The sequence below is a fragment of the Rhizobium atlanticum genome, assembly GCF_030182485.1.
Taxonomy (GTDB): domain Bacteria; phylum Pseudomonadota; class Alphaproteobacteria; order Rhizobiales; family Rhizobiaceae; genus Rhizobium.
In genome coordinates, this window is sequence record NZ_JAQJCJ010000031.1 from 1 (window position 1) to 42948 (window position 42948).

26 protein-coding genes and 9 pseudogenes are annotated in these 42948 nt (G+C 59.0%); 18 read left to right on the forward strand and 17 right to left on the reverse strand.

Going from position 1 to position 42948, the window contains the following annotated elements; all coding sequences use genetic code 11:
* Together PH551_RS29700 and PH551_RS29705 are read left to right on the forward strand one after the other, a co-directional pair.
* A partial coding sequence (locus tag PH551_RS29700) for a phasin (protein WP_285196111.1) occupies nucleotides 1-296 on the forward strand: 296 nt, incomplete at its 5' end.
* A gap of 263 nt (nucleotides 297-559) precedes the next feature.
* Nucleotides 560-859, forward strand: coding sequence for a hypothetical protein (locus PH551_RS29705; RefSeq protein ID WP_004680434.1), 300 nt, complete (start codon nucleotides 560-562; stop codon nucleotides 857-859).
* A gap of 341 nt (nucleotides 860-1200) precedes the next feature.
* Here the strand turns inward: PH551_RS29705 and PH551_RS32955 are convergent, their stop codons facing one another.
* The 4 genes from PH551_RS32955 to PH551_RS29720 form a co-directional block, all read right to left on the reverse strand.
* Nucleotides 1201-1335, reverse strand: coding sequence for a hypothetical protein (locus tag PH551_RS32955; RefSeq protein ID WP_004680433.1), 135 nt, complete (start codon nucleotides 1333-1335; stop codon nucleotides 1201-1203).
* Nucleotides 1292-1444, reverse strand: a complete 153-nt coding sequence (locus tag PH551_RS29710; RefSeq protein ID WP_312863359.1) for a hypothetical protein — start codon at nucleotides 1442-1444, stop codon at nucleotides 1292-1294. Before PH551_RS29710 ends, PH551_RS32955 begins: the two co-directional genes overlap by 44 nt.
* 42 nt (nucleotides 1445-1486) lie before the next feature.
* Nucleotides 1487-1792: a hypothetical protein gene (locus PH551_RS29715; RefSeq protein WP_004680432.1), complete on the reverse strand. Its 306-nt coding sequence runs from the start codon at nucleotides 1790-1792 to the stop codon at nucleotides 1487-1489.
* Nucleotides 1793-2317: 525 nt separating this feature from the next.
* A complete protein-coding gene (locus PH551_RS29720; protein ID WP_004680431.1) occupies nucleotides 2318-3289 on the reverse strand; it encodes a leucine-rich repeat domain-containing protein in 972 nt (323 codons plus the stop codon).
* 130 nt (nucleotides 3290-3419) lie between these two features.
* Between PH551_RS29720 and PH551_RS29725 the strand changes: the two genes are divergently transcribed.
* Nucleotides 3420-3548, forward strand: coding sequence for a hypothetical protein (locus tag PH551_RS29725; protein ID WP_010068000.1), 129 nt, complete (start codon nucleotides 3420-3422; stop codon nucleotides 3546-3548).
* Between the two features lie 456 nt (nucleotides 3549-4004).
* On the opposite strand, the gene PH551_RS29730 is transcribed toward PH551_RS29725, so the two are convergent.
* Nucleotides 4005-6032: a type VI secretion system Vgr family protein gene (locus tag PH551_RS29730; RefSeq protein ID WP_004680430.1), complete on the reverse strand. Its 2028-nt coding sequence runs from the start codon at nucleotides 6030-6032 to the stop codon at nucleotides 4005-4007.
* A gap of 549 nt (nucleotides 6033-6581) precedes the next feature.
* On the opposite strand from PH551_RS29730, the pseudogene PH551_RS32960 reads away from it, so the two are divergent.
* Nucleotides 6582-6719: pseudogene (locus tag PH551_RS32960) on the forward strand (CoA ester lyase); the annotation flags it as partial.
* Between the two features lie 105 nt (nucleotides 6720-6824).
* Here the strand turns inward: PH551_RS32960 and tssG are convergent.
* From tssG to tssA, 7 genes and pseudogenes are all read right to left on the reverse strand, one after another.
* Nucleotides 6825-7796, reverse strand: a pseudogene (gene tssG / locus PH551_RS29735) (type VI secretion system baseplate subunit TssG); the annotation flags it as partial.
* Nucleotides 7760-9646 carry a type VI secretion system baseplate subunit TssF gene (tssF, locus tag PH551_RS29740; RefSeq protein WP_004680428.1) on the reverse strand — a complete coding sequence of 629 codons (1887 nt, stop codon included), beginning with the start codon at nucleotides 9644-9646 and terminating at the stop codon, nucleotides 7760-7762. The gene tssF and the pseudogene tssG, both read right to left, overlap by 37 nt.
* Nucleotides 9646-10149 carry a type VI secretion system baseplate subunit TssE gene (gene tssE, locus PH551_RS29745; protein WP_004680427.1) on the reverse strand — a complete coding sequence of 168 codons (504 nt, stop codon included), beginning with the start codon at nucleotides 10147-10149 and terminating at the stop codon, nucleotides 9646-9648. The genes tssF and tssE overlap by 1 nt, the downstream gene beginning before the upstream one ends.
* An 86-nt stretch (nucleotides 10150-10235) precedes the next feature.
* On the reverse strand, nucleotides 10236-10769 hold the full coding sequence (locus tag PH551_RS29750) for an Hcp family type VI secretion system effector (protein WP_004680426.1): 534 nt from the start codon (nucleotides 10767-10769) through the stop codon (nucleotides 10236-10238).
* A gap of 115 nt (nucleotides 10770-10884) precedes the next feature.
* Nucleotides 10885-12372, reverse strand: a complete 1488-nt coding sequence (gene tssC / locus PH551_RS29755; protein WP_004680425.1) for a type VI secretion system contractile sheath large subunit — start codon at nucleotides 12370-12372, stop codon at nucleotides 10885-10887.
* Nucleotides 12373-12374: 2 nt separating this feature from the next.
* On the reverse strand, nucleotides 12375-12929 hold the full coding sequence (gene tssB / locus PH551_RS29760; protein ID WP_004680424.1) for a type VI secretion system contractile sheath small subunit: 555 nt from the start codon (nucleotides 12927-12929) through the stop codon (nucleotides 12375-12377).
* Between the two features lie 35 nt (nucleotides 12930-12964).
* A complete protein-coding gene (tssA, locus tag PH551_RS29765; RefSeq protein ID WP_004680423.1) occupies nucleotides 12965-13957 on the reverse strand; it encodes a type VI secretion system protein TssA in 993 nt (330 codons plus the stop codon).
* A gap of 93 nt (nucleotides 13958-14050) precedes the next feature.
* Between tssA and PH551_RS29770 the strand changes: the two are divergent.
* A pseudogene (locus PH551_RS29770) lies at nucleotides 14051-14407 on the forward strand (IS3 family transposase); the annotation flags it as partial.
* Nucleotides 14408-15692: 1285 nt separating this feature from the next.
* On the opposite strand, the gene PH551_RS29775 reads toward PH551_RS29770, so the two are convergent.
* On the reverse strand, nucleotides 15693-17741 hold the full coding sequence (locus PH551_RS29775; protein ID WP_285196112.1) for a hypothetical protein: 2049 nt from the start codon (nucleotides 17739-17741) through the stop codon (nucleotides 15693-15695).
* 1382 nt (nucleotides 17742-19123) lie between these two features.
* Nucleotides 19124-19671 (reverse strand): annotated as a pseudogene (locus PH551_RS29780) (transposase); the annotation flags it as partial.
* 654 nt (nucleotides 19672-20325) lie between these two features.
* Here PH551_RS29780 and tssK point away from each other — a divergent pair.
* The 9 genes and pseudogenes from tssK (at nucleotide 20326) to PH551_RS29825 (ending at nucleotide 32429) form a co-directional block, all read left to right on the forward strand.
* Nucleotides 20326-21681 (forward strand): type VI secretion system baseplate subunit TssK, encoded by a 1356-nt coding sequence (gene tssK, locus PH551_RS29785; RefSeq protein ID WP_004678823.1) that lies wholly within the window; start codon nucleotides 20326-20328, stop codon nucleotides 21679-21681.
* Between the two features lie 61 nt (nucleotides 21682-21742).
* Entirely contained in the window at nucleotides 21743-22909 is a 1167-nt protein-coding gene (locus tag PH551_RS29790) for a type VI secretion system-associated FHA domain protein (RefSeq protein WP_018247169.1), read from the forward strand.
* Nucleotides 22909-24198 carry a type IVB secretion system protein IcmH/DotU gene (gene icmH, locus PH551_RS29795; RefSeq protein ID WP_004678820.1) on the forward strand — a complete coding sequence of 430 codons (1290 nt, stop codon included), beginning with the start codon at nucleotides 22909-22911 and terminating at the stop codon, nucleotides 24196-24198. Before PH551_RS29790 ends, icmH begins: the two co-directional genes overlap by 1 nt.
* Before the next feature lie 9 nt (nucleotides 24199-24207).
* The gene (tssM, locus tag PH551_RS29800; RefSeq protein WP_004678817.1) at nucleotides 24208-27813 is read left to right on the forward strand and encodes a type VI secretion system membrane subunit TssM; all 3606 of its coding nucleotides are present in this window, start codon (nucleotides 24208-24210) and stop codon (nucleotides 27811-27813) included.
* Nucleotides 27814-28109: 296 nt separating this feature from the next.
* Complete coding sequence (locus PH551_RS29805) at nucleotides 28110-29726, forward strand: hypothetical protein (RefSeq protein WP_004678814.1); 1617 nt, start codon at nucleotides 28110-28112, stop codon at nucleotides 29724-29726.
* Between the two features lie 99 nt (nucleotides 29727-29825).
* A pseudogene (locus tag PH551_RS32965) lies at nucleotides 29826-30072 on the forward strand (SIR2 family protein); the annotation flags it as partial.
* 827 nt (nucleotides 30073-30899) lie between these two features.
* Nucleotides 30900-31226 (forward strand): annotated as a pseudogene (locus PH551_RS29815) (carbamoyltransferase N-terminal domain-containing protein); the annotation flags it as partial.
* 52 nt (nucleotides 31227-31278) lie between these two features.
* Complete coding sequence (locus PH551_RS29820) at nucleotides 31279-31422, forward strand: hypothetical protein (protein ID WP_004678808.1); 144 nt, start codon at nucleotides 31279-31281, stop codon at nucleotides 31420-31422.
* The gene (locus PH551_RS29825; RefSeq protein WP_018247171.1) at nucleotides 31419-32429 is read left to right on the forward strand and encodes a LysR family transcriptional regulator; all 1011 of its coding nucleotides are present in this window, start codon (nucleotides 31419-31421) and stop codon (nucleotides 32427-32429) included. Before PH551_RS29820 ends, PH551_RS29825 begins: the two co-directional genes overlap by 4 nt.
* A gap of 211 nt (nucleotides 32430-32640) precedes the next feature.
* On the opposite strand, the pseudogene PH551_RS32970 reads toward PH551_RS29825, so the two are convergent.
* Together PH551_RS32970 and PH551_RS29840 are read right to left on the reverse strand one after the other, a co-directional pair.
* A pseudogene (locus PH551_RS32970) lies at nucleotides 32641-33216 on the reverse strand (radical SAM protein); the annotation flags it as partial.
* Between the two features lie 276 nt (nucleotides 33217-33492).
* Nucleotides 33493-33696 carry a nif-specific regulatory protein,nifA gene (locus PH551_RS29840; protein ID WP_010032001.1) on the reverse strand — a complete coding sequence of 68 codons (204 nt, stop codon included), beginning with the start codon at nucleotides 33694-33696 and terminating at the stop codon, nucleotides 33493-33495.
* A gap of 284 nt (nucleotides 33697-33980) precedes the next feature.
* Between PH551_RS29840 and PH551_RS29845 the strand changes: the two are divergent.
* Nucleotides 33981-34260, forward strand: a pseudogene (locus PH551_RS29845) (nuclear transport factor 2 family protein); the annotation flags it as partial.
* Nucleotides 34261-34394: 134 nt separating this feature from the next.
* Here PH551_RS29845 and PH551_RS29850 read toward each other — a convergent pair.
* Nucleotides 34395-35282, reverse strand: a complete 888-nt coding sequence (locus PH551_RS29850; RefSeq protein WP_004678802.1) for a hypothetical protein — start codon at nucleotides 35280-35282, stop codon at nucleotides 34395-34397.
* Between the two features lie 1399 nt (nucleotides 35283-36681).
* Between PH551_RS29850 and PH551_RS29855 the strand changes: the two genes are divergently transcribed.
* From PH551_RS29855 to PH551_RS29865, 3 genes and pseudogenes are all read left to right on the forward strand, one after another.
* Nucleotides 36682-39360, forward strand: coding sequence for a Ulp1 family isopeptidase (locus PH551_RS29855; RefSeq protein ID WP_285196113.1), 2679 nt, complete (start codon nucleotides 36682-36684; stop codon nucleotides 39358-39360).
* A gap of 457 nt (nucleotides 39361-39817) precedes the next feature.
* Nucleotides 39818-40039 (forward strand): annotated as a pseudogene (locus PH551_RS29860) (hypothetical protein); the annotation flags it as partial.
* A gap of 448 nt (nucleotides 40040-40487) precedes the next feature.
* The coding region (locus tag PH551_RS29865; protein WP_285196114.1) for a Ulp1 family isopeptidase at nucleotides 40488-42948 on the forward strand (2461 nt) is incomplete at its 3' end.

Genomic DNA, 42948 nt, shown 5'->3' on the forward strand with positions numbered 1-42948 from the left:
TGCTGCCTCCGATCCTCGAAACGACAAGTCTATTCGGCAACGAATTGTGGTGGAAGACGATCGCTGCACTGCAGGCCGACGCCGAGGCCAGCTTCTCACATTTGCAAGCTTTGCTGGGCGCGAATTCGCCGTCGCAGATCCTCGAACAGCAGTCGACCTTTTTCCGCAAGCGCGTTGAGACAAGTTTGCAGCACGCCAAGGAAGTCCGGGTGCTCTCAAGCAGGGCGGTGGAGGAAATCTCAAAGCCGGTCAAGGATGCTTTTGACAAGGTGCTGACGGACCTCAAGGCGACGTAAAAGCGGACTCGCACTTAAATCGCCTGGACTGATCGGGGGCGGCCTACCTTATTCATGGACGGAAAAGATGGTGACGGGGACCATCAGGTCGGGAGAGAGCTGGAAAGTGTGTCCTGCGATCTCGATAGCTCCAGCTAACAAGCTCCTGAAAACGGATCGCGGGCGGCCGGCGTGACATATTGGACGGTTTGAACTGGCGAAGAACCCACCATCTTGGTATCTAACCGCGTAGGCGGCAGGGGGCAGGGGGCAGGGAAGTGGTAATGGATTCACGCAGGGACATAGCCGAGCGGGTCATCGCGCGTTGGAAGGCGCGAGGAATCCGGATCGATGAAGACCCGGGTTTCATGGAACTGGTCGCTCTTTGGACGGCAGGGTCGATTGCGTCCGGTGAAATGCGCCGCCGGTATTCGGCGCTCCAGCGCGAGCGGTCGCTGTCCAGGTCAATGCCACTTGATGTGTATCCCTGCGACGAAGGGGCGGAGGTCGATCATCGATCGATTGCGATTCCAGACGACGAACCAGATGAACGGGGAGGTCTCGGACTGCCGGCGCAAGGGTGACTCTTACAAAGGGCTCATCACGCACCATTTCCTGGCGAGCGCGAACTTCACGAAACAGCGGGTCGACAAGCGCTGCGTCGCGTTGTGCATATTCTCGGGAAGAGTCCGAAAAATCCTTGCCACGAGCCGCAATGGCTGGCGGCTCAGCAAGGTAGAAGGTGAGGAGCGGCCGGCGGTACTGAGTCGACATCTTTATCAACTGTGGGCGTGTCGGCTCAGGGCATCTTCAAGCATGGCAAGGCGGTCGCTGCCCGCTATACAGGGTGCATCGCTAATGCCGAGCTTGTCGGCACATCTTCAACGCTGAGTCCCTCAGTCTCGTGCGCCCAGCGTCCGACAAGTTATTGTCTTCCATGGGAGTCCGGCTTGCGCAAATTGCCCCCGATGAAGGTTGGTCCGCCCGGGTCTTCCGCATGGAAAACGCGCGTTGCCTCAAAAACGCCGGTGCGCCATGCATAGGTCGTATCGTCGATCATGCGGCAAGACCTCCTGGTTTGTCGGACGACCGTACCATTTGGTGACGATGCGGGCTACTTTGGCGACGAGCGCGGTACTCATGCGAAGGTTCGAGTGTGCATCGAACATCTCCGGCGCCAAATAGCATCGAGACCTCGTTTGGGCGAAAGGTTATTCCTTTGCTGCAAAGCCTAGCTCAACGCGGCTGACATCTAAGATCGCCCGAAGGACGTCGATGCCGAATTTGAGGCTTTCCACCTCGACATCCAGCGAGATGCCCTCGGTGACTGTGCCTTTTGCGTTAGCGATTACCACCTCCTCCAGGTCTTCGAACCACTGAGGACTGTTCCCTTTGTGAAGCTTCGATAGTTCCGCAATCGCGACACTAAATGCCGATTGGACCGCGATTAGAGCGGCGCCGAGCTTTCGTTCGTCTACACCCGAGATGCAAACAATGGGGCTGTTTTTCTCATCCATGGGCTGTTCCTCTGCTGGCTCGCCACGAAACCCTATTTCAACTAATAGGCGACAGAGTCGTCGATCGCCGACGAATGCAAATAGGCCCGTAGGCTGGAGTCTCGGGTAGTTAGATCAACGAATACGCGATGCTGGGGGTGGACCATGTGGAAATGGTGGATGCGCTTGAGGCCTGTTGAAATCTGGGTCCAGCTTCCGAACGTTCCAACCGGCGGCAATGCCTCTAGGCCGTAAGCGTCGCACCTCCTGGTACGCGATAGCGGGTAATCCTTTGTACGAACTGGCTCGCATGCAAGGTCGCCCGAAGGACACAAGTGCCGAGCCTGGGCTTTCCGGCCATAGTCTTCAGTGAGACGTCTGTTGCTTCCACAACTCAACACATTCCGGCGAGCGGCATAAACCTGCAAACTCATTGTTTTTGATCCGCACGCGTCATACCTGGCCTGCACCCCACCGCCATGGCTTCGGCAAAAGGCCTTTTACTCAAAACGCAGGGACCTAGTTTGGCCCGTTTGTCAGGCAGCATCACAAAAAGATCTGCGGAAGGCTCGTCCCGCTTTGCGCGCTCAGGTGCGCCCGCAGTCGATCTGGCAGCGGATTGTTATTCAGGTACACTTTGCAATGAGGCGGAAGCTGCGACAGAATGTACGGCAGTGCAGTTCGCCCGTCGCCAAGTCCTCTCAGGTTGTTTCCACGAACGCTAAGCTCCTCCAGCCCCCTCGGCAGGTTAGGGGGCAGGTGGGTCAGTTCATTACTGTCGGTGCTGAGCCACTTTAGGGTGGCCGGGAGGTCCTCGGGTAGGCTAGTCAGTTCATTGTGAGGGACTTCGAGCCTCGTGAGCTTTGCAGGAAGGCGCTCGGGCAGGCGAATTATATTATTGAGTTCGGCGCGGAGATCCGTCAATTCGAGGGGGAGATTCTCCGGCAGGTGCGCGATTTCGTTGCGGGTGACATGAAGCTCCCTGAGCTCAGGCGGCAGGTTATCGGGCAAACTGGTCAGCCGGTTGTGGTTGACGTAGAGATACTTTAGTCCGGAAGGAAGCTCGTTCGGCAATCTGGTCAGCCGGTTGCCGTCGACGTAGAGCGTCTCGAGCATGTCCGGAAGAACCTCAGGCAGCGTGGTCAGCTGGTTGTCGCAGGCAGAGAGCTTTCGCAGACCGGGCGGGAGGTTGTTGGGCAGCCTGCCCAACCGGTTGTCATTGGCGTTGAGCCGCTGGAGGCCGGCCGGTAAGGTGGGGGGCAGTGCCGTTAGGGACAGCGATGTTAAGTTCAGGGGGGCACGAAAATTGCGGGTTTCCGTCCAGGCCTCGATCCGTGCCATTGCCTCGTGCCGGTCCTCGTCCTGCTCCTGCTGCCCGTCTTCCGCCCAGGCCAGTAAAATTTCTTTCAGTGCCGCTTCGCCGGACGAGGAGCCAGTCAAGCCTTCAACCCAGTTAAAGGTGTCTTCACCGCCTTGTTCGGAACTATTGCCAACACCCCCCTGCCTTCTGCCGTACATTGCGTCGTTCCTTAGGTCATTGCGTCACTGCTGATGTTACTTCCGTCGCGACCTTTCCTTCCAATACCAAATTCGTATCCCGTTATGCTTCGGGGGCATGGCCAGCGTCCTCCCTCGAGCTGGACAGCGCATGATTTTTATCGCGACGTTGAACAATCCCACCATTGACATGCTGCGCAAACTCGGCCTGACAGGCATGGCCAGCGCCTATCAGGAACTCGAAACGCAAATAGAAGCGAGACACCTTCGAGCATGGTGAAAGGCTTCGACTGCTGCTCGAGGCGGCCACGCTCCGCCAGAAGCGCTTCGAGGCGAGAGCCCGCCCTGCAAAGCAGCGCTGTAACGCCCAGATCGAGAACGCTGATTTTTGCGCCGCCCGCGCCCTGATCGCAATTTCGTGACGCCGAGTGATAAAGGTATTTCATCCACCAGTTCCAGCTTGGTGGAGACCTAAACCAGACGCATTTGGAGCCGCTTGCGGCCGATTTCGCGTGGCAACTCCATCTAACTGAGGCGCAAGTTCCCGGAACAAACGCTCACGCGCGATAACCTTTCCTCATTTTCGGGCAATCTCGCAGTGTCACGTTGATTTGGTAGGTCAGCTTACGACGCCGAAGCCGTTACGCTTTTTCTCTACGCCTGCAGGGCCCTGCCGACTTAAAGGCAACGACTTCCGGACAGCCGAGGCCCAGAACCAGTTCACCTTGACATCGTGTCACTCGGGCGTAACAGGCGGCAGCCCGAGTGTCGCAATAAGCTTCATTATCGACGGCGTGGGTGGACCCGGTGTCGGCGGCGGCATGGAGACGATGGACCCGAGCCGCGGAGGCGTTGCCATAACGCCAATCATCGTGCCGATAATGGCGATCCCATCGCCGCTGATTTCGATGGCCTGCGGGCCGGTTCTGCCCGATACTACAAGGCGGATCTTGTCGGGTGTTACCTCGACGCGGCTACCTAAGGCCGCTGCGGCAGGGGAGTCGGGCGCGGCGCCGCCCGAGGTCAGGAGGAAGTGTCTCTTGACGTCGATGCTGTAGATATTCCCGACCTCGACGGTATGATTCTTCTGGGCCTTCAAATAGACCTCCTCACGGCCCTGCTTGTCCTCAAAGCGCAGTTCATTGTAGGCATTAGCGGCGCCGCCATCGGTATGCGTCCGGAAGGTCGACCGCGTTTTGTCGGTCGGCAGGGTTTCAGGCGGCAGATTTGAGCCATTGTATACGACGCCGGTCACCAGGGGCGTGTCGGGATTGCCGTGGATGAAATCAACCACGACCTCATGGCCGATCCGTGGGACGACCAGGTTGCCAAAACCCTTACCAGCGAAGTTCTGGGCCACCCGAATCCAGCAGGAGCTGTTCTCGTTCTTTCCGCCTTCTCGGTCCCAGAAGAACTGAACCTTCACACGGCCGTACTTATCCGTCGCGATCGACTCGCCCTCGGGGCCCACGACGACGGCCGTCTGCGGTCCGTGAATCAACCGCGCCGGTGTGCGGCGCCTCGGTCGGTACTGGGTGGTCGCGGGGATAATCTCTACGTTGCTGTGATAGAGGAACCGCTCGCCCTTCCCCCCCACGGTGTCCGCAGTGAGATCGTCCCCCACCTCACCGATGACAGTGAAGTCCTGTCCGACTGCCAGAAAGCGATCGGTGGGTTTCGGGCGGGAACCGACCTGGCCGTAGTAGAAGGGATTTGCCGCCTTGAATAATGACCCGGTCGTTATCTGGCGCGCAGTGCTTTCGATCCGCGCGCGATAAGCGTTGCAGGCGAGTTCCTCGGCACGGATGGTGGCGTAGAAATCGCCATCGCTTTTTTTTGTATACTGGCCTGGATACTCGAAGACCTCCCGCATTGCCGTGCAGCCGCTGCTTGCCGACGAGGTCTCGCCCGTTCTGACCGCCACGCTCTCCCGCGGTCGGGTGATGGCGCTTCCCGTGAGCTTGCATGGCGGAATGCCGCCTGTCCTCACGGGAGGAACACGCGCGACAGACGTCAGTTCTGCCATCGGCTTCTCATGGTCATAGTCCCTGAGAACGACCTTATTCGGCTGTAGCGATACGACCTCGTCCCAATGCAGGATGACATCTTCTTGGTAAAGACTTCGGGCAGGCCTGAGATTGTGGTGGGTCTCTACGATCTCAGGCGTGCAGGCCATGTGACTCGCGGCGTTGTCGACCAGCACCAGGTCATGTTGGTCCTCAGCATGTTCAAAATAGTAGTAGATGCCGTCCTGCTCCATGAGGCGGCTGACGAAGGCCAGATCCGTTTCATCGTACTGGACGCAATATGGGCGCTGTGGGAACCGTCGGGCGGTCTGATTCTTGAAATTGCCTTTATGTTCTCGAAAAATCGTGGTGATGATCTCGATGCTCGTCTTGTTCTGAAAGACCCGACTGTTAGAGCGATGCTCGAGCAATGAAATCCACGGCCGCACCTGCGCCACGTAGTTGAGGTGCTCGGTATCGTCGAGGCCGAGATATTGGAAGCGCGTAACAACACCGTTGAAGAAGCGCGTTTGCGAGTCCTTGAGCTTAAGGCCGATTGTCAGGTTTTGACCGGGGATCGTAGCAAAGTTCTGAACTGGATTGCGGCTGGCGAGCTTCACCTCGTAGAGGAAAGGTTCCCCCAGCCGCTCGGTGCCACTGAGCCGCCGGAGAGAGATTTCATTCAACTCGGACGCGGCCGAAGTGACCGCAACAAAACGATTGTGCCTTAAGAGACTCTCGATTCTTGACTCGACCATGGTGGTGTGTGTTCCGCAGATTTGATGAGAAGGCGCGGTTGCGCCCGATGGCGTGAGTAGGATGCTGCCGAAGCCATCGGCGAAGATGCCGAAAAGCGTTTATTTCGTGCATCGAAATCGCCGACCGTTGCTCAGCCAAGATGTCTTGCTGGCCCGCATCGTCAGAGCCAAGCGGGGGAGGGCGGGGTGAAGAAAGCGTGTGGGTCTCTTGGAACTCACCCACGCTAAGTCCCACCCAAATCTCGCCATGCGGCCTTGTAACATCGATGAGTTGGCGGATTCCGGCGGTGCTAGCGACGACGTGTCTCCTGGAAGATTCAACCAGGCCCAGGGCGCAGCGCCCGAGCGGACAACCACGGTGGTCGAGTTTCGCCGCGATCGTCGGCTCGATAGGCCTCTCCGCTGCTGAAGCCTCAAGGGCGTCAAAATGGCGATAACGTTCCAAAGAGGCGTCACGGCGAATTTTGCAAAGGGCCTTGGCGGTCCCATTGCAGTTTGCGTTGAGCTTACTGAAGAGAGTCGAGCTTCCGATGCTTGTCATAACGGGCCTTCCAAGCCGCCGCCCGCCGTGCCGCCGCACTTGGTATCGAGGTTACGTGGGCCATTCACCCGTTCCAGATCGATCTCGCCAAGGAGATCTTCTCCCCGCCCGAAAAGAAGGTCGAGCGGGCCCGCCGCATCATGGATGTCCGTTTCAGGAGAGTGCCATGCGGCAGCCGGTGGGCCCCGGTCAGTCGGGGTAGTTGTCAAGTCATCGGCGTGCTGGCGCGTTTTCCTCTTGCCCATCCAACTGGACCATCCGAGTCTGCCGCAGCGACCCAACTGCACTTCCGGGACCTGCTCCTGACGGAGAACGAGGTTAATCTCCCAGTCAAGTTCATCTCCAAGGTAGTTGCAGATGATCTCCGCTATCGACTTAAGGCCGGGAGCTGCGGGCAGAAGCGATTCGTAATGAGCCAGGCTGAGGGGACCCACAATGAGTCGGAACCGATGGTGCCACACTCTGACCCTCGCACCTGCAATAGCGTTGCTGTTCAGCGTGCCCGTGGCCGGGTCGTGGCCCAGGAGGCAGAGCGATATGCGGGGCAGATCCACCCACTTTGGGACAAATTCACGGATATCAACCGGCGCCTCGACGAAGCTGGCGAGGATGGCAGCGAGCCCCTCGGCGTTGCGGGTGTGTGAGGCGAGACGGCCGGTGAAGTGGAGTTTGGCCAGATCAGGCATAGCATCCCGCGCGCGCAGGGAGGTCATCCCGAAGCCGGCTAGCGCGCCGAGCTGAAGGGCAAATCGATCTTCTTGTGGCCTGTCATAGCTCACGGTCGGTTCGCCCTCCGCCCATGCGCGGAAGAAGAACGAGGCCATTCGATGATGAAAGGTATCAGCAAATCGGATCAGCGTCTCATCCGCGGCGTTGTGCTGCCGGAGAAGGGCGTACTCCGTCAGATGCAATGGGAGGGGACCGTGGGGTCCAAACAAGCCGAAGGCGTAGGTGGAGATTACGGGGTCGTTCTCCTCGTGCGCAGTCACGCCCGCGATCGATCGAGTCGGAAATGCAAGGGAGGGCTGCTGGGCGATCCGCACGCGATCCAGGCTGGGACCGCTCGATTCTCCCAGCCGAGGCCGATCTGAGCAGATTGCATCGATCCGCCGCAGAGCCTGGAAGAAGTCGCAGGCATGCGGTTCGGCCCTGAGCGAGCTTAGGAAGTCGCCGAGTGCCCCCGAAATCAAAGGATCGCCCGGCGGCCGGCCATCGTCGGCCATCGCATTACCTCCCCGCGCTGTAGCGTCGAGACGACCATCTCGGTGAAGCTGTTGATGGATACGTATTTCGCGAAGAACTGGTTGAGCACGGAGGCGAGCGGAAAGATGCCAACGCCTTCGAAGGCCGCTTCGTCCAGGATGATACCAACCTCAATCCCACGTGCTACGGCGGCTTGTCCACCGCTGGACAATCGCCTGACCGCAGGCCTGGACCGAATCTCCCGGATCCCGTCGATCTGCCGTGAGGCGAAGGCATTGACTGGATCGACGTAGAGGCGGAGGAGTTCACGTAGCGCTTCTGCGCCCCGGTGGTCGTTCCTATCGGAATTGCTGATCGAGAGGTAGTTCAGTGAAAGATGGCTAATTAATCGCCAAGTGATATCGCCATTGGCGAAGGAGTGGCGCGGTCGGCTCGGGGGCGATACGCACCGGGTGGCGGTAACTGGAGCGCCGATTTCCAGGGTGAAGTCTGTCACGTCCCGGCCGATCGGCAGCAGCAGCGCCAGATCCCGGTTCGAGCACAGGCAGTTTACAGACAAATGCCGGAGTTCCGCCGAATAGGGAGCCGCCTGGCGATCAACTAGAGAAACGAACGTTTCGCTGCCGATGTAGCCAGTCCGCGCGCCATTTAGACGCTGGTGCTCCGACATGAGGCGCTGCTCCCGGCGGATCGCGTAGTATCTGGAATGCTGCTCCTCCTGACCGTGCGCGCTGATGCTATAGAACGGGTAGAACCTCACGGGAGCCGCTTCGTTTTTCGCCCCGTCTCCGCTCATCTCGAGGATCGAGTGGACCTCAAAGTCGAGCGGCCTCATCCTGTCAACAATCACATGATGCTCGGTGTTCTTGTCGCTCACGTGGACGAGATCTGCCTGGCGTTCGAAGAGATTAATCGCGGGCGTTGCGAAGAGAACGATATTTTGGGGCCCGAGCTGTCGTTCCAGCCGTGGCTCGACACGTCTGAGTGCGAAGACGATCTCAAGGGTCTCGGCAGTTGACAGGGCTACTGCGTCTGCCAGCCCGCTAACCTCGACGAACAACGTCCGCTCCGCGAGGGCGAAATACTCCTGTAGGAGACGGTACCCGTCGAAAGAGCGTGGCACCTCGGGCAGGAGAGCACAGCTCGGCTCCAAACCGCGTTGCTGCAGCGCATGAACCGGAATCTTTTCCTGCCAAGGGATAGGCCGGCCGACCGGACGGGCTATGATATTGCATGCGTCACCGAGAAGCTGTTCGGCGAGTGCGGCGCCGATGCCACCGGGGCCTGTTAGGTGCAGTGTGAGAGCCTCTAGTCCGAGTTTATTGAACGGCATGCCATTGGTGGTACGAAGGCGTAGTCGCAAAGCAGCCTTCGCATCTTGCCGGGCCGGAAGATCCAGTGCGGCGATCTGCCCCGGCGTCGAAAAATAATCGGCAGCGCTCACCACAATTGGCCAGAGATGCACATCATGGGCCGTGCGGAACTCGCAATGTGTGACGGCGCCCGGAGCAAGACGGCCCAAAAGCTTGGTTCCCCGCGGCACGAGGTATCCATTTTCAAGTCGTCCGGCATCCTGGTCGGGCTCGAAACGGACGATCGTCATCGAGGGGAGCGGCGGTAGAAAATGCGGATAGACCATCTCCAGGAGGTGCTGGGTGAATTCCGGAAAGCGAGACTGAAGCTTCAATTGCACCCGCGCCGCCATGAAAGCGAAGCCTTCCAGAAGCCGCTCGACGTAGGGGTCGGCGACCTCCGCTGATTCCATCCCGAGCCGGGCGGCGACCTTCGGGAATGCACGGGCGAACTCGGCCCCCATCTCGCGCATATAAGCAAGTTCGTCGTTGTACAGTCGCAGGAGCCGGGGATCCATCAGCTTATCTCTGTACCGAGATGAACGCGGGCGGATTCGAGCTCGGAATCTACCTCCGTACGCATCACCATTCGCACCGGCAATGGCTGCGCCCACAGATCGGCTTCGATCCTAAAGCGAAAAGTGCCGCAACCCTGACCATCGTCCAGGACCGTGACCTTCAGGGTGTCCGGTAAGAGACGCGGCTCAAAGCGCTGAAGGCTCTCGATTATCGCTTCGCGCAATGCGCTCTTATCCATGCCTTCGCGAATTTGTCCGCTGAGAGGCCAGGCACCATAATTAAGTGCACTGGCCGCTACGTGAGGGTACGCTTGTAGATCTACGGTTGCACCCAATTGATTGGTGTTCAACAACCAGGAAACATCGCGTAGAATCACCTCTTCCAGTTGGCGAACAGAGAAGCTGCGCTTGTCCTGCGCTTCACACGAGCTGCGCGGCTCATCGTCCGTAAGCCGGTCCAGGAGGGATGGTTGCACGAGATCCCGCTTAACATCTCTGCCCATGTTACAATCTCCAGGTGCAATGGCGACGAGTCGATCTGTCGTTTTCGCGCGCAGCCCCGAATATTCCCGGGTTGCCGATGGCCCCATCAGCCGACGAGCCTATTGAAGTCGGTGCTGTTCGCGATTTGGTTCCAGATGCCCTCGCCAGCTTTGGTAAGAGCGCCTTTTTCATCCTGCCTGTAATAAATGACCTTGCAGGCGCCGAACCGGAATGTGATCGTCTCCTCGGGGGCCTCTTCCGCATAGGACCACTCGACCTTCTCGACTACCAGCATGTTGAAACTCCAGTGCAAGAACAGGTTCGATTCTGATGTAGCTTGTCCGCTCCCCGTCGCTTTGAAAAGTTTCAGTTCGACGCTATTGAAGTGGGCGCCGCGACCACAGGCAACGTACAGAGAGGGCGATGACGTATCCACCTGCTTCTTGATAGTGAAGACCTCGAATTCGGCCTTGCCCGCGCCCGCCCCGGCGGTATGAGGCCCAATGTTCAGCTTGTTTTCGAGTGAAAAGCTCCATTCGTCCGCTAGGGTGATACCGTCCTTTAGAATGATAGATTCGCCCTTGGGCAAAATGCCGTCCTTGGACGCTTGCGTGAATTTTATAACCGCGTCGAACGCCATGATGGACTTTCCTTTTCTCGTTGATCTGATTGGGCCTGGATTGCATCGGCCAGCCCGGGGCAGCTATTCCGGAGTTTTGGCGCCGAGAACGGAGCACAATCATCTGCGGGTTTTCTCAGTCCTTGCGGGCGGATGGCAGGCGCGAGACAAGTCTCAAAGAGATGGTTAGGCCTTCGAGCTGGTAGTGTGGCCGCATGTAAAATCTCGCAACGTAATATCCGGGATTATCTTCGACCTCTTCCACCTTGACCTCGGCTGAGGAGAGCGGCTGCTGTGCCTTACTCTCTTCGCTCCCAAGCTCGGGCGAGGGGTGGACATAGCCCTGAATCCATTGGTTGAGCCACTCCTCGACCTCGTGGCGCTCCTTGAACGTGCCAATCTTGTCCCGGACCATACACTTCAAATAATGTGCGAAGCGGCAGGTTGCGAAGATGTAGGGTAGCCGGGCACTGAGTTCGGCGTTCGCTGACGCGTCGGGGTCTTCGTATTTGACCGGCTTGTTAATAGTTTGAGCGCCAATAAATACGCCGAGGTCCGTGTTTTTGCGGTGCAACAGCGGTAGAAGACCGTTTTTGGACAGTTCGGCCTCACGGCGGTCGCTGATCGCGATCTCAGTGGGGCATTTTAGGTCGACGCCACCGTCGTCGCTGCGGAAGGTATGTACCGGCAGACCCTCGACCAGGCCGCCGGATTCGACGCCACGAATTCTGGAGAGCCAGCCATAGAGCTTGAACGAGCGCGTGATATTTACGCCCATGGCGTAGGCTGCGTTCGTCCAAAGGTATTTCTCGCTGTCGCCGCCGTCTGTGTCCTCCTCGAAGGCGAATTCATCGACCGGGTTGGTTTTGGCCCCGTAGGGCAGCCGGCCAAGGGTGCGTGGTAAGGTCAGGGCCACGTACCGAGAGTTCTCGCTCTCGCGGAACGCCCGCCAAGGGGCATGTTCGGGCGTGAGGAAGATTTTTGTGATGTCACGCGGGTTCGCAAGCTCACGCCAAGAATCCATCTGCAGCAGATGTGGTGAGACGGCAGATATAAGCGGTGAGTGGCTCGCCGCCGCGATCTGCGCCAGTCCCGAAAGCAACTCTACGTCCGGTGGGGTATGGTCGAAATAGTAGTCGGCAATCAGGCAGCCATAGGGTTCACCGCCGATTTGGCCGTATTCGTCTTCGTAAATTTTTTTGAATAGCGGACTCTGATCCCAGGTGACACCCTTATATTTCCGCAGAGTTCGGGACATCTCCACCTTTGAAACTGGGAGAACGCGAATCTTCAACGTTTCATCGGTTTCGGTGTTGATGGCAAGGTGATGCAAGCCCCGCCAAGCTGATTCCACGCGCTGGAAATTTTCGTGATGGAGGATCTCGTTGAGTTGTGCAGAAAGCTTCTGGTCGATCGAAGCAATCATTGCTTGGATAGTCGTGACGACATCGTCGCTGATTAGCGACGTGTTTTGAAGTGCCTGCTCGGCCAGTGTTCGGACGGCACTCTCCACCAAGTCACGGGAGTGGTCCGAGCGGATCTTGAACTCGAATCGAAGCATGCGGGTGAAATCGCCGAGATCAACGGTGGCGACCTGTACATCTGTGGCATCTGCAGGCATCATGATCAGTTCTCCTCTGTGTCTGGGGATGCCAATGGCGGAGCGGCAACCACTGCATCAGGCTTCTCAGTCTCGATGCCATTGCCGAGGGCGCTTAGCAGTGCCGAATCCGCGAGGAAGTGGGTGAGCAACTCTTCGGCACCGTTCTTCCCGTCCATATAGGCCAGCAGATTGGAGAGCTCCGTTCGCGCCTCGAGCAGCCTGCTAAGGCTGTCGACCTTGCGCGCCACGGCCGCCGGCGAGAAATCTTCGAGCCGCTCGAACGTCAAGTCGACAGCGAGTTGGCCTTCTCCGGTCAATAGGTTCGGCACCCGCATCACCACCCTGGGCCTCAGCGATCTGAGCCGATCATCGAAATTGTCGATATCGATCTCCATCATCTTGCGCTCCGCGACAGGGGCAAGCGGCTCGGCAGCATTGCCGGCGAGGTCGGACATCACGCCGACCACGAAGGGAAGCTGAACCTTCTTCTGAGAGCCATAGGTCTCGACGTCGTATTCGATCTGTACGCGAGGCGGACGAACCCGCGCGATGAACTTTTGACTACTCGCCTTTGTCATGTGTTCCACTCTCCTGATAGGGAAGATTGCGCACGTCACGTGCCCTCGCCGACCGCCAGACCGGCAATCGAACGGTATTGGGCAACCCCTTCTGGCGCCAACTCTTTGATAAGAGCCATGAAGTCCTTCGAGACAAGTCGCTGCGCGCGCTCCAGGAGGGCTGGCAGCGGGCTCGCGGGCTCATTCACCTGGTACCAGTGGCAAATGCGGCCAAGAATTTCGACAACGTCATCGCGGTTGCGGATCACTTCGGGGTAAGAGGCCTTGCTAGAGTCTGGCAATGGAGATGCCGGGGCTGCAGGCTGGGCCCTTTTCCGATGGGCGTCGACCAGATCCTTGGCCTGGGTGAGTAGCACTATCAGAGGGTCGAATCGAACGGCCTCGTCACTCGCGACGTGCTGCCGAACACTCGCGTCTAGATGGGTGGCGGCTGCCAGGCTGGCGTGGAGACCAGTGCTGATCTGCTCGAGCTGCAGTGGATCGGTGTCGATGAAGGCGTGCTCGATGGTCGAACGATCAATTTCCGTAGATTGGGACCGTAGCGCACCAGCCCAATCGCGGAGCGTAAAAGTCCCGAATTGCCTGGAGGAGGTGAGTGGGACTTGGCGTATTTCTGCCAAGAGCCCGGAGAGATCGCAGAGGCTCGCTAGAGCGTTGAGGCGAACGGTCTGATCTTCGTCATCTTCTGGATCCGGTCGCGGATGTAGCTCTGACCAGTAGAGCTCGACATAGGCCGCGAGCAGCTCAAGCCCCCGACTTAGACCAGAGAAGCCGAACTGACTGAGGGCGGATCGTGTGAGCAAGATGCCGACTCTTAGATCCTTAGTGCGGGCAGAAAGGTCGAGGCCAAGCCGCCACACCTCTGTCCAATCGGGAGCCTCCTCGGTGGCGATGGAGTCGCCTATCTGCTGGTGCGGCTTGCCATGCGACGCTATCTCCAGCTCCAGGAAGCTCAAATCGTAATCGAGAGCATCCCCGCATGCGTTGCCGTCGCTGATCGGTTTTAATAGATGATCTGCATCGAGCATGACCCAAATCCCAGTTTTCCCGACATAAAAGATCGTCGCGCCTCTGTTTCTCAATGTTTAGCAATGAGCAGACGCGATTGCTCATGCACAATCGACATTCGTATATGTCGTGAATGCTTGGGGCGTGAATGCCGCCGCTTCGGATCTTGACGCAGCTATGTGCTGCTCAGGCGCGAGGGACACCTTGTGAACAACAAGAAGCTCTTCCGGGTCCATCGGGAGGAGAAGCTCACGATGCGCAAGCGCCGTGGCCGGAAACGAGCGAAAGGCAAGCGTTGGTGTTGATCCCGCTGGCTGCCAATGATCGTTGGCGCGGGTTCAGGCTTCTGATGGTCGTGAGGAAAGCCGGACTCTCGTCGCCGATACTTCGCTCTCCGGCCTGCGGTCGCCTGTGGACTGGATCGGGTTGTTGAGGAGCGTGGCAAGCCAAGCACTCTGGCCTCGGCTAACTAACCCTGCAGAGTTCGCCCAGATCGGCAACCCGCGACGTGATGCAGTGCTACGCATTCGGAATGGTCTCCGCACCTAAACCCGCCGATGCCGCCGCAGATGCGCAACCCACCGCTGGAGCGAACCCCAAACTGGATAAACTTGACGGTACAAGCTCAGCCAGATTGAATTGACATCGTCGGGCAGTCGTTGCAAAGGGCAACCTGCGGAGTACCGTTGCAAACGTGAGCCTGAAGGCCTCCAACTACGAAGTCTTCGCGCGGCCGCCTCCGCGCCAGTTGCTGCATAAGGTGGATGGCGTCCTCGGCGATCGCTCTTGGGGGTGTCGGCGCGCGGACCCTCATCGAACGAGCAGCCAGCCGGCGGGTCCATCGCGCGTGCAGCGACCCGGCGTCAGTGGTAGAACGGCTCGAGCACTTCAACGGCATTATATCTCCTGCGCTCCGCCGGATCGCCGCACGAGGCATATAGGGCGACAATCTGGATGAGATCCGTATTGACCGCATGTAACGATGCTCCCCGAGATTCGCACGTTGCCTCATTCATTTTGCTCCCAGTTGGAGCGAAGGAGTGGGGTGCGGAGATGGCGGGGTTTCGCAGCGGCCGGCCTCCTTCGTGAGCGCCATTGCCGTTTTCGACGGAAGTCGAAGTTTAATAACCATCGTCGCGGTATTTACTTTTGACAATGGGTGTGATGCGGCTTTGCGTGATCTTCTAAAAAGAATCGAGTCCCGCCGCCAATCCCCCGTTCTATCGCGCACCTACCGCATCCCAACGTGACTGTCGACCCTGCTTCCATTAGTCGTGCAGGGCAACCACGCGGTCTCTCGTGCAGATCCCTGCGATTTCGAATTGACGGACACCGACCCCGTTTGACGGTCGTGGAGTGCACGCACTTAGTCACCCTAGCCGCCCGCGCACTGCAACCCCGCTGTAGCGATCCTTCTACCTCTATGCTAAAGAAAGTTTTGGAAAAACTTGCCTCGTCGCCATCGTTCGACGGCGGCCTTGGCGCCAATCTTGCGAGGAGCGGGCTGATGGTCGCAGCGGCATGCGAGCCGACATTCTGCGCTCCCGACCGTCGAAGACGAGGTCGCTCTCGGCGTGTTAGTCAGCCGGAATGCGCCGGCCGTCGTGCCCCTAAATATCGATCTCGAGCCAGGTATTGGCCTCCAGACTGAAGAAAAATTCGGCGCTCTCACATGCTCATGCAATCCCGTGGTGGACAACCAACGCACATGATGGTGCAGTTCCTAGGGAATGTGGTGATGAGTCATGAGCCGTCCTATATCACCTTGAACGCTGCCCTCCTGGCTATCCGTTTCTTCGAGGCACCCACGATTATGGCGGCATCGGCGGCGCTGAGATCGGGATGGGCCGCCTTCAGTGCGTCTGCCCACGCCCCCTTGCTCTGCCCCGGCAGCTGCGGTGTCTGCCTAGCGATTTCGTCCAGCCTCGCCTGATCCTGGGCCGACACCGTCCGGAACGCCGCCCTCCTGGCGATATCGTCCCTAAAGGTGCCCAGGATGGTGGCGGCATCGGCGGCGCTGAGATCGGGATGGGCCGCCTTCAGCGCATCGGCCCAGGCCGCATTGCTCCCCCCCTGCCGCGGTGTTGCCGCCGCGATTTCGTCCAGCCTCGCCTGGTCCTGGGCCGACACCGTCCGGAACGCCGCCCTTTTAGCAATATCCTGCTTTATGGCACCCACGATTACGGCGGCATCGGCGGCGCTGAGATCGGGATGGGCCGCCTTCAGCGCGTCCGCCCAGGCCGCCTTGCTCTGCCCCGGCAGCTGCGGTGTCTGCCTAGCGAGTTCGTCCAGCCTCGCCTGGTCCTGGGCCGACACCGTCCGGAACGCCGCCCTCCTGGCGATTTCGTCCTTTGCGGCGCCCACGATGGTGGCGGCATCGGCGGCGCTGAGATCGGGATGGGCCGCCTTCAGCGTGTCCGCCCACGCCCCCTTGCTCTGCCCCGGCAGCTGCGGTGTCACCGCCGCGATTTCGTCCAGCCTCGCCTGGTCCTGGGCCGACACCGTCCGGAACGCTGCCCTCACGGCGATATCGTCCTTTAAGGCGCCCACGATTGTGGCGGCATCGGCGGCGCTGAGATCGGGATGGGCCGCCTTCAGCGCGTCCGCCCACGCCCCCTTGCTCTGCCTCGACTGTCGCGGTGTTTGCCTGGCGATTTCGTCCAGCCTCGCCTGGTCCTGAGCCGACACCGTCCGGAACGCCGCCCTTTTAGCAATATTATGCTTTACGGAACCCACAATTATGGCGGCATCGGAGGCGCTGAGATCGGGATGGGCCGCCTTCAGCGCGTCCGCCCATGCCCCCTTGCTCTGCCCCGGCAGCCGCGGTGTCTGCCTAGCGATTTCGTCCAGCCTCGCCTGATCCTGGGCCGACACCGTCTGGAAAGCCGCCCTCCTGGCGATAACCCGCTTTACGGCGCCCACGATGGCGGCGGCATCGGCGGCGCTGAGATCGGGATGGGCCGCCTTCAGTGCGTCCGCCCACGCCCCCTTGCTCTGCCCCGGTAGCTGCGGTGTCTGCCTGGCGATTTCGTCCAGCCTCGCGTGGTCCTGGGCCGACACCGTCTGGAACGCTGTCCTTTTAGCAATATCCTGCTTTACGGCATTCACGATTATGGCGGCATCGGCGGCGCTGAGATCGGGATGGGCCGCCTTCAGCGCGTCCGCCCACGCCCCCTTGCTCTGCCCCGGCAGCCGCGGTGTCACCGCCGCGATTTCGTCCAGTCTCGCCTGGTCCTGGGCCGACACCGTCTGGAACGCGGCCCTTTTAGCAATATCCTGCTTTACGGCACCCACGATTATGGCGGCATCGGCGGCGCTGAGATCGGGATGGGCCGCCTTCAGCGCGTCCGCCCACGCCCCCTTGCTCTGCCCCGGTAGCTGCGGTGTCTGCCTGGCGATTTCGTCCAGCCTCGCCTGGTCCTGGGCCGACACCGTCCGGAACGCCGTCCTCCTTGCAATATCGTCCTTAAAAGAGCCCACGGTTATGGCGGCATCGGCGGCGCTGAGATCGGGATGGGCCGCCTTCAGCGCGTCCGCCCACGCCCCCTTGCTCTGCCCCGGCAGCTGCGGTGTCGCCGCCTTGATCTCGTCAAGCCTCGCCCGGTCCTGGGCCGACACCGTTCGATACGCCGCCCTCCTGGCGATAACCCGCTTTACGACGCCCACGATTACGGCGGCATCGGCGGCGCTGAGATAGGGATGGGCCGCCTTCAGCGCGTCCGCCCACGCCCCCTTGCTCTGCCTCGACTGCCGCGGTGTCTGCCTGGCGATTTCGTCCAGCCTCGCCTGGTCCTGGGCCGACACCGTCCGGAACGCCGCTCGAGGCCCCACGATTATGCCGGCATTCGCGGCGCTGAGATCAGGCGCCAACGCCAGCGGCCTTTGAGCATATAACGTCTGCCTGCGGCTGGGCCTGGGATCTGCGTCCTTCTCAGTAGTCCGCCTCTTGCGCCCGCCACCGGTCGGATCGCTGGGCTCCGCGGGCACCTCGGACATGGCCGAATGCTCCTCTCTTCCACCCGGCACCTCGGTGGGCCCGGCAACCGCTGAGGCTTCTAAATTCCCAAGGCCATGCAGCCCCCCGCGCTGAGGGCCAGTCTCCAGCGGCTGGCCCTCGACGAGGTGAATAGTGCGATCGGCATTATTGTATTCATCTGTTGTCCTCGTGAGGTTGAACGCGGTCTCTGCCGGGACGACCGGAACTCTCGTCAGTTCCGTCATGTCAGCCATCATTTGCGGGGTTTGTTCTTCAGGGCTTTGAAGCTCGGTCGGCGGGCTTGGCTGGCCGACGCTTAGCCTTTCCACGTAACGCAATACCGAATTCTCTTGCCAGATGTCGTCCGAATTGAAGTTGTCGGCCACTTGATCGACACGCGCCACTGAAGACTGCGCTCTTTGATCCGCTGGGTGCCGGCCCTCATCCGGCCGCGAAGAGCCCTGCCCCTTAGTCCGAGGGTCCCTGTCAACCATGCTCACCCCCCTGGGATATGGCCTTCAGGAAACAAGGGGTCAGCTGTCGGGCACCGACTGCTGACGGAAGGTCAGAATTTATCAGGGGCTCAAGCGACTTAACCAGAGTGCAAGGGGCGCGACTGCGACCATCGACCGCTCCAGCTTGCCGAGCCTCGTTCGGACGCCGCTCAATCACCGTGGGTCCCGTTTTTTGCTGTTGTGGCATGGGGCGGCTCTGCGGAATCGAGCTCAGGTGACGGGAGGCCGGCAGATCCCGAAGACATGGCCAGGCCGTTGATAACTGGTAGCGTAAACGCATCATTGCAGCAGAACCTCAAAAACCACGGAGAAGAGCCCGCGATTCAAACTAGCGCAGTCCCGGTATTGGATTGCATGCACAGGTGATATGCTCGCATCCGGTTAGTGAGCGGCTATGGCGCAGCTCCTGCGTGAACCCATAACGACAGCGGCGATCCTTCGAGAGATGCAGCGACGACCCGTTCTCCAGACCGGAGGTCCGTGCTTGATGTGGCGATCGGCACGGATTGCTATCAACGCTGACGGCCGCCGGTGCCGCGCAAGCCGGTTACGACGAAACATCGACATGATCTCTTCTATGGTGGGATTGGCCCACCGATACCAGGGTAGTGGCAACTGTCGCCAATTGCGGCGCCAGTGAGGTCGGCCTTCATCTTCGAACTCCTTGCTGGCTTCCGCTAAACAACGCGGCCTTATCACAAAAGGCTGGGAGATTTAACGATGATCCCGGCATCCGGACTTCTGCGCATTGCCGGCCGGTAATAGCGCGAAAGACTTGCAGCAATCGCAGCGCCGGCGGCACCCGTGACTAGTATCCGCACTGCCTGGCCCGTAACAATGCGCTGTGACCAGCGGAAGCCGATCTCGTGGAAAGACAAGGCATGCTGCGGGCTGATATGATGAAAGACGCCGGCAATGGTGCGGCGGACCCGGGACTTGAAACCTCCCACCGAGTGGACGGCGACTTGGACGAATTCGCGGCTCGAATGCTTTACGTTCTCATGCGTAGCAAAGCTCTTGCCAATCGCCATGAACGCCTCACCGCCCAGCAGGCAGGTTGCGGTTCGATCCCTTTCGCCGTCGCGCGCCCTGCATGTATCGAAAGGCCTTTTCGGCCCCGTCCAGGCGGTAGACCGTCCGGATCCATTCTCGGTCGCTCACCGAGATGAAAACGGTCGATCTCCACCGTGCCATCTTGCATGTGCTCGCGCGCCAACATGAGGCGCAGCGCATATCCCATTCGCTAGCTATTGGGCATCACCAAATGTGGAAATGCCTATCTTCGCCGCATGAATGATCCATGCCGCCAGGGCTGCTATCCCGCACCTGGCGCGAACCGGGACTGCAACCGGTTCGTGGATCGTGTCCAGGAGGTGGTTGTCTAATCGCTAAACTGGTCGTCAAGGTGCTTTAGGGGCGGCGGCGCGTGAAGACGATGTTGGCGGCGGCACTGCCTCAGCGTATTCAGGAACATTTTCGACGAGGCAATGCGCATCACGTGTCACCTTGCCTGTTGCGCTGCTCTTTTGGCCCCGTACTTGCGGCGCCGGGTCTCAAGGCTTCCGGGCGGTCATTTGCGAGATTCATCTCGTACGAGTGACAGGACAGGCGAATTGGCGCGTTGTAGGTCAGTGTGAACATGAACGACCAATAAGGCTCTGAGGGCAACGGGCTACTGAGCGACAGTCTAGATGAGACCCCTTGCTTGTCGCGCTGCAAGGGGGCTCATGACCAATCCTGATGAGCTTCGGCGCTTGCATATCTGAGCTGTCCCGACACGCGATGCCCTTCTACCAGCGCATTGTTGGATATCAGATGTGCATGCAAGGGGGCAGTGAAGCTCTGCTACTTTTACGGAGAAAGCCGTTCTGTCAGGTGGACGCGAGGCGAGTCTTGAATGTCGTGGAATAATAGGGTCGTCTGGTCGGAGGGCTTGTTCCTCCGCCCGCAGCATTTTCAGCAGGCCGATCGTCACGTCGAACAGCTGGTGCGCAGCAGGACGGCGGTTTTGCATGGGTACGGGTGGGGTATCAGCGAGCTGCGGCTCAATCGAGAGCTGCTTGGTCTCGGTAAGATCGCCATCGAAGCGGCTCGCGGCGTCTTGGAGGACGGGATGCCCTTCAGTATTCCTGACGAAGCCAACCAGCCAACTCCCTACGACGTTCCGCCGGATTTTCGAGATTCGCTTATTCACTTGGCGGTACCGTTTTATCAACCCGGCGCTCTTGAAACCGACGCGCAAGCGGGAATTGACGTACCTATCCGCTTCGCAGTCTCCACTGAGGATGTTGTCGACACCAACGCTGGCGAGCGAGGCAGCGCCTCCATCGACGTAGCGAGGCTGGATTTTCGACTGCTGCCGGACGCGGCAGACCGGTCTGGCTACACTTGCATCCCAATCGCCCGTATCATAGAGGTCCGGGCCGACCGACAGATCATTCTGGACGAAACGCACGTGCCGCCAACCCCCGACTGCGCCAGCTCCCGGGTCCTCTCGAACTACATCACTGAGATCACCGGCCTGCTTCACCATCGTGGTGAAGCTCTGGCCACTCGGGTCTCCCAGTCGGGAACGAGCCGGGTTGCAGAGCTCGCGGACTTCCTTCTGCTGCAGGCGATCAATCGGTACGAGCCGTACTTCTGCCACCTGTCCAAGGCCGCCGTTGTAAATCCGGAATCGCTGTATGTTGTCATGCTCCAATTGGCGGGTGAACTAGCCACGTTCGCCCGCGTCGATAAACGTGCCCCGACCCTTGGTGTTTACAAGCACGACTCTCTCGCGGAGGCGTTTTTGCCAGTGATGCAGTCGATCCGGGCTTCGCTGGGTGCAGTGATTGAGCAGACTGCGGTCCCCGTACCGCTGCAGCGGCAAAAATACGGTGTCCATGTGGCTGAGGTGGCCGACCGCTCTCTCTTTACGACCTCGAGCTTCGTGCTGGCTGCTCGGGCTGATATTGAGGTCGAGCGCCTCCGGCGCGAGTTCCCGTCTCAGATTAAGATCGGCCCGGCGGAGAAAATCACGGAACTCGTCAATGTCGCACTGCCCGGCATTATCATCAATCCCCTACCGGTCGCGCCGCGTCAGATCCCGTTCCATGTTGGATTCAGCTATTTCGAGATCGATCAAAATAGCCGCTTCTGGAAGGATATGCCCCAATCCGCCGGCTTGGCGCTGCACGTTGCTGGCGACTTCCCAAATCTCGAAATGGCTCTCTGGGCCATCCGAGCCGGACAGAACCCACATTTGAGTTAGCCCACCAATGCCCCTCACGCTACGTGTACACAGCAATAGATGTAGTTTTCCGGAATATCTCGTGCCGGGCGACGCGGCTGGTGGACTGACTACCAGCCGAGCAGGCAACAGCCTGGTTCTGCCGGATGATCAGCAGATGGTCTCGAAATCCCACTGCTCAATCGAGTGCATGGCACGGCGATACGTACTGATCGACCGAGGCCGCGACGACACATGTCAAAATGACGAGGCGGTGCCGCTTCCGTCAGAGGCGCCGGTCGCCCGGAAAACCAGCGATGTTATTCAGATCGGCGCCTATATGACCGATGTCGTCGCGGTGTCGCCTTCGATATCCATTGCGGAGAGTGCCGCCGAACCGGAGGGACAACTTGCAGCGACAAGTGAGGAGTTGAGTCTTCTTGGCCCCCTCGAAACGGCCTCGTCGCTCCTGGCGGGCAATTGCACCCGGGGTGAAGAAGCGCTGCTGGACCTGAGGGACGGCGAGTTCCTACCATTGCCGTTCTTAGGCACTCGTTTAGACGCGCTGGCGGGCATGATGAGAAGTCCGTGGGATATCTACGCAGACAGTGTGCCAGATCGGGCCCCCATCTTGACGCAACCCAAGGTGGAGCAATCATCTCGCCAAGAATCATCGAGCGGCTGTCACGGCTTTCCTTGCCGCCTGCGGCTTATCATTGGCAGATGTCCGGAATGCCGGCATCGTAAGCGTGTTGGATCGTGCAGGGAAAATGCTTCTGTATTCCGCCGCGCTGCACAGCATACTCTCCGAGCGAGAGCTGGCGAACAATTATTCAGAAATAAGAGTTCCGACGAAAAAACCCTGAGTCTCGTCCCCGATGTCGGTGAGGCGTTGCGCGCAGTTCTGTGCAATGACTCCAGCGGGTTCCTCCGCGGAGACCTGGCCGTTGAGCAAGCCTTCACCGACCGTGGGACGCATGACGTGTCATTCGCGGCTGTGCAGAAGGCTCTGTCCAGCGTCCGTGCACGCTTGTCCCTAGCAGGGATCGAGAAGGCGATGGGGCGGCCCCGTTCCCTTTTGCACCGCAACCATAAGGCGCGAAACCGGAGTGCGTACGTGCGCGTCTTCAATGACGTCGTATCGAGCATCGAAACCGATTTGCTCCGGAGCTTCGGCGCCGACTTCGCGCGCCCAGTGCGAGAGCGTAGTCGACCCACCCGCCGATCCCACGATGAGAGCGTCCGCTCCAAAGGGAAGTGGGCGGGTTGATGATGGTGATTGAGGAAACGATGCCAAAATCCCAGCCACTCGTCCTCCTTCACGCCGAGGAGCAGTTGGCTGTCCCTTCGCCGTCATCGCCAGTGGCGGAGGAACTTACCTGGGAGATGCTTGCGCTCGACCGACTTAATCCACTGGTCGCGGCCGCGGCGGCGCTGCTGGGTCTCAGCGCTCAGCTCAAGAGCAGTGCTAGCCATATCGACGTTGAAGCACTGCGCCTTAGGGTGCTGCGGGAGATCGATGCTTTTGAGCGTCGGATCACGCCGCTCGGATTGCCCTCGCGAGCGATCAAGGTCTGCAAATACGCCCTCTGCGCGACCATCGATGACATCGTTCTGAACACAGCCTGGGGCAGCAACAGCGTCTGGACGACGCGCAGCTTGGTGGGATCGCTGTTCAGCGATACCTGGGGCGGCGAGCGCTTCTTCGATCTGCTGACGCAATTGAAAAATGAACCGGCCATCAATATAGAACTGCTGGAGCTGCTCTATTACTGCATGAGGTTGGGCTTCGAAGGCCGCTACCGCGTCACTGCGGGAGGAGCCGCAGAGCTCAGTGTGCTGTGCGAAGACGTCTACCGCCTGATCCGAGCAGCCCGTGGTGACTTCGAGCGCGAACTATCCCCGCACTGGCGGAGGAACTCAAATAATCCGGAGCCACGCCGCACAATCGTTCCAATCTGGGCCGTCGTAGCGTTTGGGGCAGGATTACTCCTCTCGATCTATGCCGGACTCCTGCATGCATTAAATGCCCGCGCCGACGCTGTCTTCAACGATATCGCGACATTGCCGCCGAACGGCGTTGTCAGATCGGCGAGAATCGCATTGCCACCAAAGGTTGTTATGAGCAGCGACCGACTGCGTAACTTCCTCGAGCCCGAAATCCGCGAAGGGCTTGTCACTGTGTCCGAGGACCCACAGCAGATCGTCGTTATCATTCGCGCCTCCGGGATGTTCGATTCTGCTAGTCCGGAAGTGAAGAAAATGTTCCTGCCGCTTCTTTTACGAATTGGTCGTTCTCTGAACGGTGAGTCGGGATCGGTCCTCCTGACCGGGCACACCGACGCCATTCCGGTGCAATCACTCGCCTTCCCTTCAAACGATTCCCTTTCGCTCGCGCGTGCGAGCGCAGCTGCCGAGATTATCAAATCCATGATGAATGACCCAGGCCGCGTGCGAGAAGAGGGCAGAGGGAGCGGAGAACCGGTCGCTTCGAACCACACGCCCGAGGGCCGCGCGCGGAACCGTCGGATTCAAATCATCATCACAAAGACACAATGAAGACAAGCCATGCAGTCAATCAAGAAAGCGCTTAGGTGGCAATGGCTCCGTGTCGGCGGGGCGGCGATCGTATGTGCCTTAATCTTCACGCTCGGACCGCATATCTCGGTCGGAGGATTTGCGCCGCTTGACAGCCTTCGCAGCCAGATCGCGGCATCGATGCTGATTCCGGTCGGATACACCGTGATCTACTTGATCCAGTCCCAGCTTTACAAGGTTCAGGCCTATTTTGAAGACCTCGTCCAATCACGAGTGTCGGGAGCGCTGGACGCGGGTGGGGCCGAGCAGAAGAAGGGAGACCCAAGGCCTTCCGACCGAAGTGTGGGGCAAGCCAGCACGCTTGCTGAAAGAGAGCTGGAGGCGATTCGTCATCGTTTCCGCGAGACCCTTACCACACTCAAGGGGCGCCGCTACGCAGGAGGTATCAGCAGGCGGTGGCTCTATCAGCGGCCCTGGTATGTGATGATCGGTCCGCCCAACTCGGGGAAGACCACAGCAATAGTCAATTCCGGGCTCAGCTTTCCGATGGCGGCGAGGTCCGGTCTGAGAGCCGCCGGTGGGTTAGCGGGTACGGAAAACTGCGACTGGTGGATCACCGATGACGCGGTGTTCGTCGACACTGCTGGGCGCTACACGATACAGGAGGGTGATGCAGACCGGGACAAAGCGGTTTGGCGTGGCTTGCTTCGTATGCTCAGACGCTCCCGGCCACGGCAGCCGCTGAACGGTGTCTTAGTCACGATCGCAATCAGCGAGCTGAATTCTACATCCGAGGAAGTGCTCGCCGATCGCGCGCGCTGTATCCGTGAGCGGCTCCTCGAAGTGTACAGGGAGCTTCGCCTGCAACTGCCGATTTATGTGCTTTTCACTAAGAGCGATCTGCTGGCGGGATTTGTTGAATTCTTCGACGATCTGGGTCGCGAGGGGCGGGAGGCGGTGTGGGGGTTCACCTATGCGCAAGAGGCGTCGGAGGACGAAGGCGATCCGATGGCGTTTGCCGCAGCATACGATGCGCTTGTTGGCCGCCTAAACGAAAGGCTGCTTGAACGAATGCAGCACGAAAGCAACCTCCAGCGTCGCGCGCTCATGTTCGGCTTCCCACAGCAGGTCGCTAGCCTCAAGCACCTGACGCAACAGTTCTTGAAGGAAGCCTTTGGCGGGAATTCGTTCCAGGAACCGCTTATGCTCCGCGGCGTCTACTTCTTAAGCGGCACGCAAATTGGCATGCCCTTCGATCGACTTGCGAACGCCAGATCTCAGACCTTCGAGATCGCTCAGCCGCCCTGTACAGCGCTTCGTGGCCCGGGCCGTGGTTATTTCATCAGCCGGCTGCTGCGCGAAGTCGTTTTCGCCGAAGCTGGGCTCGTCGATGCCAATCACCGCTTCGATCGGCGCCAGCGGCGGATCCGGTATGGCGCCTACACGATGATAGCGGCGGTCATTGTTACCGCCAGCGTCTTATGGACGTTCAGCTATATTCGGAATGTTCAGCTGATCGAGAGCGTTCGCCTAATGGCTGGCAGCTATGCCAGAGGGGCCGAAAAGCTGAAGCTCGACCGGGTTGAGAGTGGCGATCTTCGACCCATCCTGCCACTGCTTCAGCGGCTGCGTGATGCCAACGGCGACAGCGCGGGCGGCCCCCTATCAAGTTCGGGTCTCGACCAGAGTAAGAAAATCAAGGTTCAGACGCTCGCGGCGTACCGCCGCGCCGTGAACACCATCCTGCTGCCGCGGCTGATGTTCCGGTTGGAAACCTTATTGGTCGAGCGGCACGACGATGATCAGTTCGTCTACCAGGCGTTAAAGGTTTACCTGATGCTGGGTCAGCAGGGTCCGCTCCAGCGCGCGGTCGTCAAGAACTGGATGGCTGCCGACTGGCGAGTGATGTTTCCGGCCGAAGCCGATGCCGGCCTGCGCAGCGCGCTCGCTGATCACCTGGATGCACTCATGGAAGGGCCGCTGCCCCATAGTGAGCTTAATGGCGAACTGATCGAGAGGAGCCGCGCGAAGCTCCAGACCGTCTCGATGGCGCGCCGCGTCCTCGACATCATCGCGACCAGTCCCGAAGCCTCGCGGGCGCCAACCTGGCGTCTGGCCGACCATGCCGGGCCGCTGGCGCAGGGCGTCCTGGCTCGCAAATCGGGACAGCCGCTCAGCGAGGGGGTTCCTGGCATCTACACGAGGGCGGGGTTTTACGGAACCTTCCTGCGATTGCTGCCGCAAGTGGCTGACGCTGTCGCTGCAGAAGGCTGGGTTCTCGACTCACAGGTAGTCGCGCCGATTGCAGCCGGTGATGTGAGCCAGAAGCTGCGGCGTTCGGCGGCGGATCTCTACGCTCAGGAGTTCGCGTTGCGCTGGGACCAGCTCATTGGCGATATGTCCATCCGCCCCTCTGGGGGTATCGATGACGCGCTGCGCACCTTGAACACGCTGTCCGCGCCGACGTCACCAATGCGCCTGTTCCTTTTCGCGGCGGCGCAGGAGCTAAAGCTCAAGCAACCACCGGCTCCCGAGGACGGCTTGACGAAAGGTGACAGTGTCCCCCAGGGCGAGGTGTTGCCAAGCGAGCTCGAGGCACTGTTCCGGTCCCAACCGGCCGCGGACACGCCTGAAGCTCACGTCCAGCTCTATATGGGCGATCATTTCCGGTGGCTGCACCAGCTGGTCGAAGTGCCGTCGAACAGCCAAGCGGGCGCGCAGGCGCCGATTGACAGTGCTCTCCGGGATCTTGGCGAACTGTATCGCTCCCTCAGCCAGGCGCAGGGGCTGGCGGGTTCGAACATCTTGGAACACAACGGGCAGGCGGGCGTCGCCATCCAACAGATCGAGGCGGGGGCGGCCGATCTGCCCGAACCCATCCGGCAATGGATCCTCGGCCTCAGCCGCCACAGCTCGGACTTAACCGTCAGCGGCATGAGGCGCGGGTTGGCGAGCGGTTGGGCGGGCGGCCCCGGCGATTTGTGCCGACGGGCTACCGAAGGACGGTATCCCTTCGCGAGCGGATCCCGCCGGGATATCCCTTTGAGCGATTTCGCCCGGCTGTTCGGCCGCAAGGCGGAGATCGACACTTTCTTCGCCGAGAACCTTTCCCCATTCGTCGACAAATCCAAAGGCTCGTGGCAGTTTCGGCCAACGAGCGGTGTCGATTTCCCTATCGGCCGCAATACCTTGGCCCAGTTCCAACGGGCAGCCACGATCCGCGACACCATGTTCGATGATGCCGGCAAGGTGTCAGTTGGATTCCTGCTCACCGTCGCCGAGACCGATCCGTTGACAGACCAGGTGGTGGTAGACATCGACGGCCAGCGCCTCGAACATCGACGAGGAACAGCCGCCGCGGCCATGCATTTCCATTGGCCTACGGCCGGCGGCGTCGGCGGCGCTTCCGTCGCTTTCATCGGTTTTCAAGGCGCCACCCTCTCCAAGAGCGGCCATTGGGCGCTGTTTCGCCTCTTAAATGAGGCGGATAAGCAGCCATTGGGAGGAGGGGACCTTATTCAGGTACGACTGGTGTCCGGTCGCCATTGGGCGGTTTTTAACCTCCAGCCTGACAGCGTGATGAGCCCGTTGTCCCGCAATCTGTTGTCAGAATTCCGATGTCCAGATTTCTTATGAACGCCGGGATAGCATCCGACTGGCGCTGGGAAAGCCCTATGGGGTCACGAGACGCCCACGCAGGTCTGCGGCGGGAGAGGTCGGCATGTCGGTTGCCGGCCGGATCGGAGGCGGTCACGGCTGCGACTGGCGGCGATCGTCGCTTGATCTCGGCGCGCCGCTTTCCCGCTCGACTAGACCGCTGGAGAGCGCGGTCACCTCCATCAGGCAGATCTTCGGGAAGTTGGGTGATCAGATCCTGTCCCACCCTATCAACCGACGTACACTGATCTAGAACAGGAAACTGGAGAGATATAATGGCCGGAATGAAGCACAATAGGACAAGAGCGAAGAAATTTCTGCAGTTGATCGACCAGACGAAGAACAGAGCGGATTTGGAGTTCTGCTTTGCGGTTGGCACGGTTGGCGATCTGCGGAAGCCTGCTGTCCTGGTGAGTAAGAAAAAGCTCAATGGATTGGCACAAACTTTGAAAAACATGCCTTTTGAAGATGATGAGGATAGTAGTAAGGAGAACTTTTCGCTTCTGCGGAGAGGCACGGGCAGGATGAACGAAAACGGCGTTATCCTCGTCAAGTTGGCTGATGGTGGAAAGGCCGGGTTCCCGCAGGTCCAAAAGGTGATGAAGAAGTATTTCGTGAACTTCCGCATGAGGTTGCCTGACATGCAGGAAGCAGGAATCTTAACTGAAGAAGACATTCAGCAGTTTGAGATGAACGCCGAGGAGAACTCCCAATTTCTTCCACCCGACGACTCTGAAGAATTCAATCGGCCGATGACGGCGCTCGATAGCGCGGAAGGGAACTCTGCAGGGAGTGTTGAGGAAACTGAAGAGAGAAGCAAGCGTGAAGGCGGGGCTGAGCTCCTGGAGCAGCTTCTCCCGGAAGTGAAGGAGGGGATTGCCGCCGCGGCCGCGACCATTTCCAATCACGCAGTAAGTCTCAGCGCGCAAATTGGCGCGGGACAGACCGCAGAGTTGTCCCATCTGACCACGAAGATCGCGGATTGGCTGCAACGTGTGCTGGCTGCGACGCCTCCGGAAGAGCAGGAGGCAACGTTGCACAACTTCGCCGGCCGACTTCTGTTGATGCTGGCCTATCCTGAGAATCTGCGAAATCTTCAATATGTGGATGACATGCCCGATGGGGCGGGGCAGGGCGAGACAAACGGCGACCGCCGCGAAGAGGTCGTGGTGAATGGGATCGATCTGAACAGAGTTCCAACGGGCGCTCTCGATCAAGACGAGGTAGTAGAGTCCTTGTTCCGTCTGATCAAGGCAAAGGCTCAGGAGCGACAGCTTTCTTATCCGCTAGAGAACGCGAATTCTGAGAGGATTGCGAAGATAGTGTCGTCGCAATGGCCGAAGGAACTAGGCGATGCAGCCCGTAGGCGCGCGGTTGTGGAGCGTCTGATCGCAGCGGTGGTCCCGCGGCCCGGTAACGATGATCAACTTCTGGTCCTTCTTGGCATCGCAGACCAGCCCGAACGGACCAAATCCATCGAGAACTCGGTCGAAAGTATCATAGCTATATGGCAGGCTTATCTCGACACTGCCTTGACGCTGCGGGATGAGGTAAAGAGCAAGATCAACCAGATGGTCGATGTGGAAGCCCGCGGCGGAACGTGGAGGTATGTCGACGACATCTTCCTGCAGTTCGGAGGAGAGCTTTCAGATCAGCTCTCCGCCATCACCGAACGCAACGGTGAGGCACTGTCGAGCGCGACCGAGCGTGTCCGAACCACAGTCCAGAAGAAGCTCGATTATCTCAACGGCAGCGACATTGTAGCCATGCTTGACAATCCTCCAATCGACATCGGTCCGGGCACTATAGGGCAGACGCTGCGGGAAGGGCTCGCGGCCATCACCGATGGACTGAAGCGCATCGAAACCTCGCGCGCCGCGCCCGCCGCGTAATAATCGCCTGTCTCGATGCCGGCCGACCCACCGGAAGGCCGGGCGAGCAGGCCATCAACGGCCTCATCAGCGACGGAAGGAGTTCCGCCGCTCAGGTGGGTCAGCGAAGCGGTGAAGGAGCGGCGCACCAACAGAGGCTCTTCGGCTCTTCTTCATCGGCTGCCGCTTCAACGACCAGATGCTGCGCACCTACGCCCGACAGATCATGACGCGATCCAACGCACCACGTTTTGCGGTGCTGGATGCGGCAGCGCCGACCAACAACCAACGCCGTTTCCTTGCAGCAAGCCCGATCACGCTTATCGACGTGCCGACTGGCGAAGCTGCGGCTAGGCTTATCGGCTGAAAACCAGAGTAGAGAAGGAGTGTTGCGGGTACGACGATACACGAGGATTTCGGAGGTCGGTCGTCGGCACCGACGTCGGAGGCGGATTTGCCGTAAACGTTGATCATCACGGCCGCTGTTTGAAAGTGCCGCTCGCCTTGCTATGAATCCACCCATCCCTTTTTTGCACGCATTCCATCCAAACAAACAATTTTACTGGTCAAAACAATTGCCCTTAGAAAAAACGCTGAAGAGCGCTGTGCAGAACGATTGTGTGGAGTTCTAAAAATGGGTCCTCAGGTTCGGTAGAGACTGTGCTGGAAAACGAGTTGGAGCACTCTGTCAGTTGCCTGGCCTCGATTGTTATCACGTTGGACGTGATCGGCCAAATCTTGGCCGTTGCTTCTGCCGTTTCAGTGCTAATGGGCTCTCACAAGAAGCACTGTTGCCTGGTCGACTAAATCTGTGAGTGCATCCCTCACAATGACTAGAAGCCAGAGCAGGCGCGCTCGCAGCCGCAAGGACATGATCTGCGCCTTTTGCAGGAACACCAAACCTCGTGATTTTCTTGCGGCTGTCGGGCCGAAATATGAAGGACTGAGTAATGTGGATAGATTACGTGGCAGTTCTGCTGCAAATGCTTCGGTCAGGGTTTCCGTGCGGCGTCGCAACTATAGCATCAAGAAGGTTGCGCAGCATCGATTGTCGGCAATGTCGCCGAGCCGGTCGCTATTAGTATCGGCTTCGCCTGTGAGCTCTATCTGACACGTCAAACACAAGCTTTGAACTTACGAAAGCCGGCGGTCGGGCCAGAGCGACCTACCTTTCGAAACGGACTGGAGAGCAACATGCTGTGTCTAGGGCTGAGTGGGCGTCTAAGCAGAGTCTACGAAAATTCGTTCGATCTACCGAACAGCTTTATGCACAATGGGGCTGCGGTTCGCGTTCGCGACGGCCGAGTGATAGCGGCAGTCGAAGAGGAACGGCCTAACCGAATCAAGCACTCCAACACGCTACCAATTCGTTCGATTCAATATTGCCTCGCATCTGCAGGTGTTCAGCTTAGCGACATCGACCGCATCGCGTATTATGCAACCGAGGCCTATTGCAACGCTGTGCTCGAGCGCGTGCGCCTCTCTCACCCAAGCACCCCAGTATCGGATGCGAGGCTGTTGCAACGGGCTCGGGGAGGTCGACACGGGCTCTATATTCCTGTGGGACACCCCGATGTTCCATGTGATCGCCATCGTCACACAGATCTGGCCGCCCATTGGACGCGTGATGGCACAATGCCATGGAGGTTGTCACCCGCGCTCCACCGCCGAGATGAACTCGAAAACGTTGGACCCGGAATTGATTGTTGAGGAATGAACTTCATGAAACGCAATGTAGAAAAAGAGGTGACGGATCAACTCGCTTATAGGCGAAAGATGTTGCAAGATTGGAGAGGAGAGCGCCTCACTGGACACCAGATAAACCTAGCATCAATAGACCTCAACCTCCTGGTGGCGCTCGAGGCTCTGCTCGAATACCGGAACGTGACGCACGCGGGCCAGCACATCGGGCGGAGTCAACCGGCGATGAGCCGGGCACTGGGAAGGCTGCGCGGCTTGTTCAATGATGATCTCCTGGTGCGGTCTTCAACGGGTTTGATCCCAACGCCGCAAGGCGAACATTTGGCTCAAAGGCTGCCGTCGGCACTGCGTACGATCCGAGAGATGGTGACAAGCCGCAGCGTAATCTCAAAAGAATGGGGGAGGGGGGCAACGCTGGCGATCCCCGATCATCAAGCTTTGGCTGTACTACCGCGCCTCCTGCCGTGGTTACGCGAGCGTGCCCCTCATCTCGACACACTCGCCTGTTTGCCGTTTGATCGTGCCGTGCGGGGGCTTGAGCAAGGTGATATTGATTTGGCCGTTGGGCATATCGACGTGCAACTGCCTGGCTATTTTCGGCGCAGTCTTTATACAGACCGCTTCGCGTGTTTGTTGCGCCACGGCCATCCAGCGCTGGCGCAGGAATGGACGATCGACAACTTCGCGACCTTGCGTCACGCTGCCATCAGTACGGACTCCCCCGACCACTTCGGCCCGATCTACGACCACTTGCCCAACCTGCGAGCGGATCGTAGTCCCATACTTTTTTCCAGCGTTCTCACGGCAGCGGTGGTAGCTTCGGCAACGGATTTGGTATTGCTCGTCCCGCGCCGCGTTGCGACCCAAGTTTCCGCGATGCTGCCGCTTAGGGTTGTTGATCCACCCCTCGAGCCGGCACCGTACAAGGTCATGCTCATCTGGCACGAGCGGTGCCATCACGACCCGCAGCATAAATGGCTGCGCAAGGAGGTCGCCGCCGCGTTGGAGACGGGAGCGGACTGACACAAGAAGCGGGTGATCGGGATGCTCCTGAAGCATCAAAGAGAGCAACCGGGCATTTTGCGCGGGGAGGTGACCAAGGCCTCAGCGCTGCTGCGACCGAGAGTGCCCGGCATGTTGGACGAATATCGAGACTTGGCTGCCTATGTGCTCGCGGGGCCTGCTTGTGTCCGGGCTTCTGCTGAGCTGCGGCACGGCCCGGCAGTGGCGCGGATATCTTCGCGTCGACTCTCGGATCGACCATGTTGGTGGTGATCGTCAAGTGATCAACATTCATGTCAGCAAGCTCGCCGACACGGTCCGGCAGTGCCAGACCGTTGGTTGAAAGACACAGCTTGATATCGGGGATCTCTGTGGCTCCGCGTTCAAATGTCGCCTTTGTCTTCTTTCGGTCATAACAGGCATCGCTTGGTCCGGTGATAAAGAGCACGGAAAGCTGAGGGACTTCATTGGCGACCGCAACGACCTTTCGCAGGGCCTGGTCAGGCGTCAGCTTTTCCGAGACGACCCCAGGCCGGCTTTCGTTGGCGCAGTATTTACGATCGCAGTAGTTGCACTGGATATTGCAGGCTGGTGCGGCTACGACGTGCATGCGCGCGAAATAGTAAACTTCTTCTGAATAGCAGGAAAGGTCCTTGATTTTCTCCCACACAGCCGGCTCGGCGTGGTGCGGCTTTGCGGACGAACCGCACAATGACGCGGCGCAAGCAGTGGACTTCGCTGTGGCCAGCAGTTGGTTCATGGTTGTCGTGCTGGTCAGGCTCTTGAGCGAAATCATTGGTGGGGACATTGAAGGCTCCGTTGCTGCTTAACATCGCGGTTCAAAAAGCAAGGGCCATGCCAATGCAAATAGTTAGGTTTTTCAGCGGGTTAGCGTTTTTTGTCCGGTTCCCTCCATTTGCTACCCGACATAGGGTTGTCAGGCATTTGACAATAGACAGACACCGGTAAAATGGCGGCTCGCCTCGAGTGCATGAGTTGAGGAGGGCAGGTCGGGCCGTTCGACCACACCAGGCTTAGAACTTTCTTTCACCCCGATTTGATGCCCGCGGATGGCATAACCAACCTAAGGTGGGGTGAGGCCGGAGGCGAGCCGCCTGGCCTGAACCCACCCAGATTTCTCCATCGCGTCGATCAGCCGTTCCCGCTCGGTCAGACGCGCACCGATTGCGAGCCAGGCAGGATCGTTCGGATCACAGGCTTTGGAGGAGGCTTCGCCGAGGCAGGCGCCGGCGCGCCCGGCGGCCGCAAACGGGGATCCAGTCGACATTGGGCTCTTTCTGGCGAACTCGTCAATCGCATTGTTGCCGAATGGACCGTTAGCTCCCTTCCACACAAGCGCAGAGGGGCACTGGCTGTTCTTGCAGGCAAAATCCAACGGAGCAATGGTCCTTGATTGCGCGAGAGTTGCTGTCCTACGCACGCGGTTTCAAGTTCACAGACGTTCCCTGGGAAGCGGCATTGCGAGGCCAGGTCAAGCGCCGACGGCGCGAATGTCCGTTCGCAGATGCACCGAACGCCACTTTCAACTCAAGACTAGACTTGCGACGAGCCATGGACCAAGAGAAAATGGTCGAATTGCATGATCGCGAAACGATCCGCGACTGTCTCTATCGGTATTGCCGCGGGATAGACAGGCGGACGAGGCGGCGCTGCGCAGCTCCTTCTGGGTCGATGCGCAGGACAATCATGGAGCGGATACGGGCTCCGCCGAGGCTTCATTGAGTTCGCGCTTGGTGTCTTCAAGACCGAACCGCCCAACATCCACCAGATCACGAAAGTTCTGATTGAGTTTATCAGCCCGACTGAAGCAACTGTCGAGAGCTACTTCACAGTGCAGCATGAGGCGGGCCGTCGCAGACAGTCGCAGCAAGATTGCAGTCTCTAATCTTCGCCTGCGTCCTCGTAATAGAGGGGCGTATCAACTCGGCCGGCGGCGCAAAAAGTCATCACGATGACGGCAAGCTTTTATTCGCGGTTCAAATTGAGGTGTTCGAAGTACCAAGAGGGGTCATCATCGGATGAATCTGTCTCGACACTGGCTTCACTCGAATGCCCCTCGACACCTGCTTCATCGTCGCTAAGATAGTCCACGGTTTTCGAGAGATAACTCCAAGGTTTGCCTGCGCGCTGCCATCCACCCTTGCTATTCTTTGTCCACTTGTCCGGATGTTGCGTAGGGTCGAGCACCCAGCGATTTTGACCCACGTCAACGAAACCCATCTGCTCTAGACGGGCTCCCATCTCTGGCGAAGCGGGACGTGACATGATTAACGGCTGTTCGCCGTCGAGTTGAAGTTGATGTTCGAGCAGAATATCGCCTGCGTTCTCGACAAGCGGATGAGTAACGCGAAGGTCTACAATCGAAGTGATTCTTTTCCGACCGGGAAAAAGTTCCCGCCACGGCTCGTTCTCGATGCTAAATCCATCCTCTGTTCTTAAAAGCCCAACGCTTCGTTCTCCCAGATCATAGCTGAAATATCGCGCGCTGGGCGTATCATTGTCGGTGCCGCCGTAGAGTCGAGCGATGGTAGCCGTACGCAGGGCTTTAGAGGACACGAAGGGCGAGTACTCTTGTGGATTGACGGAAATGTGCTTGATATCATCACCGTAAAATTCCCTCACTTTTCTGGCAAATGTCGATCTGTCGAGCACCTTAATTGGAGGTTCGGAAGAGAGCGAGTATGGCCGCGTTGGCGACGAAGGCGAACGAGCATGGGGATCTGACGTTGATCGGGACGGCATGCCCGTAAGTGTTTGTGCCCCGGTCATATTCTCGATCCACCCCGCCATGGCCCGGGTGCGATCATCTTCCTCGGAAATGTTGTAGCGCAGCGATCGTTCTGTGTTATCCATGGCGGTCTCTCCTGAGAGTGAAAGGTGTGATGAAGCGCATCCTTTTCAGTCGCTTCACATGTGGGAACGGTGCGCTCACATGTCCGGCCTATAAAGCGGATACGTGACTGCTAAGCTTCGATGAAGCGGGGGGTACGCGTTGCATGCGCGGCTCCTGGTCTCGCCTAGAGGGGACTAAACTTCCGCGAACTGGGCGGAAAGACGACCTGCGGGGCCCATATAGCCCGATGCGATCACTGGTTCTGCCAGCGTCGTCCGGACCCGCTCGGGAAGCTGCTCACAGCCGGTTGTCGTCCGCGAGCTTCTGGAGCTCTGGCGGAACAGTGCCGGCGGCTTGGCCAGCCGCAGTGATTGTAGTTGCATTAACATCGCCAGCGTCCATCCACGTTATAGTTCGTCTTACCGCCTCCAGCCGCTCCTCGTCTCCTCCTGATCCCTTTCCTCAGCCCAAGCCTCGAGGATTCGTGAAAGCGTGGTCCCTTCGCCAAACCATCGTGGAAGTCCGTCGGAGGTGTCTGCGCCGCGGCAGGGCTAAGATTAGCTTGAATGTTAGAGGTGTCCTCGGAGGATTTACCGCCCCGCGGGCCTGTTCTGTGTTCACCGTTGTTGGTCTCCAATTGCAGATTACGCATATGCTAGTGCAACCGGACTGGCCGCCATCATGCAAAACCGATATTCCAAAATGCTTTGGAAAAGCGGATCCACGGAGTCCCCTTAGGTGGTGAAGGTTCTGAGGAGTAGGTGGGCATCAGTGGTTTTTCGGCAGGGTCTGGTTGTTCAAGCACAGCCCGATAGAAGGCCACTGATGACCAATGAGATGATGGACCTCCGCTCGGGAATACGTCATGCCAAGCTGATAGCTGCTTGGCGGCGCAAGTCCCATCCGGCCAAAGTCACAGCGGCGAAGCCGGGGCGAGTCTTGCGGGCGTCGCGGTAACGGGGGGGGCTGAAGTGTAGACAGATACGGGTGCGGGAATGAGCCTCAAAAGTTGAATGATCACGGAAGGCCGAGTGGGTTCTGTAGAGCGACAATCTGGCTGAGTCTCACCTTGTTTGTCGCCGCGCACTGAGGCGGCGAAATCAGAAAGGCCGGCGGAAAGATTGGTTGGAATCGGAATGCTGACGGCACCCTTCACGCTGCATGTTCCACACATCACCCGAAACTGCTTAAATGAAGGCCAATTTTAGCGGGCTCCGCATGGCAAGCGGCAAGCTGGCGAGCCTCTCAAGCCATGTGCCGGCCTGATGGTCGAGTGCAGACGATTGTCGGCAAGCCGTCGCATATAGCGTTCGGCCATGCCTTGAGGGCATGATTGGATCTGGCTTTAGCATGCCGGGCGGCGGTCGGCAGGCATTAGGATCGAGGTTCCAAATTTGAATTTCCGGAGGACCCGCATCGATGTACCCAAGACGGAACCAGCCGCGCGATGACGATTCTCGCGAAGTAAGTGGGTGGATCGAAGACGTGACCGGAGCTTTCGATACGGACGCCTGGATCCAGGACTACTATTCACAGAGACGAGACATGGAACAGGATCCGAGCGACTTGCGCCTCGGTTCGCACGACAGTGACGCCGGCGACCGTGTGCCGCGTCGCAGATCCGTGGGCGGTTCGATGCGAGTGACGCCGCAGTCGCTGGCGCCGGAGAACTCGTTGAGCGGCGCCCGCCACAGCATAGACGTCTCTCGGGCGGGCTCCAGCAGCTTGCGATTCGGCGGCTCGGGGAGCAAGACATCGAGCAATATGGCGGACGCGGGAGAAGTCGCCGCGGCGCCGCAGGGCAGAAGCCGCGGATTTAAGTCGCGCATGGTGTCAGGGTTCAAGAAGGCGTTCGGATTGAGCAGCGGCAAGACGTCGTCGCGGGGTTCGGGGCAGCAAGACGTCGATGCCGCAACCGAGACTCACGTGGTCTCAACCAAGGTTCGCGTCGATTACGCCAAGCGTGGTCGCCCCGCCGACCGGGACATGCATCCCGATGACGAGTCCCGCATCAACCAGTTCGCGGAAGCAGTCCGAAACTACGAAATTCTACCCGACGGTAGCATCGGCCGAGGGGACGGAAGGGTTCCCGAGCGTACCGTCGAGAACAATTTGGGGATTCTTAAGAGGTTCGCTCGTTGGCTCAGAGCAGAGAACAGAGATTCGATGGCTTCTCGGTTTTTAAACGATCCAGATTCACTAGCCGTTGATATCGCGGCTTATTGGGCAAGCGGTGGGGATGGTCAGGGCCGTCTTCAGTCAGCACTGTCTCATTTCAGGAGGCTCGCGCCTGAGGGGCAAGAACTCCAAGCCGTTGGACCTGGGCCGCGCCTGATGGGACGCCAGATACATGATCCTTATCCCGACGACGCCCGCGTCATTGATAGCTTGGCCAAGGAAGAGGTCCCGAATTCTCGGAAAAATGCCAGTGGGCAACGAAAGTTTAGCGCTTGGCTCAAAAGGGAGGGCAGGGAGAGCATAGTCAGCCGACTCACCGGTACTGATGAGCAGCGACGGTCGTTGCAGGAGGATTTTAGGGCCTTTACCAAGGATGAAGGAAAAAAAGTGGTCGTGGGTTTCGATCGGCTGCGGCAGTATCTAGGCGCCGAGTCGCAGTTGAAACAGCATGATCCTTATCCCGACGACGCCCTCATGATTGATAGCTTCGCCAACGAAGAGCTGAGCAAGCTCGGATCGGGCTCGACTTCCAAGAGGAATGTTGTCTGGACTATAGCCAGCAATCAACGAAAGTTTAGTAATTGGCTGCAAACCAGGGGTAGGGAGAGCATAGCGAGCCGGCTCAACGGCAGCGAGATGCAGCAAAGGTCCTTGAAAAAAGATTACCAAGACTTCACCGAAGCCATGGGAAAAAACCTCACCATGTCTTTCAAGCGGCTTCGGCAGTACCAGCAAGTCGTTGAGGCGAACGCAGCGTCGGGGTTGTCCCCTGAGCAGGCAAGTGGCCGGGAACCGGCCGGTCTGGACGGCCGTTCGGATTCACGTGCCGAGTTCAGATCAACTTCGCCGCTGCAGCAGGCTGATCCATCGATCGAAGGCCGCAGCGGATTGTCGCTCGACCATACCGAATGGTTGGGCGACCAGCATATCCAGACGGATTATGAGCTGCTAATGCAGGACTTGCAGCGAAACGATCCGGATCTCGCCGCCAGGACGCGGCTTATCGATCCCCTGATAGCCCATTATCATCTGCGCCTGGGCGATGAGAGCACCGCGCTGAGCGCTTTCCAGCGCATCGTTAATGATCAGGATGGAAGAGATACAGCCGACTTCCTGTTCCTTCCAGTGAGCGATGCCAGTGCTTCGGATCCTGATCACCGCGGCACCCATTGGTCGCTGCTACTCGTTGACCGTCGCAACCGCGAGGGGCCGGCTGCCTATCACTATGACTCCTTCCGGGGCCAGAACGACGAGTTTGCAGCAATGCTCGCACAAAGATTGGGTACCCGTCTGGAGCCCGTCCGCATGACCCAACAGCGCAACGACTATGATTGCGGAGTCTTCGTGGTTGACGGCACGCGGGCGCTCGTTAGACGACTGGCGCGAAGAGGCCGGCCAGCCGTGCTGCACCTCGACAACCTCGTCGCCGATCGGGAGCAACTCCAACGACGTCTGAGCCCCGCGCCCAACAGTGCTCGAGCGGGGGCTGCGGCGGCTGGACCGGAGTCCTCCACACAGATCGCCGATCCCGCAGAGTTTTGGCATGGAGTGGCTCAACCCGGCCAGCTTCCCGATAGCTGGAATACAGCGCCCTTCCGGCAGGATTTGCCGTCAGCCGCCTATTCACCGGTGCAAAGCGTCAATCCGCCAGACGCACCATGGGAGCAAAGCTTGGGGGCATCGATCTTCGGCACCCCACAGTACATGCTGCCTGTGGACGACTTGGGAGAAGCTGTCCCTCCGAGCTGGCAACACCGCAATCAACCGGCACCGGCTGGCCTTCGGCTTGCAATGTCCTGGCTTGAGTTGCTGCCGAGCGCGGACAACCCCCAGACCAGCATCACTATCCATGGTGTGCCCTACACGGCCACTCTGGGGCCATCAGGCAGGGAGAACGACATTTACCTTTTCCAGCAATAGGGTGGAGATGGATCGAGCAATAGATGCCAGTCGTTCTTGAAAAAGCACCAAATCGTTGAGGGAGAATCCGTTTTTACGCGGCCACGTGCAGCCGCCAACCCAGATGAGACGATCCCCAGTGCCCGGGGCGACATCGAATGTGCACGTCGCCAGTCTTCCTTCAAAACGTGACGTTTGGCCAGCATCCCAAGAGGCGACGGCTGTCGCATCTGAGGTGTAGACAGATACGGATGCGGGAAGAGCCTCGGGTGCGAAGGATGCTGGCGCGGTCGCTGAAGTGCTTAGTGCCGTCTATGACGGCCTACCCTTTGCGGGTTCTACTATGGCTTCAGGCCCGGACGAAACCCGCCCATGGCGCCGGATGCATTTCATACGGCGATCATGAACCAACGTGTGAGTTGGGTGCTCGATGCCGACCCCGTATCCTGCAACTATCAAACTATGCCTGCGGGCGGGTGCCGCGGTGGACCGACTTGTTCATCACGCAACGATCTTCGAAATGAACGTCGAAAGCTATCGACGACGTTCCGCCATGGAGGCCAAACGCCAGCGCGGCAGGCCAGCCTCATTCGCGACAATCAAAGGCACCGCACAGTTTGTCGCGGAGCGGCAATCAGACCACGATGAAGCTCTTGCCAGCGACAATCAACATGATAACTTCATCCCGACCGCGACATAAGAATCTCATCCAGATTGTCGCGCGCGTCTCATCCTGATCGCCGCGCCATAGGTCGCATAACTATCAAGCGCGCAACGGGTTCTGTCAGCAGCTACACCGCATATGGTTCCGTTGCCTGAGGCGGCGAAATCAGAAAGGCCGGCGGATGGATTGGTTGGAACCGGAAATCCTGACGGCACCCTTCACGCTGCATGTCCCACATATCACTCGAACTGCTTAAATGAAGGCCAATTCTAGCGGGCTCCGCATGGCAAGCGGCAAGCTGGCGAGCCTCTCAAGCCATGTGCCGGCCTGATGGTCGAGTGCAGACGATTGTCGGCAAGCCGTCGCCATATGGTGTTCGGCCATGCCTTGGGGGCATGATTGGATCTGGCTTTAGCATGCTGGGCGGCGGTCGGCAGGCATTAGGATTGAGGTTCCAAATTTGATTTCCGGAGGACCGGCATCGATGTACCCAAGACGGAACCAGCCGCGCGATGACGATTCTCGCGAAGTAAGTGGGTGGATCGAAGGCGTGACCGGAGCTTTCGATACGGACGCCTGGATCGACGACTACTATTCAGAGAGCCGAGACCTGGAACAGGATCCGAGCGACTTGCGCCTCGGTTCGCACGACAGTGACGCCGGCGACCGTGTGCCGCGTCGCAGATCCGTGGGCGGTTCGATGCGAGTGACGCCGCAGTCGCTGGCGCCGGAGAGGGGTTCGGGGCAGCAAGACGTCGATGCCGCAACGGAGACTCACGTGGTCTCAACTAAGGTTCGAAAGCGTGGTCGCCCCGCCGACCGAGACATGCATCCTGATGACGAGACCCGTATCAACCAGTTCGCGGAAGCAGTCCGAAACTACGAAATTCTACCCGACGGTAGCGTCGGCCGAGGGGACGGAAGGGTTCCCGAGGCTACCGTCGAGAACAATTTATGGGTTCTTAGGGGGTTCGCTCGTTGGCTCCGAGCAGAGAACAGAGATTCGATGGCTTCTCGGCTTTTAAACGATCCAGATTCACTAGCCGTTGATATCGCGGATTATTTGGCAAGCGGTGGGGATGGTCGGAACCGTCTTAAGTCAGCACTGTCTCATTTCAGGAGGCTCGGACCTGAGGGGCAAGAACTCCAAGCCGTTGGACCTGGGCCGCGCCTGATGGGACGCCAGATACATGATCCTTATCCCGACGACGCCCGCGTCATTGATAGCTTGGCCAAGGAAGAGCTGAGTAAGTTCGGACCGGTCTCGACTTCCCGGAATAATACCAGTCACCAACGAAAGTTTAGCGCTTGGCTCAAAAGGGAGGGCAGGGAGAGCATAGTCAGCCGGCTCACCGGCAGTGATGAGCAGCAACAGTCGTTGAAGGAGGATTTTAGGGCCTTTACCAAGGAGGAAGGAAAAAAAGTGGTCGTGAGTTTCGATCGGCTGCGGCAGTATCTAGGCGCCGAGTCGCAGTTGAAACAGCATCATCCTTATCCCGACGACGCCCGCATCATTGATGACCTAGCCAAGGAAGCGCTGAGCAAGCTCGGATCGAACTCGACTTCCAAGAGGAATGTTGTCTGGAATATGGCCAGCAATCAACGAAAGTTTAGCGATTGGCTCCAAAGGGAGGGCAGGGAGAGCATAGTCAGCCGACTCACCGGTACTGATCAGCAGCGACAGTCGTTGAAAAAAGATTACCAAGACTTCACCGAAGACATGGGAAAAAAACTCAATATGTCTTTCAATCGGCTTCGGCAGTACCAGCAAGTCGTTGAGGCGAACGCAGCGTCGGGGTTGTCCCCTGAGCAGGCAAGTGGCCGGGAACCGGCCGGTCTGGACGGCCGTTCGGATTCACGTGCCGAGTTCAGATCAACTTCGCCGCTGCAGCAGGTTGATCCATCGATCGAAGGCCGCAGCGGATTGTCGCTCGACCATACCGAATGGCTGGGCGACCAGCATATCCAGACGGATTATGAGCTGCTAATGCAGGACTTGCAGCGAAACGATCCGGATCTCGCCGCCAGGACGCGGCTTATCGATCCCCTGATAGCCCATTATCATCTGCGCCTGGGCGATGAGAGCACCGCGCTGAGCGCTTTCCAGCGCATCGTTAATGATCAGGATGGAAGAGATACAGCCGACTTCCTGTTCCTTCCAGTGAGCGATGCCAGTGCTTCGGATCCTGATCACCGGGGCACCCATTGGTCGCTGCTACTCGTTGACCGTCGCAACCGCGAGGAGCCGGCTGCCTATCACTATGACTCCTTCCGGGGCCAGAACGACGAGTTTGCAGCAATGCTCGCACAAAGGTTGGGTACCCGTCTGGAGCCCGTCCGCATGACCCAACAGCGCAACGGCTATGATTGCGGAGTCTTCGTGGTTGACGGCACGCGGGCGCTCGTTAGACGTCTGGCGCGAAGAGACCGGCCAGCCGTGCTGCACCTCGACAACCTCGTCGCCGATCGGGAGCAACTCCAACGACGTCTGAGCACCGCGCCCAACAGTGCTCGAGCGAGGGCTGCGGCGGCTGAACCGGAGTCCTCCACACAGATCGCCGATCCCGCAGAGTTTTGGCATGGAGTGGCTCAACCCGGCCAGCTTCCCGATAGCTGGAATACAGCGCCCTTCCGGCAGGATTTGCCGTCAGCCGCCTATTCACCGGTGCAAAGCGTCAATCCGCCAGACGCACCATGGGAGCAAAGCTTGGGGGCATCGATCTTCGGCACCCCACAGTACACGCTGCCTGTGGACGACTTGGGAGGATTTGTCCCTCCGAGCTGGCAACACGGCAATCAACCGGTACCAGATGACCTTCTGCCTGCAATGTACTTGTTTGACTTGCTGCCGAGCGCGGACAAACCCACCAACTTCAGTATCCATGGTGTGCCCTACACGGCCACTCTGGGGCCATCAGGCATGCAGAGCGACATTTACCTTTTCC

What these genes read in the sequence shown, in the direction of transcription:
- PH551_RS29705 (WP_004680434.1), top strand. Translation starts at nt 560, where the DNA reads ATGGATTCACGCAGGGACATAGCCGAGCGGGTCATCGCGCGTTGGAAG.
- PH551_RS32955 (WP_004680433.1), bottom strand. Translation starts at nt 1,335, where the DNA reads ATGATCGACGATACGACCTATGCATGGCGCACCGGCGTTTTTGAGGCA.
- PH551_RS29710 (WP_312863359.1), bottom strand. Translation starts at nt 1,444, where the DNA reads ATGTTCGATGCACACTCGAACCTTCGCATGAGTACCGCGCTCGTCGCC.
- PH551_RS29715 (WP_004680432.1), bottom strand. Translation starts at nt 1,792, where the DNA reads ATGGATGAGAAAAACAGCCCCATTGTTTGCATCTCGGGTGTAGACGAA.
- PH551_RS29720 (WP_004680431.1), bottom strand. Translation starts at nt 3,289, where the DNA reads ATGTACGGCAGAAGGCAGGGGGGTGTTGGCAATAGTTCCGAACAAGGC.
- PH551_RS29725 (WP_010068000.1), top strand. Translation starts at nt 3,420, where the DNA reads ATGATTTTTATCGCGACGTTGAACAATCCCACCATTGACATGCTGCGC.
- PH551_RS29730 (WP_004680430.1), bottom strand. Translation starts at nt 6,032, where the DNA reads ATGGTCGAGTCAAGAATCGAGAGTCTCTTAAGGCACAATCGTTTTGTT.
- tssF (WP_004680428.1), bottom strand. Translation starts at nt 9,646, where the DNA reads ATGGATCCCCGGCTCCTGCGACTGTACAACGACGAACTTGCTTATATG.
- tssE (WP_004680427.1), bottom strand. Translation starts at nt 10,149, where the DNA reads ATGGGCAGAGATGTTAAGCGGGATCTCGTGCAACCATCCCTCCTGGAC.
- PH551_RS29750 (WP_004680426.1), bottom strand. Translation starts at nt 10,769, where the DNA reads ATGGCGTTCGACGCGGTTATAAAATTCACGCAAGCGTCCAAGGACGGC.
- tssC (WP_004680425.1), bottom strand. Translation starts at nt 12,372, where the DNA reads ATGATGCCTGCAGATGCCACAGATGTACAGGTCGCCACCGTTGATCTC.
- tssB (WP_004680424.1), bottom strand. Translation starts at nt 12,929, where the DNA reads ATGACAAAGGCGAGTAGTCAAAAGTTCATCGCGCGGGTTCGTCCGCCT.
- tssA (WP_004680423.1), bottom strand. Translation starts at nt 13,957, where the DNA reads ATGCTCGATGCAGATCATCTATTAAAACCGATCAGCGACGGCAACGCA.
- tssK (WP_004678823.1), top strand. Translation starts at nt 20,326, where the DNA reads ATGTCGTGGAATAATAGGGTCGTCTGGTCGGAGGGCTTGTTCCTCCGC.
- icmH (WP_004678820.1), top strand. Translation starts at nt 22,909, where the DNA reads ATGATGGTGATTGAGGAAACGATGCCAAAATCCCAGCCACTCGTCCTC.
- tssM (WP_004678817.1), top strand. Translation starts at nt 24,208, where the DNA reads ATGCAGTCAATCAAGAAAGCGCTTAGGTGGCAATGGCTCCGTGTCGGC.
- PH551_RS29805 (WP_004678814.1), top strand. Translation starts at nt 28,110, where the DNA reads ATGGCCGGAATGAAGCACAATAGGACAAGAGCGAAGAAATTTCTGCAG.
- PH551_RS29820 (WP_004678808.1), top strand. Translation starts at nt 31,279, where the DNA reads ATGTTCCATGTGATCGCCATCGTCACACAGATCTGGCCGCCCATTGGA.
- PH551_RS29825 (WP_018247171.1), top strand. Translation starts at nt 31,419, where the DNA reads ATGAACTTCATGAAACGCAATGTAGAAAAAGAGGTGACGGATCAACTC.
- PH551_RS29840 (WP_010032001.1), bottom strand. Translation starts at nt 33,696, where the DNA reads ATGTCGACTGGATCCCCGTTTGCGGCCGCCGGGCGCGCCGGCGCCTGC.
- PH551_RS29850 (WP_004678802.1), bottom strand. Translation starts at nt 35,282, where the DNA reads ATGGATAACACAGAACGATCGCTGCGCTACAACATTTCCGAGGAAGAT.
- PH551_RS29855 (WP_285196113.1), top strand. Translation starts at nt 36,682, where the DNA reads ATGTACCCAAGACGGAACCAGCCGCGCGATGACGATTCTCGCGAAGTA.